The organism is Pseudomonas sp. ASL9 (assembly GCF_056680335.1).
On the sequence record NZ_CM155277.1, the window covers coordinates 1,670,406 to 1,727,823 of the forward strand.

The 57,418-nt window shown below is 57.9% G+C and carries 53 protein-coding genes (2 of these 53 only partly in view); 33 read left to right on the top strand and 20 right to left on the bottom strand.

Annotation, left to right across the window (positions count from 1 at the left end; genetic code table 11):
* Window positions 1-1,402 carry the 5' portion of a long-chain-fatty-acid--CoA ligase FadD1 gene (gene fadD1 / locus AC1ME2_RS07805; protein WP_480440204.1) on the bottom strand. The gene continues 290 nt to the left of window position 1, outside the view, so 1,402 of the gene's 1,692 nt are visible here — the first part of the coding sequence; it begins with the start codon at window positions 1,400-1,402; its stop codon lies beyond the left edge, outside the window.
* A gap of 367 nt (window positions 1,403-1,769) precedes the next feature.
* Window positions 1,770-3,458: a long-chain-fatty-acid--CoA ligase FadD2 gene (fadD2, locus tag AC1ME2_RS07810; RefSeq protein WP_480440206.1), complete on the bottom strand. Its 1,689-nt coding sequence runs from the start codon at window positions 3,456-3,458 to the stop codon at window positions 1,770-1,772.
* 199 nt (window positions 3,459-3,657) lie between these two features.
* On the opposite strand from fadD2, the gene AC1ME2_RS07815 reads away from it, so the two are divergent.
* Together AC1ME2_RS07815 and AC1ME2_RS07820 are read left to right on the top strand one after the other, a co-directional pair.
* Window positions 3,658-4,602 carry an alpha/beta hydrolase gene (locus AC1ME2_RS07815; RefSeq protein WP_480440207.1) on the top strand — a complete coding sequence of 315 codons (945 nt, stop codon included), beginning with the start codon at window positions 3,658-3,660 and terminating at the stop codon, window positions 4,600-4,602.
* A gap of 63 nt (window positions 4,603-4,665) precedes the next feature.
* Window positions 4,666-5,136, top strand: a complete 471-nt coding sequence (locus AC1ME2_RS07820) for a MaoC family dehydratase (RefSeq protein WP_480440208.1) — start codon at window positions 4,666-4,668, stop codon at window positions 5,134-5,136.
* A 106-nt stretch (window positions 5,137-5,242) separates the two neighbouring features.
* Here AC1ME2_RS07820 and ccoM read toward each other — a convergent pair whose 3' ends face one another.
* The 3 genes from ccoM to AC1ME2_RS07835 all read right to left on the bottom strand — a co-directional run bounded on the left by ccoM (window position 5,243) and on the right by AC1ME2_RS07835 (window position 6,175).
* Window positions 5,243-5,359 carry a cytochrome c oxidase subunit CcoM gene (gene ccoM / locus AC1ME2_RS07825; RefSeq protein ID WP_480440210.1) on the bottom strand — a complete coding sequence of 39 codons (117 nt, stop codon included), beginning with the start codon at window positions 5,357-5,359 and terminating at the stop codon, window positions 5,243-5,245.
* 152 nt (window positions 5,360-5,511) lie between these two features.
* Window positions 5,512-5,673: a hypothetical protein gene (locus AC1ME2_RS07830; RefSeq protein WP_480440212.1), complete on the bottom strand. Its 162-nt coding sequence runs from the start codon at window positions 5,671-5,673 to the stop codon at window positions 5,512-5,514.
* Between the two features lie 169 nt (window positions 5,674-5,842).
* Complete coding sequence (locus tag AC1ME2_RS07835; RefSeq protein WP_480440214.1) at window positions 5,843-6,175, bottom strand: aspartate-semialdehyde dehydrogenase; 333 nt, start codon at window positions 6,173-6,175, stop codon at window positions 5,843-5,845.
* 218 nt (window positions 6,176-6,393) lie between these two features.
* Here AC1ME2_RS07835 and rapA point away from each other — a divergent pair, with 218 nt between their 5' ends.
* A complete protein-coding gene (rapA, locus tag AC1ME2_RS07840) occupies window positions 6,394-9,240 on the top strand; it encodes an RNA polymerase-associated protein RapA (protein WP_480440217.1) in 2,847 nt (948 codons plus the stop codon).
* 323 nt (window positions 9,241-9,563) lie between these two features.
* On the opposite strand, the gene AC1ME2_RS07845 is transcribed toward rapA, so the two are convergent.
* A complete protein-coding gene (locus tag AC1ME2_RS07845; RefSeq protein ID WP_480440220.1) occupies window positions 9,564-9,869 on the bottom strand; it encodes a DUF2288 domain-containing protein in 306 nt (101 codons plus the stop codon).
* Window positions 9,870-10,208: 339 nt separating this feature from the next.
* Between AC1ME2_RS07845 and AC1ME2_RS07850 the strand changes: the two genes are divergently transcribed.
* From AC1ME2_RS07850 to AC1ME2_RS07915, 14 genes are all read left to right on the top strand, one after another.
* The gene (locus AC1ME2_RS07850; RefSeq protein WP_480440222.1) at window positions 10,209-11,336 is read left to right on the top strand and encodes a branched-chain amino acid ABC transporter substrate-binding protein; all 1,128 of its coding nucleotides are present in this window, start codon (window positions 10,209-10,211) and stop codon (window positions 11,334-11,336) included.
* 222 nt (window positions 11,337-11,558) lie between these two features.
* Window positions 11,559-12,488, top strand: coding sequence for a high-affinity branched-chain amino acid ABC transporter permease LivH (livH, locus tag AC1ME2_RS07855; protein WP_480440223.1), 930 nt, complete (start codon window positions 11,559-11,561; stop codon window positions 12,486-12,488).
* A complete protein-coding gene (locus tag AC1ME2_RS07860; protein WP_480440224.1) occupies window positions 12,485-13,750 on the top strand; it encodes a high-affinity branched-chain amino acid ABC transporter permease LivM in 1,266 nt (421 codons plus the stop codon). The genes livH and AC1ME2_RS07860 overlap by 4 nt, the downstream gene beginning before the upstream one ends.
* On the top strand, window positions 13,750-14,517 hold the full coding sequence (gene livG, locus AC1ME2_RS07865; RefSeq protein WP_480440226.1) for a high-affinity branched-chain amino acid ABC transporter ATP-binding protein LivG: 768 nt from the start codon (window positions 13,750-13,752) through the stop codon (window positions 14,515-14,517). Before AC1ME2_RS07860 ends, livG begins: the two co-directional genes overlap by 1 nt.
* Window positions 14,518-15,219 carry an ABC transporter ATP-binding protein gene (locus AC1ME2_RS07870; RefSeq protein ID WP_480440227.1) on the top strand — a complete coding sequence of 234 codons (702 nt, stop codon included), beginning with the start codon at window positions 14,518-14,520 and terminating at the stop codon, window positions 15,217-15,219.
* Window positions 15,220-15,406: 187 nt separating this feature from the next.
* The gene (locus AC1ME2_RS07875) at window positions 15,407-17,419 is read left to right on the top strand and encodes a type VI secretion system Vgr family protein (RefSeq protein WP_480440229.1); all 2,013 of its coding nucleotides are present in this window, start codon (window positions 15,407-15,409) and stop codon (window positions 17,417-17,419) included.
* Window positions 17,416-18,297: a DUF4123 domain-containing protein gene (locus tag AC1ME2_RS07880; protein WP_480440230.1), complete on the top strand. Its 882-nt coding sequence runs from the start codon at window positions 17,416-17,418 to the stop codon at window positions 18,295-18,297. The genes AC1ME2_RS07875 and AC1ME2_RS07880 overlap by 4 nt, the downstream gene beginning before the upstream one ends.
* Window positions 18,294-21,851 (top strand): toxin VasX, encoded by a 3,558-nt coding sequence (locus AC1ME2_RS07885; RefSeq protein WP_480440232.1) that lies wholly within the window; start codon window positions 18,294-18,296, stop codon window positions 21,849-21,851. The genes AC1ME2_RS07880 and AC1ME2_RS07885 overlap by 4 nt, the downstream gene beginning before the upstream one ends.
* Window positions 21,844-22,980: a hypothetical protein gene (locus AC1ME2_RS07890; protein ID WP_480440233.1), complete on the top strand. Its 1,137-nt coding sequence runs from the start codon at window positions 21,844-21,846 to the stop codon at window positions 22,978-22,980. The genes AC1ME2_RS07885 and AC1ME2_RS07890 overlap by 8 nt, the downstream gene beginning before the upstream one ends.
* A 39-nt stretch (window positions 22,981-23,019) precedes the next feature.
* Window positions 23,020-23,469, top strand: a complete 450-nt coding sequence (locus AC1ME2_RS07895; protein ID WP_480440235.1) for a hypothetical protein — start codon at window positions 23,020-23,022, stop codon at window positions 23,467-23,469.
* Window positions 23,462-24,592 (top strand): hypothetical protein, encoded by a 1,131-nt coding sequence (locus tag AC1ME2_RS07900; RefSeq protein WP_480440237.1) that lies wholly within the window; start codon window positions 23,462-23,464, stop codon window positions 24,590-24,592. Before AC1ME2_RS07895 ends, AC1ME2_RS07900 begins: the two co-directional genes overlap by 8 nt.
* A 39-nt stretch (window positions 24,593-24,631) precedes the next feature.
* Complete coding sequence (locus AC1ME2_RS07905; protein WP_480440238.1) at window positions 24,632-25,081, top strand: hypothetical protein; 450 nt, start codon at window positions 24,632-24,634, stop codon at window positions 25,079-25,081.
* A complete protein-coding gene (locus tag AC1ME2_RS07910) occupies window positions 25,074-26,204 on the top strand; it encodes a hypothetical protein (protein WP_480440239.1) in 1,131 nt (376 codons plus the stop codon). Before AC1ME2_RS07905 ends, AC1ME2_RS07910 begins: the two co-directional genes overlap by 8 nt.
* 39 nt (window positions 26,205-26,243) lie before the next feature.
* Entirely contained in the window at window positions 26,244-27,380 is a 1,137-nt protein-coding gene (locus tag AC1ME2_RS07915) for a hypothetical protein (RefSeq protein ID WP_480440241.1), read from the top strand.
* A gap of 86 nt (window positions 27,381-27,466) precedes the next feature.
* Here AC1ME2_RS07915 and AC1ME2_RS07920 read toward each other — a convergent pair whose 3' ends face one another.
* Window positions 27,467-28,375 carry a LysR family transcriptional regulator gene (locus AC1ME2_RS07920; protein WP_480440242.1) on the bottom strand — a complete coding sequence of 303 codons (909 nt, stop codon included), beginning with the start codon at window positions 28,373-28,375 and terminating at the stop codon, window positions 27,467-27,469.
* A gap of 106 nt (window positions 28,376-28,481) precedes the next feature.
* On the opposite strand from AC1ME2_RS07920, the gene AC1ME2_RS07925 reads away from it, so the two are divergent.
* From AC1ME2_RS07925 to AC1ME2_RS07935, 3 genes are all read left to right on the top strand, one after another.
* Window positions 28,482-29,081 carry a short chain dehydrogenase gene (locus AC1ME2_RS07925; RefSeq protein ID WP_480440243.1) on the top strand — a complete coding sequence of 200 codons (600 nt, stop codon included), beginning with the start codon at window positions 28,482-28,484 and terminating at the stop codon, window positions 29,079-29,081.
* 58 nt (window positions 29,082-29,139) lie between these two features.
* Entirely contained in the window at window positions 29,140-29,811 is a 672-nt protein-coding gene (locus AC1ME2_RS07930) for a COG3650 family protein (protein ID WP_480440244.1), read from the top strand.
* Between the two features lie 96 nt (window positions 29,812-29,907).
* Complete coding sequence (locus tag AC1ME2_RS07935) at window positions 29,908-31,518, top strand: NAD(P)/FAD-dependent oxidoreductase (RefSeq protein WP_480440246.1); 1,611 nt, start codon at window positions 29,908-29,910, stop codon at window positions 31,516-31,518.
* 551 nt (window positions 31,519-32,069) lie between these two features.
* Here the strand turns inward: AC1ME2_RS07935 and AC1ME2_RS07940 are convergent.
* Entirely contained in the window at window positions 32,070-33,164 is a 1,095-nt protein-coding gene (locus tag AC1ME2_RS07940; protein WP_480440247.1) for a PLP-dependent cysteine synthase family protein, read from the bottom strand.
* A 301-nt stretch (window positions 33,165-33,465) separates the two neighbouring features.
* On the opposite strand from AC1ME2_RS07940, the gene nhaA reads away from it, so the two are divergent.
* Window positions 33,466-34,647 (top strand): Na+/H+ antiporter NhaA, encoded by a 1,182-nt coding sequence (gene nhaA / locus AC1ME2_RS07945; protein WP_480440248.1) that lies wholly within the window; start codon window positions 33,466-33,468, stop codon window positions 34,645-34,647.
* 80 nt (window positions 34,648-34,727) lie between these two features.
* Here the strand turns inward: nhaA and AC1ME2_RS07950 are convergent, their stop codons facing one another.
* Complete coding sequence (locus AC1ME2_RS07950) at window positions 34,728-35,192, bottom strand: outer membrane lipoprotein (protein ID WP_480440249.1); 465 nt, start codon at window positions 35,190-35,192, stop codon at window positions 34,728-34,730.
* 172 nt (window positions 35,193-35,364) lie between these two features.
* Between AC1ME2_RS07950 and AC1ME2_RS07955 the strand changes: the two genes are divergently transcribed.
* Window positions 35,365-35,631, top strand: a complete 267-nt coding sequence (locus AC1ME2_RS07955; protein ID WP_480440250.1) for a hypothetical protein — start codon at window positions 35,365-35,367, stop codon at window positions 35,629-35,631.
* Here AC1ME2_RS07955 and pdxH read toward each other — a convergent pair.
* The 5 genes from pdxH to dinG form a co-directional block, all read right to left on the bottom strand.
* Entirely contained in the window at window positions 35,628-36,275 is a 648-nt protein-coding gene (gene pdxH, locus AC1ME2_RS07960) for a pyridoxamine 5'-phosphate oxidase (RefSeq protein ID WP_480440252.1), read from the bottom strand. The two genes, AC1ME2_RS07955 and pdxH, sit on opposite strands and share 4 nt — an antisense overlap.
* Window positions 36,276-36,311: 36 nt before the next feature.
* Window positions 36,312-37,376, bottom strand: a complete 1,065-nt coding sequence (locus AC1ME2_RS07965; protein ID WP_480440254.1) for an OmpA family protein — start codon at window positions 37,374-37,376, stop codon at window positions 36,312-36,314.
* A 123-nt stretch (window positions 37,377-37,499) separates the two neighbouring features.
* Window positions 37,500-38,645, bottom strand: coding sequence for a serine hydrolase domain-containing protein (locus tag AC1ME2_RS07970; RefSeq protein ID WP_480440256.1), 1,146 nt, complete (start codon window positions 38,643-38,645; stop codon window positions 37,500-37,502).
* 88 nt (window positions 38,646-38,733) lie between these two features.
* Window positions 38,734-41,187, bottom strand: a complete 2,454-nt coding sequence (locus AC1ME2_RS07975; RefSeq protein WP_480440258.1) for a beta-agarase — start codon at window positions 41,185-41,187, stop codon at window positions 38,734-38,736.
* Window positions 41,188-41,307: 120 nt separating this feature from the next.
* Complete coding sequence (gene dinG / locus AC1ME2_RS07980; RefSeq protein ID WP_480440260.1) at window positions 41,308-43,452, bottom strand: ATP-dependent DNA helicase DinG; 2,145 nt, start codon at window positions 43,450-43,452, stop codon at window positions 41,308-41,310.
* A 111-nt stretch (window positions 43,453-43,563) separates the two neighbouring features.
* Between dinG and AC1ME2_RS07985 the strand changes: the two genes are divergently transcribed.
* On the top strand, window positions 43,564-44,028 hold the full coding sequence (locus AC1ME2_RS07985) for a CopD family protein (protein WP_480440262.1): 465 nt from the start codon (window positions 43,564-43,566) through the stop codon (window positions 44,026-44,028).
* A 67-nt stretch (window positions 44,029-44,095) separates the two neighbouring features.
* Here AC1ME2_RS07985 and AC1ME2_RS07990 read toward each other — a convergent pair whose 3' ends face one another.
* Together AC1ME2_RS07990 and AC1ME2_RS07995 are read right to left on the bottom strand one after the other, a co-directional pair.
* Entirely contained in the window at window positions 44,096-44,854 is a 759-nt protein-coding gene (locus AC1ME2_RS07990) for a collagen-like protein (protein WP_480440264.1), read from the bottom strand.
* The gene (locus AC1ME2_RS07995) at window positions 44,847-45,122 is read right to left on the bottom strand and encodes a DUF1145 domain-containing protein (RefSeq protein WP_480440267.1); all 276 of its coding nucleotides are present in this window, start codon (window positions 45,120-45,122) and stop codon (window positions 44,847-44,849) included. The genes AC1ME2_RS07990 and AC1ME2_RS07995 overlap by 8 nt, the downstream gene beginning before the upstream one ends.
* Before the next feature lie 200 nt (window positions 45,123-45,322).
* On the opposite strand from AC1ME2_RS07995, the gene AC1ME2_RS08000 reads away from it, so the two are divergent.
* Entirely contained in the window at window positions 45,323-45,820 is a 498-nt protein-coding gene (locus AC1ME2_RS08000; RefSeq protein WP_480440268.1) for a DUF6231 family protein, read from the top strand.
* A 3-nt stretch (window positions 45,821-45,823) separates the two neighbouring features.
* Window positions 45,824-46,297, top strand: a complete 474-nt coding sequence (locus AC1ME2_RS08005) for a YchJ family protein (RefSeq protein WP_480440270.1) — start codon at window positions 45,824-45,826, stop codon at window positions 46,295-46,297.
* Window positions 46,298-46,304: 7 nt separating this feature from the next.
* On the opposite strand, the gene AC1ME2_RS08010 is transcribed toward AC1ME2_RS08005, so the two are convergent.
* Window positions 46,305-46,844 (bottom strand): hypothetical protein, encoded by a 540-nt coding sequence (locus AC1ME2_RS08010; protein WP_480440272.1) that lies wholly within the window; start codon window positions 46,842-46,844, stop codon window positions 46,305-46,307.
* A 69-nt stretch (window positions 46,845-46,913) separates the two neighbouring features.
* Window positions 46,914-47,873 (bottom strand): cation diffusion facilitator family transporter, encoded by a 960-nt coding sequence (locus AC1ME2_RS08015; RefSeq protein WP_480440273.1) that lies wholly within the window; start codon window positions 47,871-47,873, stop codon window positions 46,914-46,916.
* Between the two features lie 488 nt (window positions 47,874-48,361).
* Here AC1ME2_RS08015 and AC1ME2_RS08020 point away from each other — a divergent pair, with 488 nt between their 5' ends.
* The 8 genes from AC1ME2_RS08020 to AC1ME2_RS08055 all read left to right on the top strand — a co-directional run bounded on the left by AC1ME2_RS08020 (window position 48,362) and on the right by AC1ME2_RS08055 (window position 56,526).
* Window positions 48,362-48,565, top strand: a complete 204-nt coding sequence (locus tag AC1ME2_RS08020; RefSeq protein WP_330200383.1) for an SEC-C metal-binding domain-containing protein — start codon at window positions 48,362-48,364, stop codon at window positions 48,563-48,565.
* 73 nt (window positions 48,566-48,638) lie between these two features.
* On the top strand, window positions 48,639-49,283 hold the full coding sequence (locus tag AC1ME2_RS08025) for a glutathione binding-like protein (RefSeq protein WP_480440275.1): 645 nt from the start codon (window positions 48,639-48,641) through the stop codon (window positions 49,281-49,283).
* A 120-nt stretch (window positions 49,284-49,403) separates the two neighbouring features.
* Complete coding sequence (locus tag AC1ME2_RS08030) at window positions 49,404-51,869, top strand: penicillin acylase family protein (RefSeq protein WP_480440276.1); 2,466 nt, start codon at window positions 49,404-49,406, stop codon at window positions 51,867-51,869.
* Window positions 51,870-52,321: 452 nt separating this feature from the next.
* Window positions 52,322-53,104: a transporter substrate-binding domain-containing protein gene (locus AC1ME2_RS08035; protein WP_480440278.1), complete on the top strand. Its 783-nt coding sequence runs from the start codon at window positions 52,322-52,324 to the stop codon at window positions 53,102-53,104.
* An 81-nt stretch (window positions 53,105-53,185) separates the two neighbouring features.
* Window positions 53,186-53,914 carry an ABC transporter permease gene (locus AC1ME2_RS08040; protein WP_480440280.1) on the top strand — a complete coding sequence of 243 codons (729 nt, stop codon included), beginning with the start codon at window positions 53,186-53,188 and terminating at the stop codon, window positions 53,912-53,914.
* Window positions 53,911-54,621 (top strand): ABC transporter permease, encoded by a 711-nt coding sequence (locus AC1ME2_RS08045; RefSeq protein WP_480440282.1) that lies wholly within the window; start codon window positions 53,911-53,913, stop codon window positions 54,619-54,621. Before AC1ME2_RS08040 ends, AC1ME2_RS08045 begins: the two co-directional genes overlap by 4 nt.
* A gap of 9 nt (window positions 54,622-54,630) precedes the next feature.
* Window positions 54,631-55,749 carry a succinylglutamate desuccinylase/aspartoacylase family protein gene (locus AC1ME2_RS08050; protein WP_480440284.1) on the top strand — a complete coding sequence of 373 codons (1,119 nt, stop codon included), beginning with the start codon at window positions 54,631-54,633 and terminating at the stop codon, window positions 55,747-55,749.
* A 12-nt stretch (window positions 55,750-55,761) separates the two neighbouring features.
* Entirely contained in the window at window positions 55,762-56,526 is a 765-nt protein-coding gene (locus AC1ME2_RS08055) for an ABC transporter ATP-binding protein (RefSeq protein WP_480440286.1), read from the top strand.
* A gap of 72 nt (window positions 56,527-56,598) precedes the next feature.
* On the opposite strand, the gene AC1ME2_RS08060 is transcribed toward AC1ME2_RS08055, so the two are convergent.
* Window positions 56,599-56,826, bottom strand: a complete 228-nt coding sequence (locus AC1ME2_RS08060; protein WP_480440288.1) for a hypothetical protein — start codon at window positions 56,824-56,826, stop codon at window positions 56,599-56,601.
* 108 nt (window positions 56,827-56,934) lie between these two features.
* Window positions 56,935-57,418, bottom strand: partial view of a dCTP deaminase gene (gene dcd / locus AC1ME2_RS08065; protein WP_219064163.1) — the 3' portion only. Its footprint extends 83 nt past the window's final position; 484 of the gene's 567 nt are visible here — the last part of the coding sequence; the start codon falls outside the window, past its right edge — the gene reads right to left on this strand; the stop codon is at window positions 56,935-56,937.

Sequence of the window (57,418 nt, forward strand, 5' to 3'; positions counted from 1 at the left end):
GGTAGACGTTGAAACCGGAGATCAGAATCATGTCTTTTTTGCGATCAACGATGCGTATGTAGCCGTCTGGCTGAATGATCGCGATATCGCCGGTTTTCAACCAGCCCTCGGCGTCGAGCATTTCATCGGTAGCGGCCTGCTGCTGCCAGTAGCCCTTCATGACCTGCGGGCCTTTGACGCACAGTTCACCCACCTCGCCCAACGGCAGCTCATTGCCCGCGTCATCAATGACCCGGCACAACGTTGAGGGCACTGGAATACCAATGGTGCCTATCTGAATACTCTGGATCGGGTTGACCGTGGCCACCGGGCTGGTTTCGGTCATGCCGTAACCTTCGCAGATCCCGCAGCCGGTCACTTCTTTCCAGCGCTCGGCGGCTGACAATTGCAGGGCCATGCCGCCGGACAGGGTGACTTTCAACGCGGAGAAGTCGAGTTTGCGGAATGCCTCGTTATTGCACAGCGCCACGAACAGGGTGTTAAGGCCGACAAAACCACTGAACTTCCACTTCGACAGCTCCTTGACCATCGCCGAAAGGTCGCGCGGATTGCTGATCAGGATGTTGTGGTTGCCGATCAGCATCATCGCCATGCAGTGAAAGGTGAAGGCATAGATGTGGTACAGCGGCAGTGGCGTGATCAGAATCTCGCACCCTTCATGCAGGTTGGAGCCCATCAGCGCCTTGCACTGCAGCATGTTGGCAATCAGATTACGGTGGGTCAGCATGGCGCCCTTGGCCACACCCGTGGTGCCGCCGGTGTACTGCAACACTGCGACGTCGCTGCCGACAGGCGAAGCGTCCTTGACCGGCTGGCCACGGCCTTTGCTCAGTACGTCGTTGAATTTGATCGCCTTGGGCAAATGAAACGCCGGGACCATTTTCTTCACGTACTTGATCACGCTGTTGATCAGCAGACGCTTGAGCGGTGGCAGCATGTCCGCCACTTCGGTGATGATGATGTGCTGCACCTTGGTCTTGGGCACCACGCTCTCGGCCAGATGCGCCATGTTCGCCAGGCACACCAACGCCTTCGCGCCGGAGTCGTTGAACTGGTGTTCCATTTCCCGTGCGGTGTACAGCGGGTTGGTGTTGACCACAATCAAGCCGGCACGAATGGCTCCGAACACAGCGATTGGGTATTGCAGCAGGTTGGGCAATTGCACCGCGATACGGTCGCCCGGTTGCAGGTCCGTGTGCTGCTGTAGATAAGCAGCAAAAGCACCCGACAACTCATACATCTCAGCGTAAGTGAGGGTCTTGCCCAGGTTGCTGAAAGCCGGTTTATTGGCGAAACGCTGGCATGATTGCTTCAATACCGCCTGAATATTTGGATACTCGTCAGGATTGATATCGGCAGCAATGCCAGACGGGTATTTATCCTTCCAGAAATTTTCGAGCATGGAAGCCGACTCCTCAGCGACAGCGAATTCTACACACCGCTTAAATGCGATGATTTCTTGTGTTTTGTTACAGAGCTTTTTGCTCACCGAGAGGTCCAAAAGCGGGCCGAGAGTAGCAGCTTTGCCAAGGGTCGACTAGAGCCAATAGCGGCCCAAACAGTCATAATCGTGACTTTAAATAATATTTGGTCACATTTAGAGCAAGCATACTGTTTGGCGAAAAATGGGGTATCAGAGACACCGCGATGGCAATATTTCAGGCGTTTCGCGTCAAGCCATTCGCGAATAAATTCGCTCCCACAGAATTGTGAATAACCTGTGGAAGCGAATTTATTCGCGATGGAGGTGTGTCAGACACTCCTCATGGTCAGGCAATATCGCGCAGTTCGCGACGCAGGATCTTGCCCACCGGGGTCATTGGTAATGAGTCGCGTAACACGATGTGCTTGGGCACTTTATAGCCGGTGAAGTTTTCTTTGCAGTAGGCCTTGAGCTCTTCAACACTGACGCCCATCTCCCGCGCCACCACGAACAGCTTCACCGCTTCGCCCGAGCGATCATCAGGCACGCCGATCACCGCGCAACTGGCGACCTTAGGGTGAGCCATGACGACATCTTCGATTTCATTGGGGTACACGTTGAAGCCAGAGACGATGATCATGTCTTTCTTGCGATCGACGATGCGTACAAAGCCGTCCGGGTCGATCACCGCGATGTCGCCGGTTTTCAACCAGCCTTCGGCATCCAGCACTTCAGCGGTGGCATCAGGTCGGTGCCAATAGCCCTTCATGACCTGCGGGCCTTTGATACACAGCTCGCCACGCTCTCCAATCGCAAGCTCAGCACCACTGTCATCGGTTACTTTCAACGCCGTACCGGGCACCGGAATGCCCACCGTGCCCAGCCGTGCCTTGTCGCCATAGGGGTTGGTGCACGCCACTGGCGAGGTTTCAGTCAGACCGTAACCTTCAACAATTCGGCAACCGGTGAGTTGCTGCCAGCGTTCGGCCGTGGCCTTGACCAGTGCAGTGCCCCCGGAGTTGGTGAGTTTGAGGTTGGAGAAGTCCAGGCTTTTGAAGTCAGGGTGTTCCATCAGCGCTACGAACAGCGTGTTCAGCCCCAGCAACGCCGAGAAACGCCATTTTTTCAGCTCTTTGATGAAGCCGCCAATATCCCGAGGGTTGGTGATCAGCACGTTGTGGTTGCCACTTACCATCATGCACATGCAATTCGCGGTGAAGGCATAGATGTGATAAAGCGGCAACGGCGCGATCATCACCTCGCTGCCTTGCTTGAAGAGTTGGCTGCCGTCCGGGCCATGTTGCAGCATGCAGGCATACACCTGCTGCATGTTCGCCACCAGGTTGCCATGGGTGAGCATCGCACCTTTGGGCAAACCAGTGGTGCCGCCGGTATATTGCAGTACAGCAATGTCATCAATGCCGACCTTGACCCCTTGCAGATGATGACCACGCCCCAGCTTCAATACGCTCTTGAACGAGACGGCCTGCGGCAGGTCAAACGCCGGGACCATCTTCTTGACCTTCTCGACGATAGTGTTGACCAGCCAGCCTTTAGCCGGCGGTTGCATATCGCCCATCTTTACTTCGATCAGGTACTGGATGTCGGTGTCGGGCAGCACTTCCTGTACCAGCTTGCCGAACATGTTCAGGTAGACCAGCGCACGGGCGCCGGAATCCTTGAACTGATGGCGCATTTCACGAGCGGTGTACAGTGGGTTGGTGTTGACCACGATCAGGCCCGCACGCAACGCACCAAACACCGCGATGGGGTATTGAAGCAAGTTCGGCATTTGCACGGCGATGCGATCGCCTGGCTGCAGGTCGGTCTGTGTTTGCAAGTAGGCGGTGAACGCGGCCGAGTAACGCTCCAGCTCTGCGTAGGTGATAGTGACCCCCATATTGCTAAAGGCCGGACGATCAGCGAATGCCTTGCAGCAGCGCTCGAACACTTCGATCACTGACTTGTAAGCACCGAGATCCACCTCAGAGAGAACGCCTGCAGGGCGTTTGTCGTTCCAGAATTCAGGTTGCATTGTTTTTTTTCCTCTTACCTGAGTATGCCTGGCCCGCTGCATTAAAAGCGGGGCTTTCCGGACGGTAGCAGCTAACACCAACAAGGCAAATAGCGCGCAACACGTCATCAACAGCGTGAATCTTACTGCCGATCGGACTGCAATTTGTCGATGAGCGATACACTGCAAGCAAATGTCACGCTAGGCACAAGGAATCGCCATGAATCACGATGCTTTCTGGCTCGATACCAATGATCACAGCCGCCTCTACGTCAATCATTGGTATCCACCTGTCGCGCCAAGGGCGGTCGTGATGCTGTCCCACGGGATGGCCGAGCACAGCGCCCGCTATGAGCGTTTCGGCGCAGCCTTGAGTGCAGCCGGCTTCGAACTCTATGCCCCGGATCAACGCGGCCATGGTAAAACCGCCGCCCACGGCGTGCTCGGGCACTACGCCGATGCGGATGGCTGGAACAAGGTGGTGGGCGATCTGGCCTGCCTGAGGCAGTACATCGGCCAGAAGCATCCGGGCCTACCGGTTTTTCTGATGGGCCACAGCATGGGCAGCTACATCGCCCAGGCGTACCTGCTGCATCACAGCGCCAGCCTGCAAGGCGCAATTCTTAGCGGGTCGAACTTTCAGCCGGCTTCTCTTTATCGCAGCGCCAGCCTGATTGCCAGGCTAGAGCGTTTGCGTCAAGGTGCGACCGGGCGCAGTGCGTTGATCGAATGGCTATCGTTCGGCTCGTTCAACAAAGCCTTCAAGCCCACGCGTACGGCGTTCGACTGGCTCAGTCGCGATCCGCAAGAGGTCGACCGTTACGTGAACGATCCGCTATGCGGCTTCCGTTGCACCAACCAATTCTGGCTCGACATGCTGGCCGGGTTGCAGCAAATCAGCAAACCGACGAACCTCGCGCAGATTGATCCGGGCCTGCCTCTGCTGGTGATCGGCGGCGAATGTGATCCCGTCAGCAATGGCAAGCGTCTCAAAGACCTTGCCGATGCCTTGATTTCGGCGGGTAATCAAGCGCTAGCGCTGAAAATTTACCCACAGGCGCGGCACGAACTGCTTAATGAAACCAACCGCGACGAAGTCACTCGTGATTTACTCGCGTGGCTGGAGCACGCTCTGTCAAACCCACGACCTCCGCGCACCGAATGAATGAATAGCTTTTTCAAGACATCGATACGTTAATCGTCAACCAACACGCCACAGGATTATTCAATGACTCAAGTCACCAACACGCCTTACGAAGCTCTCGAAGTCGGCCAAACCGCCAGCTACAGCAAAACTGTCGAAGAGCGTGACATCCAGTTATTCGCTGCGATGTCGGGCGATCACAACCCGGTGCACCTTGATCCTGAATTCGCCGCCCAGACCATGTTCAAAGAGCGTATTGCCCATGGCATGTTCAGCGGTGCATTGATCAGCGCGGCAGTGGCATGTGAGCTGCCTGGACCGGGCACTATTTATATCGGTCAGCAAATGAGCTTTCAGAAGCCAGTGAAAATTGGCGACACCCTGACCGTGCGCCTGGAAATTCTGGAAAAGCTGCCCAAATTCCGCGTACGCATCGCTACCCGCGTATTCAACCAGCGAGATGAGCTGGTAGTGGACGGCGAAGCCGAGATCCTCGCCCCTCGCAAACAACAGACCGTCACCCTGCCTACCTTGCCGCCAATCAGCATCGGCTGAGGTCACTGCGCCCGCGCTTTGGTGCGGGCACGACTAAAGTCGAGACGAAAAAAAGGCGACCGAAGTCGCCCAAAGTGCCTTGCGTGCTCGTGTACCGAAACGACTCTCAGCGTTGTTTGCGCTTGTGCGAGTCCTTCCAGATAAATAGTCCCAGGCCGGCAAAAAACAACACCATCAGGCCTACGGTGACAACACCTGCGATAACCACATTATCGAAAAACATAACTGCCGCCCCTGATTAACCCTGTTCGATAGAGCTAGATTAACCAAGGTGACGCGGGAGGAAATTGATCCAGATCAAGCGCCACCGCGACAGCGCGCGGCACGCAACGAACAACTGATCTGGGTCAAAAATAGGAGGGGGAAGACGAACAATCAGGGCTTTTTCGGTTTGCTCTTGGGCTTTTTCTTTCCTTTGCCCATCGGCAGCGCCTGCTCGAAAGCCTGGCGTACTTCGTTGAGACGCTTGTCATTGAGATCGTGCGTGCGCTTGGCGCGTTCAGCGCCCAAGTCTATCAATTTGTCGTCTTCGCTCATGGCCTGTACGTCTTGAACACGGGAGTACTGACAATAATGCGGGGGGATTACGGCCGTGACCAGCGCTGATAGGTGCTAGCACCACAAAATGTTCAAAGCCTCGCAGGCGCGTGATCCCTGTGAGAGCAGGTTTGCCTGCAAAGGGCCCGACGCAGCACCTCTGAGCGACTCAAACCTCCACATCCACCCACAATCCCTGCCTCGGCTCGTCATCGATCAACGCCACCACCGGTACCGTGTTATCGGCGTTCAACGAATTGCCAGGGATCGCCAGCCGTTCTTCTGGCTCCGGCTGTCCCTTGCGCTGTCTTTCCCGGCGACGTTGCAGTTCTTCGCGCAGCAACAACGCGGTCTGCTCGGGGTCGCGATTGCGCAGGTCGATGGTGCTTTCATTGGAACTGGGCTGCACAGGCACCACCGGCGGAATATCCGGTCTTTGCTTGGCGGGATCGAGTTGAGAGGTAATGGGCGCTGCACTCAGCGGAATCATCGGTGGCAGCATAGTTATTGTTCTCCTGTAAGCAGGCTGTCGGCTGCAGGTTCTGCAGCTTGAGCCGCTGAACACAAAAGTTTCGACTATGTTCTGGTCAACAAGTGCCCTCGCACAGCCGTGTCCATGGCCACATATCCAATGAGTGCGGGCTGTTTTGACGGTGCCCTTTGGTTTGGGTGCGCTGATCCGTTAACATAGTCGGCTTTTCACGGCGGGAGTCAGGCAGCATGGCGCAGCAGTATCAACCGGGGCAACGCTGGATTAGTGACAGCGAAGCCGAGCTGGGTTTGGGCACCGTTCTGGCGCAGGACGGCCGCTTGCTGACCGTGCTCTATCCGGCCACTGGCGATACCCGCCAGTACGCGCTGCGTAATGCACCGCTCACACGCGTACGCTTTTCGCCGGGCGATGTGATCACGCACTTCGAAAGCTGGAAAATGACCGTGCGCGAAGTCGACGACGTCGACGGGCTGCTGGTCTACCACGGCCTCAATACCCAGAACGAACCTGTCACCCTGCCGGAAACCCAGCTATCGAACTTTATTCAGTTCCGTCTGGCCTCTGACCGTCTGTTTGCCGGGCAGATCGACCCTCTGGCCTGGTTCTCGCTGCGTTATCACACACTGGAACACACCAGCCGTCAGTTGCAGTCGTCGCTTTGGGGGCTGGGCGGCGTCCGTGCGCAGCCGATTGCTCACCAGTTGCACATCGCCCGCGAAGTCGCTGACCGTATCGCGCCACGGGTTCTGCTGGCTGACGAAGTGGGCTTGGGCAAAACCATCGAAGCCGGCCTGGTGATCCATCGTCAATTACTGTCTGGCCGCGCCAATCGGGTTCTGATCCTGGTTCCGGAAAACCTCCAGCACCAATGGCTGGTAGAAATGCGTCGCCGCTTCAACCTGCAAGTGGCGCTGTTCGACGCCGAACGCTTTATCGAAAGCGATGCCGGCAACCCCTTCGAAGACACCCAACTGGCGCTGGTCGCGCTGGAGTGGCTGGTCGACGATGAAAAAGCCCAGGACGCGCTGTTTGCCGCTGGCTGGGATCTGCTGGTAGTCGACGAAGCTCACCACTTGGTCTGGCACGAAGAACAAGCCAGCCCTGAGTATTCCCTGGTCGAGCAACTGGCCGAAGTCATTCCTGGCGTTCTGCTGCTGACCGCCACCCCGGAACAACTGGGTCAGGACAGCCACTTCGCCCGTCTGCGTCTGCTCGATCCAAATCGATTCCATGACCTGCACGCGTTTCGCGCCGAAAGCGAAAACTATCGCCCGGTGGCCGAAGCGGTGCAGGAGTTGCTCGATCAGGGTCGCCTGTCGCCTAAGGCGCACGAGACCATCCACGGCTTCCTCGGTGCCGAAGGCGAGGCCCTGCTGGGCGCTGTGGCCGACGGCGATACCGAAGCCAGTGCACGCCTGATCCGCGAGCTGCTGGACCGCCATGGCACCGGCCGCGTGCTGTTCCGTAATACTCGGGCCGCCGTGCAAGGTTTCCCGGAGCGCAAACTGCACCCGTATCCATTGCCCTGCCCGGTCCAATACATGGAGTTGCCGGTGGGCGAACATGCCGACCTGTACCCGGAAGTCAGCTTCCAGTCGCAACCGGACATCACTGAAGAAGAACGCTGGTGGCGCTTCGATCCGCGGGTCGACTGGTTGATCGACACCCTGAAAATGCTCAAGCGCGTCAAAGTGCTGGTGATCTGCGCCCACGCCGAAACCGCGATGGACCTGGAAGACGCTCTGCGCGTGCGTTCAGGGACCCCGGCCACGGTGTTCCATGAAGGCATGAACATCCTCGAACGTGACCGCGCCGCTGCGTACTTCGCCGATGAAGAATTTGGCGCCCAAGTGCTGATCTGCTCGGAAATCGGTAGCGAAGGTCGCAACTTCCAGTTCGCCCATCATCTGGTACTGTTCGATCTGCCGGCACACCCAGACCTGCTGGAACAACGGATCGGTCGTCTCGACCGAATCGGCCAGAAGCACATCATCGAGGTGCATGTACCGTATCTGGAAACCAGCCCGCAAGAGCGCCTGTTCCAGTGGTATCACGAAGCACTGAACGCCTTCCTCAATACCTGCCCGACCGGCAATGCCCTGCAGCACACATTCGGCCCGCGTCTGCTGCCGCTGCTGGAAAGTGGCGATGACGGCGAGTGGCAAACCCTGGTCGACGATGCGCGCAACGAGCGCATTCGTCTGGAAGGTGAACTGCACAGCGGACGCGACCGCTTGCTGGAGCTCAACTCTGGCGGCGCCGGCGAAGGCGAAGCACTGGTTGAAGCGATTCTTGAACAGGATGATCAATTCACACTGCCGATCTACATGGAGACCCTGTTCGACGCCTTTGGTATCGACAGCGAAGACCATTCGGAAAACGCACTGATCCTCAAACCGAGCGAAAAAATGCTCGACGCCAGCTTCCCGCTGGGCGATGACGAAGGCGTGACCATCACTTACGACCGCAATCAGGCGCTCGCGCGTGAAGACATGCAGTTCCTCACCTGGGAGCACCCGATGGTCCAGGGCGGCATGGACCTGGTGTTGGCCGGTTCCATGGGCAACACAGCGGTGGCACTGATCAAGAACAAGGCGCTGAAACCCGGCACCGTGTTGCTGGAACTGCTCTATGTCAGCGAAGTCGTCGCGCCCCGCTCGTTGCAGCTCGGGCGCTACCTGCCGCCAGCGGCACTGCGCTGCTTGCTCGACACCAATGGCAACGACCTGTCGGGTCGCGTGTCATTCGTGACCTTGAATGAGCAGTTGGAAAGCGTGCCACGTGCCAGCGCTAACAAGTTCATCCAGGCGCAGCGTGATGTGCTCAACCCGCAGATCAATGCTGGCGAAGCCAAGATCGCGCCGAAACACGCCGAGCGCGTGGCCGAAGCGCAACGTCGTCTGGCCGCCGATACCGATGAAGAACTGGCGCGTCTGACGGCGTTACAAGCCGTCAATCCTACCGTGCGCGACAGCGAACTGGTTGCCTTGCGCAAACAACGCGAACAGGGTCTGGCCATGCTCGACAAAGCTGCACTGCGCCTGGAAGCGATTCGGGTGTTGGTGGCGGGTTGATCTGCTGAACGTGTAAATAACAAAGCCCGCTGATGCGGGCTTTGTTATTTCTAGCAAATGACTAGCGATTGAGCCGGCACCGCCTTCGCGAATGAATTCGCACACAGGATTTTCGAGATTTGTGGGAGCGAATTTATTCGCGAATGGACCGAAGGGGTATTTCAGGCCGTTACCACTGGCATATCCGGCTTATCCCCCACCCTACCCACGAAAAACCGTCACCCAGCGTGGGGCTTTTCGCTACGACACAGCATCAGCCATTTGCTTGCGGGTTACCTGCGTACTCACCCCACATTCATATCGCACCAATAAAGGGCGCTAAATCAGACCTGCGCCCTATCCTGGATCAGCACCCAAGGCGCCACGACAACCGCCCACATCGGTGGATCGCGCTCGAGAAGATCCAGCGCCCGCGATTCAGCCACCTTGCTGACATCCCCTGCTGCTAGCCACGCAGCCACTTTATCGGCCTGATTTTCGGCCACTGCGTGAGCCACTTCGATCAAATCCAAAGGTGCTTCGACCCACAACAGGGCACCCCTCGCAAAGAATGGTTGCAATTCACTCCAGGTGATTGCTGCGGTTTCGCCAAGCAGTTTGGCATAGAGGGTGCTAGCTTCTTGCGTCATGGGTTTCACCAAAGAGAAAATCGGCGCAATCATAGCGCCGCAATTTCTACAGACAAACCCAGATTTAAGTGGTTGATTGTACGAAGGGTTCAGAAACGACCGGGGGTGCCGACTGATATGTGCAGCTCACATAGCCAGGAAGTCGGCTCGATTCTGTATCTTTCTTTCAATTAAGCGACATCATATGGTTTTCCTCCCAGCAGCCAGCTTTTCAAGCGACAAACCGGCGCTCTACACTGTACCGGTACAGTTGCCAGGGGGATGACCGGGCGTTTCTAATCCGGTCCTGCAGCTTTGGCCGCCAGGATTATAAAAATTAAAACACAAGAGTGGAGCATCATGACTAAGGGTACTAAGCAGATTTCCAAGCTGTTTGCCGCATTGGTTCTGGCGGGGGTTGCCAGCCATTCGTTCGCTGCAGATACCATCAAAATCGGTATCGCCGGCCCTAAAACCGGTGCTGTTGCCCAATACGGCGACATGCAGTTCAGTGGTGCCAAAATGGCCATTGAGCAAATCAACGCCAAAGGCGGCGTTGATGGCAAGAAACTCGAAGCCGTTGAATACGACGATGCCTGTGATCCGAAACAAGCGGTCGCGGTCGCCAACAAAGTCGTCAACGATGGCGTGAAATTCGTTGTGGGTCACCTGTGCTCCAGCTCGACTCAACCCGCTTCGGACATTTACGAAGACGAAGGCATCATCATGGTGACCCCGGCCGCTACCAGCCCGGAAATCACCGCTCGTGGCTACAAAATGATCTTCCGCACCATCGGTCTGGACAGTGCTCAGGGTCCAGCGGCCGGTAACTACATCGCTGATGTCGTCAAACCGAAAATTGTCGCTGTCATCCACGACAAGCAACAGTACGGTGAAGGCATCGCGACAGCCGTTAAGAAAACCCTCGAAAGCAAAGGCATAAAAGTCGCTCTGTTCGAAGGCATCAACGCTGGCGACAAAGACTTCTCCTCGATGATCGCGAAGATGAAACAAGCCAACGTCGACTTCGTTTACTACGGCGGCTACCACCCTGAGCTGGGTCTGATCCTGCGTCAGGCGAAAGAGAAAGGCCTGAAAGCCGGCTTCATGGGTCCAGAAGGCGTGGGTAACGCATCGATCTCCCAGATCGCTCAGGATGCTTCCGAAGGTCTGTTGGTCACGCTGCCTAAATCTTTCGACCAGGACCCTTCCAACAAGGCACTGGTAGAAGCATTTGCTGCGAAGAAAGAAGACCCGAGCGGCCCGTTCGTATTCCCGGCTTACGCCGCAGTTGAAGTGATCGCGGAAGGCATCAAGAAAGCCGGCAGTGAAGACACCGCCAAAGTGGCTGCAGCTATCCACGCGGGCACCTTCAAGACCCCGACCGGCGACCTGAGCTTCGATAACAAGGGCGACCTGAAAGACTTCAAATTCGTGGTCTATACCTGGCACAAAGACGGCACCAAAACTGAAGCTCCGTTGAAATAATCGACAAGCTTGTGACTCACCCAAAGCCCACTGCATCCACAGTGGGCTTTGTTTTACGAGTAACGGGTAGAGCCCTGCGCTATAGCACCTCTTCCTCCCTGAAAATCTTGAAACCGTCACCAGTGATTCACTGGGCTCACGTCAAACGTGGACAAATACCACGCACGCGAGCGGGAAACGACTTAACCAGTGAACACTCAGTAGGTTTTTAGGAGCGCTGTAATGCCTGAGATAGATTTCTATCACTTTTTCCAACAGCTGATTAATGGTCTGACCATTGGCAGCACCTATGCCTTGATCGCCATTGGCTACACCATGGTTTACGGCATCATTGGCATGATCAACTTCGCCCACGGCGAGGTGTACATGATCGGCTCGTACGTGGCGTTCATCGCTATCGCCGGCCTGACCATGCTCGGACTGGACAGCTTGCCACTGCTGATCACCGCCGCGTTCGTCGCAAGCATCGTCGTCACCAGTGCTTACGGCTACGCCATCGAGCGTGTTGCCTACCGCCCTTTGCGCGGCAGCAACCGGTTGATCCCGCTGATCTCGGCAATTGGTATGTCGATCTTCCTGCAAAACACGGTCTTGCTCGCTCAAGACTCGAAAGACAAGTCGATCCCCAACCTGATCCCCGGCAACTTCGTGTTCGGCACCGCCAGTACCCATGAGGTGGTGATTTCGTACATGCAGATTCTGATTTTCATCGTCACCCTGGTCGCCATGCTCGCACTGACCTGGTTCATCTCCCGCTCTCGTCTGGGCCGCGCCTGCCGCGCCTGCGCCGAAGACATCAAGATGGCCAACCTGCTCGGCATCAACACCAACAACATCATCGCCCTGACCTTCGTCATCGGTGCCGCGCTGGCTGCGGTCGCTGCGGTATTGCTGAGTATGCAATACGGCGTGATCAACCCTAACGCCGGCTTCCTTGTCGGAATCAAGGCATTTACCGCCGCAGTACTCGGTGGCATCGGCAGTATCCCCGGCGCCATGCTCGGTGGGTTGGTGTTGGGTGTAGCTGAAGCCTTTGGTGCCGATGTCTTCGGCGACCAATACAAGGATGTGGTGGCGTTCGCTCTTCTCGTATTGGTGCTGTTAGTCCGGCCGACCGGCCTGCTTGGCCGTCCGGAGGTTGAAAAAGTATGACCAGGAATCTCAAACCGGCGTTTTTCAGCGCCTTGCTGGTGCTGGCAGTTGCCTACCCGATCCTCGGCCTCAAGCTGGAAATCGTCGGTGTCAATCTGACCGTCATCGGTACAAGCAACGCAATGCTGGCCGCCATATTCGGCTCCGCTATCGCGATATTTTTACGGGTGCTGTTCCATGAGCAGATCAGCGCGACCTGGCGTTCGACACCGAACGTGCCCCGTATCCCGACCAAAACGACTGACTTCCTGACCCAACCCACCACTCAGCGCTGGATCGTTCTTGCCCTGGTGATGGTGGCGCTGGTCTGGCCGTTCTTCGGCTCACGCGGCGCGGTGGATATCGCCACACTGATCCTGATCTACGTGATGCTTGGCCTGGGGCTGAACATCGTGGTCGGTCTGGCTGGCCTGCTCGATCTGGGTTATGTCGGCTTCTACGCCGTCGGCGCTTATACCTATGCCCTGCTCTCACATTATTTCGGGCTCAGTTTCTGGATCTGCCTGCCGATTGCCGGGATGATGTCAGCGCTGTTCGGCTTTCTGCTGGGCTTCCCGGTGTTGCGTCTGCGCGGCGACTATCTGGCGATCGTGACCCTGGGTTTCGGTGAGATCATCCGTCTGTTACTGCGTAACATGACGGGACTTACCGGTGGCCCGAACGGCATCAGTAACATCCCGAAACCGACCCTGTTCGGCCTGACGTTCGAGAAAACGGCGGCTGAAGGCATGCAGACCTTCCACGAGTATTTCGGCATCGCCTACAGCTCGGTGAACAAGGTGATTTTCCTGTACCTGGTCGCGTTGTTGCTGGCCTTGCTGGCGCTGTTCGTCATCAACCGCTTGCTGCGCATGCCACTTGGCCGTGCCTGGGAAGCGTTGCGTGAAGACGAAATCGCCTGCCGCGCGCTGGGCCTGAATCCCACACTCATCAAGCTCTCGGCCTTCACCCTCGGCGCCTGCTTTGCCGGTTTCGCGGGAAGCTTCTTCGCCGCACGCCAGGGGTTGGTAACACCGGAGTCATTCACCTTCATCGAGTCCGCCACCATCCTCGCCATCGTCGTTCTAGGCGGAATGGGCTCACAACTGGGCGTGCTACTCGCCGCCATCGTGATGATCCTGTTGCCTGAACTGATGCGTGACTTCAGCGAATACCGCATGTTGATGTTCGGCGCCGTGATGGTGCTGATGATGATCTGGCGTCCACAAGGTCTGCTGCCAATGCAACGTCCCCAAATGAAATTGAAAGCGGAGACGCACTGATGAGCCGCCCCCTTCTGCAAGTCAGCGGCCTGAGCATGCGCTTTGGCGGCTTGTTGGCGGTCAACGGCGTAGGCCTGACCGTTAACGAAAAACAAGTGGTGTCAATGATCGGCCCGAACGGCGCTGGCAAGACCACCGTATTCAACTGCTTGACCGGTTTCTACAAACCCACGGCCGGCAGCATCCTGCTGGACGGCGAAGAGATCCAAGGCCTCGCCGGCCATCAGATTGCGCGCAAGGGCGTGGTGCGTACCTTCCAGAACGTGCGCCTGTTCAAGGAAATGACTGCGGTGGAGAATTTGCTGGTCGCTCAGCATCGCCACCTCAACACCAATTTCCTGGCGGGTCTGTTCAAGACCCCGGCGTTTCGCAAAAGCGAACTCGAGGCGATGGATTATGCCGAGCATTGGCTGGAGCGGGTCAATCTCAAGGAGTTTGCTAACCGTCCCGCCGGCACCCTGGCCTACGGTCAGCAACGTCGCCTGGAAATCGCCCGCTGCATGATGACGCGTCCGCGCATTCTCATGCTCGACGAACCCGCTGCTGGTTTGAACCCGCGTGAAACCGAAGACCTCAAAGCGCTGATCAGTGTGTTGCGCAATGAGCACAACGCCACCGTGCTGCTGATCGAGCACGACATGAAACTGGTCATGAGCATCTCCGACCATATCGTTGTGATCAATCAGGGCACGCCTCTGGCCGACGGCACGCCTGAACAGATCCGTAACAATCCTGAAGTGATCAAAGCCTACCTGGGGGAAGCGTAAATGCTGCAATTCGAAAACGTTTCCACCTTCTACGGCAAAATCCAGGCGCTGCACTCGGTCAACGTCGAGATTCGTCAGGGCGAAATCGTTACCTTGATCGGCGCCAACGGTGCTGGCAAATCCACCCTGCTGATGACGTTGTGCGGCTCACCGCGCGCCCACAGTGGCAGCATTCGCTATATGGGCGAAGAGCTGGTCGGGCAGGAATCGTCGCAGATCATGCGTAAAAGCATCGCGGTGGTGCCCGAAGGCCGTCGTGTATTCGCACGGCTGACCGTGGAAGAGAACCTGGCCATGGGCGGGTATTTCACCGAAAAAGGCGACTATCAGGAGCAGATGGATAAAGTCCTGCACCTGTTCCCGCGCTTGAAGGAACGCTTTAACCAGCGCGGCGGCACCATGTCCGGTGGCGAACAACAGATGCTCGCCATCGGCCGCGCGCTGATGAGCAAACCCAAGCTGTTGTTGCTGGACGAACCGTCGCTGGGTTTGGCGCCGATCATCATTCAGCAGATTTTCGAGATCGTCGAACAACTGCGCCGCGATGGGGTAACGGTGTTCCTGGTGGAACAAAACGCCAACCAGGCCTTGAAAATCGCGGACCGTGCCTACGTGCTGGAGAACGGCCGCGTGGTCATGCAAGGCACCGGTGAAGAGCTGCTGGTTGACCCGAAAGTGCGGGATGCGTATCTGGGTGGTTAAGCCTGTGCTCCAATAAAAAAACGGCCTGCGGGCCGTTTTTTTATGGTTATGGGTCATTGCCGGGGATACGCAAGAACACCCCCACCCAACTACCAGAAAAATCCCACGTAACGCGAGGGCTGTACTGGGTGGTCTTCGTTGACAACCCTGCCGAAAATTACCGTTCATTCCGATATGAAGAACGGCGATGTCCATTACCCCAACGTTCACGCTCAGCATCAAAGGAAACCAGGACCACGAACTGCTCGTTCTAGCCTTTTCAGGCGAAGAGGCCATCAGCGAGTGCTTCAAAATTACCATCGATGTGGTCACCGAACGACCGCCCCGCGAGCTGGAAAACCTGCTGCATAAAGAAGCCTACCTGGCCTTTGGCGATCAGGGGCTGCACGGCCATCTCTACTCCATCCAGAAAGGCAAAGTGGGCACCCGGCTGAGCCATTACCAACTGGTCATGGTGCCGTTTCTGAGCTATTTGCAGCACTCAAGCAATCGGCGGATTTTCCAGAACCTGACCACTGAAGCCATCATCCGCGACGTACTCGAAGGGCATGGCTTGCTGAACGGCTTGCACGTGCACTTCAACATCGGTCCGGAGAAGCCGGTCCCGCATGAGTATTGCGTTCAGTACGAAGAATCAGACCTGCACTTCGTCAGCCGTTTGTGCGAGGCCGAAGGCTACTTCTATTACTTCAAGCACACCCCGGAAGGGCACCAACTGATCTTCGCCGATCAGGAAACCGAGTTCTATCACGCGGGCAATCCCACCGTGGCGATGCCGTTTCGACCGATCAACGGCATGGCTTCCGAGCATCCGGTGATCCAGGCGTTCGGCGTCTGCCTGAGCGCCCGTTCCAGCCGTGTCACCCACCGCGATTACGACTTCAAAAACGCGCACATCTCGCTAGAAGAGGACCGGGACTCCAAGGTATTTCCCAACCTGGAGGCGTACATCTACCCCGGAGAGTTTGATACCGCGCACGCAGGGCGGGTGCGAACGCGCCGGGCGCTGGAGCGACTTCGCGGCGATGCCGAACTCGCCCAAGGTCAGAGCAACCAGCCAGCATTGCGCAGTGGCACGCCGTTACAGCTGGAAGAACACCCGGAGCCGGGTTGGAACGTGGTCTGGCTGCCGACGTGGGTTTTTCATGATGGCAGGGCCCCCCACGTGCTTGAAGAGTACGCGGTCAGTGACGAGCCGGTGGCACCCGGTCGAATCACTCAGGGTTACCGCAATGAGTTCATCGCCCTCCGGGAGGCCGTGCAATTTCGACCGCCCCTCAAGCATCCGATCCCGAAGATTCAAGGCATGCAAACCGCCGTGGTAACCGGCCCTGCCCAGGAGGAAATCCACTGCGATCAATACGGGCGGGTAAAAGTCCGTTTTCACTGGGACCGCAGTGAAGAAAGCGAGAGCACCAGTTGCTGGGTACGGGTGGCCTCCAGCTGGGCCGGTGCCGGGTATGGCGCGGTCACCATTCCGCGCGTGGGCATGGAAGTGTTGGTGGCCTTCGAAGAGGGGCATGCCTGCAAGCCGATTGTGGTCGGCTGCCTGAGCAACAACACCAAGGCGGTGCCCTACAGCCTGCCTGAAAACAAAACCAAAACCGTTTTGCGCAGTAAAAGCACCGGGGGCAATTCGGGCTTCAACGAGCTGAGCCTGGAAGACAAGAACGGTGCAGAACGGATCTACCTCCGCGCCCAACGCGACATGGAGCAGTTGATCCAGAACGACAGCCGAATCGAAATCGGCAACGAACGTCTGGAAACCATCAACGGCAACAGCACCACCGTGCTCAAGGCTGAGGAAAACGTCACCGTCACCGGCGCCCGCAAAGTGCAGTTGCTCGCGGACGATCACCTCGACGTCGCCGGCAGCAGCCACACCCGCGTGGGTGGCGACTTATTGATATCTGCCGGACAGGAAATCCACATCGCCGGCGACAACATCGTCATCGACGGCGGGCTCAGCCTGACGTTGTCGATCAACGGCCAACACATCGTCATCAATCCGGCGGGAATTTTCAGCAGCATGCCGATCCAGGTCGGCGGTGCGCCGGTTCCGGGCACGCCCGCGATGCCGTTGGCACCCGGCGAGGTGCCTCTGTTGGTACGCGACGTTCTGCCGGGCGATCAGAAACATAACCTGGTCGTTGAGCATCGATCGCGCTGTGTGCTCTGTGAAGAGGCCGTGAAAGCATGAATACGCTCACTGCACTTCCTCAAGATCTGACTTGGGATCAGGGACAGGCCGTGCTGCTGCTCGATGGCGCAGCGGTACCCGACTTACCCCTCAGGCTGGCGGCGTGTGCGCCGGGCATCCTAAAAATCCAGCTGTACAAAGAAACACGTTTCAACGCCCTCAGCGATATTTCCCCCTTGTTGGTGGCCATCGGGCAGCCCGACGATCCGGCGTTTCAGTTCTACCTCGAACATGCCGCGCAAGAGTGGGGCTCGTTGCTGTTTACCCGAGAACCGCTTAATCGACTGGTGAAACATCTGCGCAAACTGCTGACGGTACACGTCGTTGAGGGGCCCGAGGTGATGTTGCGTCTGGCTGATCCAGCGGTGGCGCACGCCTTGATCGGCGCGCAAGGCCGCGACGAGCGCTTGTTCGGGCCGATTCATACCTGGGTTATTCCTGACCGCGTCACGGGAGGTTGGCATCGGCACACGCGTGCGCTGACGACGCCTGCCGACTTGCCAAAGCGGTATGAGTTGAGCACCGAACAGAATGCCGCGCTGGATGCCGTCGACCTGCGTCGAGCCACACTGAAGCTCGATGCGCACCTGCTGGCGTATTTTCCCGACGACCGCGTCAGGCCGTTGCCGGAGCGTTGGCCTGCACTCGATCGACAGGTCCGTACCGCCTACGCGCAGGGGTTCACCAGCCAGTCCGACCTGACGTATTACGTCAACATTTTCGCGTGGCTGGGATCGTCTCCCTTGGAGCAACACCCACAGATTGCGCGGCTGCTGAGCACCCCGTCGGCTCAGACACCCAGCGCTCGCATCGCCGCCGCCGCCCAACTGGCAAGCGCCTGGGCCTCGGCCCACTCGGCAGACAAGGACCGCCCATGACCTATAACCCCCGCAAAGACCCCAACCTCGCTGCCGCCGCCGAATCCAAAAGCGATGTCCTCGGCTACGGCATGTGCCCCTTGCGTCAGCCCAAGGTGCAGCTACTTCCGTTGCGTTACGGTCTGGTCGAGCGCGCTGATCCGGCGACCGAATTGACGCTGCCTTATGCGCTGAAAAGCCGGCCGTTGGGCGTGCGCCTGTTGCGTGATGGCTGGTTGTACATCATCGACAGCGCGACCCGTGAGCTGCACGAATACCGCGTTCTGGAGGGCGTCATCAGTGCGCTGCTCTGGCAAGGTGCCGAGGTCAGCAGCGACCAGCGTGAACCGCAACGTGCGGAACCGGCCTTGGTATTTGCCAGGAGCAGCACCCTGCATGTCAGCTTTGCCGACGTGCAATGGACCGCCGCCCAATGCAACCGGATGTTGAACGACGCCGACGAGCGCGCGCACTTCATGCAGGCTGTCGGGCTCGCCAACGTCAATTGCGAAACCGGTGGCAAGGACCTGCTCACCTTGCAGCAGACCGAGCGCTGGCTGGCTGAATTGGCTGAAGATGATGCGCTCCTGCCCGATGCCGACTTGCCGGCGAAGGAACGCATGCCTTATCTGTGGGAAACCCCCAAACGCTTTCGCGAGGCGCATGTCGGCGAATTACTAAAGCGCGTGCTGCCGCTTTACCAACACGACACACTGTGTCTGGTGGTGCACGACGATATCGGCGTATTGACCGATCTGGCCAACTATCAAGACGCGGTGGTCGGCTGGATCGAGGGGTGGGCCGAGGGTGGCGCGCAGCAGAACGCCAACGAGCGCGATTACTTGCTGGCCTGTTACATCGAATCCCTGACCCTGCTCAATGAAAGCAACCTGACGGGACTGGCCAATGCCAGCGATGATCCGGCGATCAAGGCCATGCTTCAGGACCTGGATGACCTGCCGTCACCACAGCGCAACCATGCCGGGCGCGCATTACTCGATCATTTGAATAACAGCGGACAGGCCGTTTCCAGTCAAAAAGCCGATCCCCCCGAGGCCTTGCTGGAGCAGCGTGAGGAAGCGCTTGATCAGTTTCGCAAGGAGCAAGGTTTTTTCGGCAGCCTCGCCTTGGGGTCGATCAAGGTCGTAATCCTTCAGGACGTGGACTGGCGCTATCACACGCGCCAGTTCATGCGGCCAGCGCCGGACGATTTTGTCGAGCGCCACCTCAAGGCGCTGGTCCAGTTGGGCAAAGAGCAGAACCAACGCATCAAGGACGTGCTCGCAGGTGCAAAAATCGGGCAGCGCGGCGTCAATGAACTGATTGACCGCGCCGCCATGGATCGCCTGCTGGCTGAGCACAGGGCAAATCTGGCGCGCTGGAATCCCTTGCTCGACCTCATCAGCGAAGACCGGGTGGCGTTGGTCGCTGCCGACCGCTTCCATCGCGCCGCCTGGTATTTCGATGCGCAACAGGCCGCGCAGCAACTGGCGGCGTTCAGCGCCGAATATGCCTGCCTGAAAGACATCTGCCGCAGCGACACGTCCAGCCAGGCGATGCTCGAGTGGCTGGAGAAAAATCCGCAGTTCGGCCTGCCGCTCCTGCATACCTTGCCGTTGAGCGAACAAAGCCAACTGACCACCCAGTACGCCACGCTGGTCAACGTCGGCTATGCGCTGCTCAACAATCTGCCGCACTGGATCGGCGAGTGGCAACGGATCACCCAGGGCAAACTCCCGGCCCTCGATCAGTTGCCCGACAACGTTCGCGTGGTCGCTGAAGGCGCGCGCGATACCTTGGCGCCAGCCCTGAGTCGCGGAATGGAACGGATTCAAAGCGCATTCATCCAGGGTATTCAACGCGAACAGATGCCGGACCTGGACCACCTGTTCCGCAACCTGCCCAAAGCCCTGCCGGGGCGAATTCTCGAAGCCGCAAAACGCGAAGGCGCGACCTTCACCTTCGCCACCCCGGCCGAACAAACCGCCTTGCAGAACGACCTCAAAGAAGTGCTTGAGCAGCGTCGACAACTCAAGTGGATCACCCATGAACGCAACCAGATCATCCGTCGCAGGGACCACAAAGAGCCCGAAGCGAAAAAATTGCAGGCCGAAATCTACCAAATTCGCGGGACACTGGACACGATAGAGGCGCGCCTGGCCAAAGCCATCAGCCCCATCCCCGAGCTGCCCCATGAATCCGTACGGCTATACGGCGCCGCGCAGGGCAAGGCGGGCGTGACCTTGCTGTTTCCGCCTGCGCAACAGCGCGAGCTGGGGCACTTGATGGGCAATGTGCGCCAGGGGATACAGACTGCGCCGAAGCTGAATGTGCTGGGCGATGGGGTGGGGGTATTGGTGTTTGTTGCGCAGATGGTGAATTTGGTGGTGGTGGGGAGGGAAGCTAGGGCGCAGACATGGGAGGATGAGGCGTTTCGTTCATTCGTTGTTGCCCTTACCGCTACTGCCACTTCTGGGTTTACAGCGGTTCGTGGGATTTTTGACACTGCCTTGACGGCGAGAGCGGCCACGCTGGCGAGCGTTTTTCAGCGGCACGCGTTGAATGGCGTACATGTGCAGTTGGGCAAAATGCATGTTGGATTGGGGGTGTTTGGTTCATTCTTTGGCGTTTTGGCGACTGCCGCTAGCCTGAACTCGCACCATAGCAATTGGCAGCAGGCTGTACGTAGTGGCAACCGTACACTTCAACACAGCGCAACGTTGGCCATGGTGGGTGCTGGGGGGCAACTGATCAGTCATGCCTATGATTTCAGCAACGTTTCGTACTCTGCCTACAAAGTTATATTCGCGCCCAATCGAGCCGCGCGCATCGCCGCTTGGGCCGCCGCCGGAGTACGGATGTCGACCGTGTTCTTTCGCGTCAATCTGGCTGGCGCGTTTTTCACTGTCGTTGAGCTGGGTGGCACCTGGCTCTACAACCGCCACAACACCTCACCCCACGATGAATGGCTGGAAAGCACCCCATGGAGCCTGGACGGTAACAAACGTCAATTTTTGAGCCTCGGCGAATATCAACGGAAGTTGACGGGCTTGTTGCAGGCACCACAGGTACAGGTGGGTCCTAAACTCCACAGCGACCGCTGGCAAGACATGCTGCGCCAAGCGCCGCGCGGCACGATCCACCTCACACTGCCCGGCCTCAGTCTCGCCAATTTGCGAACACCGCTGTCGGATAGGCCCACTCATCGCCTGAGCATCGCCGCGTATCGGATCATAACCGCCCAATGGGAGCGCGGGTTCGACAGCGATCAATGGGCCATCGTCAGTGAGCGAGTGATTGCCAGTTTGCGGGTGGTGCAGTCCGCGCCATTGATACTTAGGCTGGATTACCCGGATGAATGGGAGAGACCCTCGACCGTGGCCAAGGCCGCACTGGTCCTGGCTGTCGCCGTGCACACCTACGACAGCGAGGGTGAGGCCCAGACGCATCTCTACCATCTGCGGCTGGACCCTAATGGCGAAGGTGTTTTCCCGGTGGCGCCCTTTGAGCCCCGATACGATACGGCGAAGTTGTTCACGGTCGATCCGCTGACGCTGGAGGGCGCTGATGCGTAAGGCGCCTGAAATAACCCTGCCCGAACCGCAGCTTCAGCAACCCAAGCAGGCGGGTGATGTGGAACCGTTTCCCAGCGGTCGTATTACCTACCTGGCTCCGCTGCCGTTGCCTACACAATTGCCGCCGCAATGTCCCTATGTGGGAGAACTTAACGATGTGTATTTGGATTTTGGATTAGGGTGGCCGGAGGCTTTTTCATGGCAGGTCACCTTGGGTGGCCCTTTTAATTGTTTTGTCGCGGCCAGTTATTTATTGCCCCTCATTGGGGGGTTGATGGTTATGTCGATGGGCGCTGAGTTGCCCGAGGTTTGGGACGTGATCGCTGGAACGCACCGAGTTAGCTGGGGGTTGACTGTGGGAGTCAGCCTTTGTGCACTCGCCACAACCCTACTCATCTGGTTCTACGTCCACAACAAATACGAAGAAGTCATCCCCACCCGTTTCAACCGTCAACGCCGTGAAGTCTGTTTCGTACCCAACGACGAAAGCGAACCCGTGATCGTGCCTTGGGAATCGGTTACCGCCTGGGTGATTCAAGCCCAAGGCGCCAATCAATACGGCGTCCAACGTCAATACGGCATGGGCGTGGGTTTTTACCATGAGGCCAGCGGCGAGCGTTTTACCTTGGAATTCGTCTGCGCCGCACTGCCCATCGCCCTCAGCAACTGGGAAGCCATCCGCGCGTACATGGAGTACGAAGTCCACACCCTCAAAGACATCACCGATCCTCTAGACCTGCAAGGTCCCGACGATCCGCCCCACGAAGGCCTGCACACCTTCCGCAACGCTCGCGCTCGTTTGCATCAGGAGATTCGCGACAAGCAGCGCGGCTGGGTTTATGGCTTCTTCTGGTACTTGTTTCACGTCATGACCTTCTGGACCTTGCCGTTTCACCTGACCGAGTGGGAGGTTGGCCGGGTCAAACGCATGGCTCGTCAGGCGCTGCCAGAGATTATGCGCGACTGGTCGGAACCGCTGCCCAAAGAGCAATGGGCCAAGCCAAGTGCTAAGTTGCTGCGGATGAGCGCTCAGGTCCGGGCGCTGCATAAACACAATCCGCAACGCCCAATCACCGAGATTTTTGCCGAGGTTTATCGCACCGAGAAGTCGGGGAAGCGCAGCGCATGATGGGCAGTCGTACCGACCCGCTGACACTGGAGGGCGCTGATGAGTAGGGCGCCTGAAGTTCTTCTGCCCGAACCTGAACGGGGTGGCACCTCGCTTTACAACCGCCACAACACCTCGCATCGCCTGAGCCTCGCCGCTTACCGGATCATCACCGCTCAATGGGACCGCGGCTTCGACAGCGATCAATGGGCCATCGTCAGTGAGCGGGTGATTGCCAGTTTGCGGGTGGTGCAGTCCGCGCCATTGATACTTCGGCTGGATTACCCGGATGAATGGGAGAGACCCTCGACCGTGGCCAAGGCCGCACTGGTCCTGGCTGTTGCCGTGCACACCTACGACAGCGAGGGTGAGGCCCAGACGCATCTCTACCACCTGCGGCTGGACCCTAATGGCGAAGGTGTTTTCCCGGTGGCGCCCTTTGAACCCCGATACGGTACGGCGAAGTTGTTCACGGTCGACCCGCTGACACTGGAGGGCACTGATGAGTAAGGCGCCTGAAATCACCCTGCCCGAACCCCAGCTTCAGCAACCCAAACAGGCGGGTGATGTGGAGCCGTTTCCCAGCGGTCGTATTACCTACCTGGCTCCGCTGCCGTTGCCTACACAATTGCCGCCGCAATGTCCCTATGTGGGGGAGCTTAACGATGTTTATTTAGAGTTCGGATTGGGTTCACCGCAGGCTTTTTCATGGCAGGTCACTCTGGGCGGCCCATTCAACGGCTTTGTCATGCTCAGTTTTCTGTTGCCGCTAATTTTGGGGTTGATAGTTATGTCGATGGGCGCTGAGTTGCCCGAGGTTTGGGAGGTGATCGCTGGAACGCACAGAGTTGGCTGGGGAATGAGTGTGGGAATCAGTCTTTCTACTCTCGCCATGGCCCTTACCATCTGGTTCTACATGCACAACAAATACGAGGAAGTCATCCCCACCCGGTTCAACCGTCAACGTCGTGAAGTGTGCTTCATGCCCGAGGATGCTGAAGTGCCGGTTTTCGTTCCATGGGAATCCCTTTCGGCCTGGGTCATAGAAGCTCAAGGCGCCAATCAATACGGTGTACAGCGTCAGTACGGCATGGGTTTGGGCTTTTTCTACAATGATCGGGTGGTCAGCGTCGAGTTTTCCTGCGCCGCACTCCCCATTGCCATCAGCAACTGGGAAGCCATTCGCGCGTACATGGAGTACGAAGTCCACACCCTGAAAGAAATCACCGACCCCCTAGACCTGCAAGGCCCCGACGACCCGCCGCACGAAGGCTTGCACACCTTCCGCAACGCTCGCGCTCGCCTGCATCAGGAGATTCGCGACAAGCAACGCGGCTGGGTCTATGGCTTTTTCTGGTACTTGTTCCACGTCATGACCTTCTGGACCTTGCCGTTTCACCTGACCGAGTGGGAGGTGGGTCGAGTCAAACGCATGGCCCGTCAAGCGCTGCCAGAGGCCATGCGCGACTGGTCGGAGCATCTGCCCAAAGAACAATGGGCCAAACCCAGCCCCGAATTGCTGCGCATGAGCGCCCAGGTCCGGGCGTTGCATACACGCAATCCACAACGCCCGATCACCGAGATTTTTGCCGAGGTTTATCGAGCCGAGAAATCGGGGAAGCGCAGCGCATGATGGACGGTCGTACCGACCCGCTGACACTGGAGGGCGCTGATGAGTAGGGCGCCTGAAGTTCTTCTGCCCGAACCTGAACGGGGTGGCACCTCGCTTTACAACCGCCACAACACCTCGCATCGCCTGAGCCTCGCCGCTTACCGGATTATCACCGCCCAATGGGACCGCGGCTTCGACAGCGATCAATGGGCCATCGTCAGTGAGCGAGTGATTGCCAGTTTGCGGGTGGTGCAGTCCGCGCCATTGATACTTCAGCTGGATTACCCGGATGAATGGGAGAGACCCTCGACCGTGGCCAAGGCCGCACTGATCCTCGCTGTTGCCGTGCACACCTACGACAGCGAGGGTGAGGCCCAGACGCATCTCTACCACCTGCGGCTGGACCCTAATGGCGAAGGTGTTTTCCCGGTGGCGCCCTTTAAGCCCCGATACGATACGGCGAAGTTGTTCACGGTCGACCCGCTGACACTGGAGGGCGCTGATGAGTAAGGCGCCTGAAATAACCCTGCCCGAACCGCAGCTTCAGCAACCCAAGCAGGCGGGTGATGTGGAGCCGTTTCCCAGCGGTCGTATTACTTACTTGGCTCCATTGCCGCTTCCTACGCAATTGCCGCCGAACTGCCCTGCTGTTGGGGAACTCAATGATGTTTATTTGGACTTCGGATTGGGCTCACCGCAGGTGTTTTCATGGCAGGTCACCTTGGGAGGCCCTTTTAATTGTTTTGTCGCGGCCAGTTTTGTGTTGCCGCTGATTCTTGGGTTGATTGCTATGTTGGTCGGCGCCGGCTTGTCCGAGGCTTGGGACGTGGTCGTTGGAACGCACCGAGTTAGCTGGGGACTGACTGTAGGCGTTAGCCTTTTGACACTCGCCATGTACCTCCTCATCTGGTTCTACATGCACAACAAATACGAGGAAATCATCCCAACCCGCTTCAACCGTCAACGCCGTGAAGTGTGCTTCATGCCCGAGGATGCTGAAGTGCCGGTTTTCGTTCCGTGGGAATCCCTCTCGGCCTGGGTCATTGAGGCTCAAGGCGCCAATCAATACGGTGTGCAGCGTCAGTACGGGATGGGTTTGGGCTTTTTCTATAATGATCGGGTGGTCAGTGTCGAGTTTTCCTGCCCCGCACTGCCCATCGCCATCAGCAGCTGGGAAGCCATTCGCGCCTACATGGAGTACGAAGTCCACACCCTCAAAGAAATCACCGACCCGCTCGATCTACAAGGCCCCGACGATCCGCCCCACGAAGGCCTGCACACGTTTCGCAACGCACGCGCTCGCCTGCATCAGGAAATTCGCGACAAGCAGCGCGGCTGGGTCTATGGCTTCTTCTGGTACTTGTTCCATGTCATGACCTTCTGGACCTTGCCGTTTTACCTGACCGAGTGGGAAGTCGGTCGAGTCAAACGCATGGCTCGTCAGGCGCTGCCAGAGGTTATGCGCGACTGGTCAGAGCCGCTGCCCAAAGAACAATGGGCCAAGCCCAGCCCCGAGTTACTGCGCATGAGCGCTCAGGTCCGAGCGTTGCATACACGTAATCCACAACGCCCGATCACCGAGATTTTTGCCGAGGTTTATCGCACCGAGAAATCGGGGAAGCGCAGCGCATGATGGGCGGTCGTACCGACCCGCTGACACTGGAGGGCGCTGATGAGTAAGGCCCCTGAAATAACCCTGCCCGAACCGCAGCTTCAGCAACCCAAGCAGGCGGGTGATGTGGAGCCGTTTCCCAGCGGTCGCATTACCTACCTGGCTCCGCTGCCGTTGCCTACACAATTGCCGCCGCAATGTCCCTATGTGGGGGAGCTTAACGACGTGTATTTGGACTTCGGTCTGGGTTCACCGCAGGTGTTTTCATGGCAGGTCACACTGGGCCTTCCATTCAACGGCTTTGTCATGACGGGTTTTTTGTTGCCGCTGATCGGTGGGTTGATAGTTATGTCGATGGGCGCTGAGTTGCCCGAGGTTTGGGACGTGATCGTTGGGACGCACCGCGCTGGCTGGGGAATGACTGTGGGGGTCACCCTTTTTACTCTCGCCATGGCTCTCCTCATCTGGTTCTACATGCACAACAAATACGAAGAAATCATCCCCACGCGTTTCAACCGTCAACGCCGTGAAGTCTGTTTCGTCCCCAACGACGAAAGCGAACCCGTGATCGTGCCTTGGGAATCGGTCACCGCCTGGGTGATTCAAGCCCAAGGCGCCAATCAATACGGCGTACAACGTCAATACGGCATGGGCGTGGGTTTTTACCATGAGGCCAGCGGCGAGCGTTTTACCTTGGAGTTTGTTTGCGCTGCACTGCCCATCGCCATCAGCAACTGGGAAGCCATCCGCGCCTACATGGAGTACGAAGTCCACACCCTGAAAGAGATCACCGACCCTCTCGATCTACAAGGCCCCGACGACCCGCCGCACGAAGGCCTGCACACTTTTCGCAACGCTCGCGCTCGCCTGCACCAAGAGATTCGCGACAAGGAGCGCGGCTGGGTCTATGGCTTCTTCTGGTACCTGTTTCACGTCATGACTTTCTGGACCTTGCCGTTTCACCTGACCGAGTGGGAGGTTGGTCGGGTCAAACGCATGGCCCGTCAAGCGCTGCCGGAGGCCATGCGCGACTGGTCGGAACCGCTGCCCAAAGAGCAATGGGTCAAGCCCAGCTCCGAATTGCTGCGCATGAGCGCACAGGTCCGGGCGTTGCATACACGTAATCCGCAACGTCCGATCACCGAGATTTTTGCCGAGGTTTATCGCACCGAGAAATCGGGGAAGCGCAGCCCATGATGGGCGGCGGTGTTACCTGATGGCCAACGGACCTAGGGTATTATCGATCAACCATTTACTGGCCAGACGCTTTCGTTGATTCTGCTTCAGAGCCGTTCCAATGCAGCGCTGCTGCGCTCGAACCAGCCCAGGAGATAGTCAGCCAGCACCCTTGTGCGTCTGGGCAAACCGCCTTGATAAGGATGCACCAGATACAGCGGTGAGCTTCGGGTCTGATAATCACGCAGCAACCAGCGCAGACGACCGTCATTTACCTCAGCATGCACCATGTAGGAAGGCAGCCGAGCAATGCCGGCACCGACCAGCGCGCCCTTCTTCAGCAAACTGTAGTGGTTGCTGGCAAAAGGGCCGGCCACGCGCACGCGCATCAATTCGTGGTCCCTATGGTAGAGCCATTCCTCACGACCACTGTAATGGCTGTTAAGCAGGCAACGGTGCTCGCTCAACGCCATCGGATGGGTTGGTTCGCCGCAACGCTCAAGATAGGCGGGGCTGGCACAGGTCAACTCCTGCATGAGCAGCAGCGGCTTGGCAACCAGTCGCTCATCGTTTCCGACGCTGGAGCGAATGGCCAGGTCGAACCCGTCCTGGTGCAAGTCACGAAAACCGTTGTTCAGCTCCAGCTCGACCTGCACCAACGGGTACTCTTGGGAAAACTCCGTCAGCAAGCCTTCAAAAAATGTTTCACCCAACGACACCGGCACCGTAATCCGTACCGCACCGGACACTTCATCCTGCAATCGGGCCAGTGCCTGCCGGGCTCGCTCAACCTGAGTGATCAGTGCTCTGGCTTGGGGCAACAAGGCCGCACCCGCTGCCGTCAGGCTCAAGCGGCGCGTGGTTCGATGCAGCAACACCACTGAGTAGCTGGTTTCCAGAAACTTGATGCGCTTGGACAACTGGCCTTTGCTGCACCCCAGCCGTTGCGCGGCCAACGTGAAACTGCCCGCTTCGATCAGGACTGCAAACGCCGCCAGATCATCCATTTCACTCATTCGATTGTTTCCTTTTGAAAACCAAAGGTTGCCTATTAGCACGCTTATCAATGAAAAAAAGCCACCTTACACTGCAGTTTCATTCATTCACTTAAAGGACAGCACGATGAAAATTCTTTTGATTGGCGCCAATGGAACCATCGGCTCAGCGATCTACCAGGAACTGGCCCCTCGTCACGAGATCGTGCGCATCGGCCGCACAACGGGTGATTTCCAGGTGGATATTAGTGACAGCGCCTCGATCAGAAAACTATTCGAACGGATAGGTACATTCGATGCACTGGTGTGCGCGGCCGGGAATGTGAACTTCGTGCCACTGGCCAACATGACCGAAAAAGACTTTGCATTGGGTCTGCAGGACAAATTGATGGGGCAGGTCAATTTGTTGTTGATCGGCCGCGACTTCGCCAATGACGGCGCCTCGTTTACCTTCACCACAGGCATCACCAGCCACGACCCTATCCGTACCGGTGCCTCGGCCAGTCTGGTCAATGCTGCAATCGATGGTTTTGTTCGCGCAGCGGCTATCGAACTGCCTCGCGGTTTGCGGGTGAATTCAGTCAGCCCGAACGTGCTGCTGGAGTCGATGGCAGGTTATGCACCCTACTTCCGTGGCTTCAAGCCGGTTCCGGCGGCAGATGTGGCGCTGGCTTACGCAAAAAGTGTCGAGGGCTTGCAGACCGGCCAGACCTATCACGTCGGCTGAGCCCTTGTGATTGGGCAGCAGGGTCAGTAACGTGGCGCAACTTGTTTGGAGACCCGCCATGTTTGCCGCCCGTTCCGTTTTGATGTTTGCCCTGCTGCCACTATTCGCCGGGTGCCAGATGTTCAACACAAAGCCCGAGACACCCAATGCCGGCCTGCCGCGTATGCAAGGCGACCTGATCGGCGAAGGCGGTCAGTTGCTGTTCCAGCCGTGCAATGAACAGCGCCGGTTTGTGGTCAAGGACAGCGGCAATACCGGTGTACTGCAAGAGGCCGCAGGTCTGGCGGCTCGCAAAGGCAAGCTGTTCGCGGACCTGCGGGGCAGTTTCGTTGCGGGCACAACCCCGGGCACCGATGGCCAACTGAATCTGCAACAGCTCTATCGCGTCGAACGTTCGGGCGAGGCCTGTGACGATGCCAACTTCAAGCGCCTGACCCTGCACGCCAATGGCAATGGCCCGGCGTGGAACGTCAATGTCAGCGGCAAAGGCATGGTCCTCGAGCGTGAAGGCAAGGAGCCATTGGCCCTGCCCTACCTCGAAGAACAACTGCCCAACGGGCGTTTCAACCTCAGTAGCGAAGCCAATGACCAGCACATTGAGCTGTGGGTTGCGCCACAGCGTTGCATCAATAACGTCGACGGCTCTGTGCAGCATTTGACCGCAGAGCTGCGCATCAATGGCCAGGTACAGCGCGGCTGCGCCTATTACGGCGGTCTGCGCAACGACTGATTCCGCTGACCGGCTGTTTTTTGCCTGACGGTCACCCCTCGATACGGCTTATAATTGCCGGTTCGCGTAAAGCTGGCCCGGATACTGGACCCTGTCATGTTACGAATCACCGAACTCAAGCTGCCAATCGATCACCCGGAAGAAGACCTGCGGCCTGCACTCCTGCAGCGCTTGGGCATCGACAGTGATGAACTGCTCGACTTCACGCTGTTCAAGCGCAGCTACGACGCACGGAAAAAATCCTCTGAACTGTGCTTCATCTACACCGTTGACTTCACCGTACGTGATGAAGCGGCGTTGCTGCACACGCTCGCCGATGATCGTCATCTCAGCCTGGCGCCGGATGTCAGCTACAAGGTCGTCGGACACGCACCAGAGGGTTTGAGCGAACGCCCGATCGTGGTTGGCTTTGGCCCCTGCGGGATTTTCGCCGGATTGTTGCTCGCGCAGATGGGCTTCAAACCGATCATCCTCGAACGCGGCACCGAAGTGCGTCAGCGCACCAAGGACACGTGGGGCCTGTGGCGCAAGAACGTGCTCAACCCTGAATCCAACGTGCAATTCGGTGAAGGTGGCGCCGGGACGTTCTCCGATGGCAAGCTTTACAGCCAAATCAAGGACCCGAAATTTCACGGACGCAAGGTGCTGCACGAGTTCGTCAAAGCCGGCGCCCCTGAAGAAATCCTCTACGTCAGCAAACCGCACATCGGTACTTTTCGTCTGACCGGTGTGGTCGAACACATGCGCCATCAGATCGAAGCACTCGGCGGTGAAGTGCGCTTCCAGCAGCGGGTCACCGACGTATTGATCGATAACGGCCAGTTGCAAGGCGTGATCCTCAATAGCGGCGAGCAGATCAACTCGCGGCATGTGATTCTCGCGCTGGGGCACAGTGCCCGTGACACCTTCCGTATGTTGCATAGCCGTGGCGTGTACATGGAAGCCAAACCGTTTTCGGTGGGTTTTCGCATCGAACACCCACAATCACTCATCGACCGCGCACGCCTGGGCAAATACGCCGGGCACCCGAAACTGGGTGCGGCCGACTACAAACTGGTGCACCACGCCAAAAATGGTCGTTCGGTGTACAGCTTTTGTATGTGCCCTGGCGGCACCGTGGTGGCAGCGACTTCCGAGCTCAACCGCGTAGTCACCAACGGCATGAGCCAATACTCACGCAACGAACGCAACGCCAACTCAGGCATTGTGGTCGGCATCACACCGGAAGATTATCCAGGCGGTCCGCTGGCCGGGATCGAGTTGCAGGAGCGGCTGGAGTCCCATGCTTACATCCTGGGCGGCAGCACGTATGAGGCGCCTGCGCAGCTGGTGGGCGACTTCATTGCAGGTAGAGCATCCAGCGCACTGGGCAGTGTCGAACCGTCCTACAAACCTGGTGTGAAACTGGTAGACCTGGCCGACGCCCTGCCCGCTTACGCCATCGAAGCGATTCGTGAAGCGTTACCGGCGTTCGACAAACAGATCAAAGGCTTCGCTCAGCACGATGCGATATTGACCGGGATCGAGACCCGCACCTCGTCACCGCTGCGCATCACCCGCGACGACACCCTGCAGAGCGTGAACGTCAAAGGCCTGTTCCCGGCCGGTGAAGGGGCCGGTTATGCCGGTGGTATTCTTTCCGCCGGGGTCGATGGCATTCGCGTCGCCGAGGCATTGGCGCGGGATATGTTGGGGATTGTTGAGTAGATATCGACCTGTAGGAGGCCTCGCCGCGTCTGCGACGCCGCGCTGTCGCGCAGCAAATTGGGTTGCGATTTGTGTGTCGTGATTGGTGGCGGCGTGTCAGGTACGCCGCCTTCGCGAATGAATTCGCTCCTACAGAGATTTTGATCTGCTGTTGGGATTTGGAGTGAATTGACTGTCGAATTACGGCAAGGCCCCGTTTCCAGAAGGCCGAGCGCAGGCGTTGCGCAGGGGGTAACGAGGCAAGGATGCCGAGTAAGCCGCACGGGGCCAGGGACGGCCCCTTGCGGCGACCCCCGGAGCAACGCCGGAGCGAGGGAAGTCCGAGCCTAAGCGAGGATCCGTATGGAGGGGCAAGCCTTTTGGTTACTTTTTGGCGTCTGAAAAAGTGACACGCTGTAAGAGCGGAACCGTAATTTCAGCACACCCAAATGCCGGATATACATGTCAAGACCAGCGCCAACTCATTGTTTTTAAATGATTAAAAATCAGTTTGATGGGAGCAGGCTTGCAACTACGCGTCCCGCTGCGAATGAACCAAACTCGGTCGGGCTTCAAATCCCCGCGCGCAGTATCCCTTCTGGCAAGGCCTCGCCCCGTTCGGCGCAGGCCGTTACGCTGTCGATCAATCCTGCCAAATCATAGCCCTGGGCCTGCAACCAGCCTTGATCGTAATAGGTCGTTGCATAACGCTCCCCGCCATCACACAAAATCGCCACGATAGACCCGGACTCACCCGCTCTCACCATTTCCCGGGCTGCCAGCAGTGCACCGATCAGGTTGGTCCCACTCGAGCCACCGACACGTCGGCCTAAACGTTGCGCCAGGTAATGCATGGCCGCCAGCGACAAAGCGTCCGGCACCTTGACCATCGCATCGATCACCTTGGGCAGGAACGAGGCTTCGACCCGAGGCCGGCCGATACCTTCGATTCGCGAACCGCAGTCCAGACGCAAGCTCGCATCGCCACTCTGGTAATAGTCAAAGAACACCGACCGCTCGGCGTCGGCACATAGCACCCGAGTGCAATGCTGGCGATAGCGCACGTAGCGGCCTAGCGTCGCGGTGGTGCCCCCTGTGCCCGGGCTTGAGATCAACCAGCTGGGTTCGGGATAACGCTCGAAGCGCAGCTGCTGGAAGATCGACTCGGCGATGTTATTGTTCGCGCGCCAATCAGTGGCCCGCTCGGCATAGGTGAACTGGTCCATGAAATGCCCGCCGCTTTCATGGGCCAGACGTTCAGACTCGGCATAGATCTGCGTCGGGTCCTGAACCAAGTGGCTTTTGCCCCCATAAAAGGCAATTTGCGCGATCTTTTCCTGAGACGTACTGGCTGGCATGACGGCAATGAAAGGCAACCCCAGCAACCGTGCGAAGTAGGCCTCGGAGATTGCCGTGGAGCCGCTGGACGCCTCGATCACCGGGGCGCCGGCTTTGAGCCAGCCGTTGCACAACGCATAGAGAAACAGCGAACGCGCCAGGCGATGTTTGAGGCTGCCGGTCGGGTGACTGGACTCGTCTTTGAAATACAACTCGATTCCGGGTAAGCCGGGCAATTCCAGAGGGATCAAATGGGTGTCGGCGCTGCGCTGAAAATCCGCTTCGATAATGCGGATCGCTTCACGGGCCCAGGGACGGTTATCGCTCATTATCAGGTTCTCTTTGTGTCAAACATGTTCGAGGCCACAACAACGCGCTGCACCCCGAGCCACAGAGTAAAAGAAGTGGCTGCAGGCTGACTCACAACCAGAATCAGGACGCCAATTCTAAGAAAGATCCTACAAGCCGAACAGGTACAGTGGCGACGCAATTAGTTACATAACTGCTAGGCTATTTTGACTTCTGCAACAACGCACACATATATAACAAAAAAGAATATAACTTTTGTTTTAACAACTAACAGTACAGGTTAGGGTGTCAGCCCTTTTGAACAAATCATGGAGAGTGCCCTTGGCTCTGCGTAGTACATTCACGCGTTTCTTTCAGATGGAAGCGGCCAGCGGCCTGTTACTAATCGCTGCGGCGGCGCTGGCGCTGATCATCAACAACTCACCCTTGGCCTGGTTGTACAACGGCCTGCTCGACGTCCCCGTGGTCGCCCAGGTCGGCGCCCTGAAAATCGCCAAGCCTTTGCTGCTGTGGATCAACGACGGGCTGATGGCCCTGTTCTTCCTGCTGATCGGGCTTGAGGTCAAACGCGAGGTACTGGAAGGGCATCTGTCCAAGGCGTCGCAAATTGTCTTGCCGGGCGCAGCTGCGATTGGCGGCATGGTGGTGCCCGCCCTGATCTTCTGGGCCCTGAACAAGGACGACCCGTCGGCACTCAGTGGCTGGGCCATCCCCATGGCTACCGACATCGCGTTCGCCCTGGGCGTACTGGCCTTGCTCGGCAAACGGGTGCCGGTGTCGCTCAAGCTGTTCCTGATGACTCTGGCGATCATCGACGACCTGGGAGCGATCATCGTGATCGCGCTGTTCTACTCGGGCGAAATGTCGAGTTTGTCGCTGATGCTGGCGGCGCTGTCCATCATCACCTTGATCGCAATGAACAAACTGGGCGTGATCAAACTCGGCCCCTACCTGATTATCGGATTGCTGCTTTGGATCTGCGTACTCAAAAGCGGCGTGCATGCGACATTGGCTGGGGTGGTGCTGGCGTTCTGCATACCGCTACGGACTAAAAACGCCGAGTCCTCGCCGCTGCTGAGCCTGGAACACGCCCTGCACCCATGGGTCGCCTTTGGCATCCTGCCGCTGTTCGCCTTCGCTAATGCCGGCGTACCGCTGAGCGGGGTAACGCTGGAGAGCTTCACTCATCACGTCCCCATGGGCATCGCTGCGGGCCTGTTGCTCGGCAAGACGCTGGGCGTGTTCGGCCTGACCTGGCTGGCGGTGAAAACCAGCATGGCCACGCTGCCGACAGGGGCTAACTGGGGGCAAGTGTTCGGCGTGTCGATCCTGTGCGGGATCGGCTTCACCATGAGCCTGTTTGTTGGCTCCCTGGCCTTCCTGCCGGGCGCCAGCGAATACGCCGGCATGGACCGCATGGGCATCCTTACTGGCTCGATTCTCGCCGCGCTGATCGGTTACGCAATAACCGCAATGGCCAGCGGTAAAAACCACAAAGCGTGACGCCTTGCTTTGACCAGAAAAAAAAGACCCCGGCTAAATGGCCGGGGTCTTTTTTACAGGTTACACAACCGTTTCAAGGCTTAGTGAGTAACGCGACTCGTACCATTCACGGTCATGATGCGTACGCGCTCGCCGACCCGGAAAACTTCGTTTTCCGCAACGGCCTGCACATAGGCGCGCATGGCACCGTCGTCTTCACGCACGGTGATTTCCACACCTTGCGCACTGGTCATGCCTTCTTCCGCAGCCGAACCCAGCAGGCCACCGGCTACCGCGCCGACGACAGCTGTAATGATACTGCCGCGGCCACCACCGACCGCGCTACCGGCCACACCGCCGACGATTGCGCCAGCGCCGGCGCCGATTGGGGTTTTGGTGCCTTCGATTTTCACGGGGCGCAATGAGTCGATGGTGCCCATACGTACGGTCTGTACTGTCCGGGCCTCATCGCGGGAATAGGAATCTCCGGTCAGACTTGAGGTACAGCCGCCCAGTGTCAATGCCAAGGCAGTGAACGAAGCAACCAACAGAACAGACTTACGCATAAGATCATCTCCAAAAGAACAGATAGCCATTAGACTCCGCGCCAAGAACGCTGTCACGGCCCGCAAAGAGAATTTTACTTTCATTCAGCGGGAATACAGCAACGGTTTACGCCTGATTCATAGACGGCCGTGATGTAAATTAATTCAAAAAATTACCGCGAGAAAGGATGTTATGGACTACTTCATCATTGCTGTCGCCACCGTATCCGCTTTGTACTTCCACTGGTGGCTGCATAGACGTATCAAGCGCTGGATGGACCGTGATCTGGCGTTATCACTGGCGGGCAGTGATCCCGAAAAGAGGGCGTTCATGCTGCAGCGCCTGGAGCAGGCACAGCAGCAGAAAATCAAACGCCGCGATCTATCCGCCTGGCTTCAAACCGCTGCCGCGCAGGCTCCGGCAATCCCGACGCCAGAGGTCGGAGTGCCACGCGATTAAGGGGCTAACCGCTCGCGGACCCACTGCTGGTTATCCAAACGATAATTCAAGCGGTCATGCAGACGGTTTGAACGTCCTTGCCAGAACTCTATCCGTTCAGGCAACAGGCGGTAGCCGCCCCAGTGTTCAGGGCAATGCGGTTGGCTGTCGCTGAAGCGCTGCTCGGTGATTTTGAGCAGTTCTTCGAGTTCGGCGCGATCGGCAATGACCTGACTTTGCGGGGATGCCCAAGCGCCAAGACGGCTACCCAATGGACGGACCTGATAGTAAGCGTCCGAGTCTTCAGCGCTGACCTTGACCACCCGACCCTCGATGCGTACTTGTCGCTCCAGGGTCGGCCAGAAAAAGGTCATCGCGGCGAAAGGACACGCCACCAATTGCCGACCTTTGTCGCTCTCGTAATTGGTGAAGAAGGTAAAACCCAGTTCATCCAGCCCTTTGAGCAGCAGAATCCGGCAGTGCGGACGCCCGTTTTCATCGACAGTCGCCACGGTCATCGCGTTGGCCTCCACCGGCGCCTGCTCGGTTTTGACTGCCTCGTCGAACCATTGGCGGAACAAGGAAAAGGGCTCGTCCGGCGCCAGGGCTTCGGTCAAACCATCACGGGCATACTCACGACGCATATCGGCCAACGCTTGGATCATGACGTGCTTCCTCGCTGAAAATCCCTGGACAGTACCTTAATTGGACTTGGCTTGATCGGGTACTGGCTCAACTTTCTTCGCTGGCGCTGCAGCCTTGGCTGGAGCGACCTTGGCCGGAGCAGCCTTTTTAACGGTAGCGGTCTTTTTCGTGGCCGATGCTTTCTTAGCAGTACCTTTCTTCACAGTACCTTTCTTCGCCGGTACGGCCTTCTTGGCGGGCATGGCTTTGGCGTCAGATGCCGCAGGCGTCGGCGTCACAGATTTCGCGGCGACCAGAATTGGAGCAGGAGCCGGCATATTGTATTTGCTGAGCAAGGCCAGCATGGTGATCCGTGGCGTCATGACGATCTCGACCCGACGATTCAACGAGCGTCCTGCCGTACTGTCGTTAGCTGCCCGCGGCATCAACGAACCCATGCCACGCAGGTTCAAACGATCACGCTCCAGACCACTGAGACGGAAAATCGCTGCCACTGACTGGGCACGGTCCTGGCTCAACTTCTGATTATCAAGGTCGACGCCGACGCTGTCTGAATGGCCCAGTACGAGCACTGCCGTTTTCGGATCGTTTTCAATCAGTTTGGCCAGGCGACTAATAGGGCCCAAGCTCACCGGCATCAACATGTTCGGGCGTTTCGGGTTGAACGAACTGTCCGCCGGAGCGGTAATCACCAGCACGTTCTCATGGCGTTCCAGCTCGAAGGGGCTGTCTTTGATGGCCAGACGCAAGCGCGGCTCATAATCATCAAGCCAGGCCTGGGTGATTTTCGGGTCAGGCATCGGGATTGGAGCCACGGCAGGAGCGGCTTTCACCTCGTCCTTTTTATTAGCCCCGAACGGCCACCACCAATGGCTATCGGAATCGGCTTTGGCGACGACCGGCACGGGCTTGGCATCGGGTTTAGCCACAGCAACTTCGGGTTTTGGCGCTATGGGTTCAGCCGTTTTGGGTACGGCAGCTTTATCAGGGCCGGATTGGGCAACCTTGTCGGAACCAAAGGACCACCAGTGGCCGCCCTCGGCGGAATCATTCTGGGGAGATTGAGCGCAGCCGGTAACAGCCAGGCACAAAGCAAAGGCGACACTTTTGTTAGATGACATTGTTGACCCACAAAAATAATTAAGCCGTAATCGGGCTTGAAAGAAGCTCATTTAAACAACGCTTTGGAAGCAAATCCGCCACACAAGTTCCCTTGGCGCAGCCTTAACAGACAGCCGGCCGGACTATACACACTCGCCCAACACCCGCGCCAGCTTCTGTGCGCGTGGGTCCATCAAGACGTAAGGCCCGAGCGTATTGGTAACGAAACCGAAGGCGACCTCTCGCTCAGGGTCGGCAAAACCGACGGAACCGCCTGCGCCGGGATGGCCGAAGGCTTTAGGGCCCAACCCAAACGTGGCATTAGGCACCTGCGGTTGATCAAGCATGCATCCCAGACCGAAACGGGTTTGGGTCAACAAGGTTTTGTCTTGCCCGATGCTGTGTTCGCGCGTCAACTCACTCAGCAACTCGGCTTCCAGCAAACGGCCGTCGAGCAGGCCGCTGAAGAAACCCGCAAGGCTACGGGCATTGCCATGACCATTGGCGGCGGGTTGCTGCATGCGCCGCCATTCAGGTTTATTGGTGCTGGTCATGATTGACGGAGGATTGGTGAAGGCCCGCGCGGTCATGGACGTCGGCTCGCGCATGACCGCGTGCAGCAGGCGCTGCGCAGCTTCATCGCCTACGTTGCCCTTGCCACGAGCAATATATGCAACACGATGAAACTCTTCATCCGCCAGCCCGACATGAAAATCCAACCCCAAGGGACGGGCAATACGGGCCACGATGGACTCTCCCGGACCACGCCCATCGGCACGGCGCAGCAGTTCACCCACCAGCCAACCATAGGTGATGGCGGCATAGCCGTGGCCGTGGCCGGGTGTCCACCAGGGCTCTTCCGCTGCCAGCGCATCCGTCATGGATTGCCAGTCATACAGTGCTTCGGCAGGCATGAGGTAGCGCAACGCTGGCAGACCCGCCTGATGGCAAAGCAATTGGCGTAACGTGATTTTCTCTTTGCCAGCAGTAGCAAACTCGGGCCAGAGGTGGGCGACAGGTTCATCCAGATGCAGTTTGCCTTCGCCGACCAATTGCAACGCGGTGACCGCAGTGAATGTTTTGGTGCAGGAAAACAGATTGGCGATGGTGTCGCTGTGCCAGGCCTCAGCGCCATCCTTGTCGGCCGTGCCCGCCCAGAGGTCGAGCACGGTTTCCCCGCCGATCTGGATGCACAACGCGGCACCGCGCTCCTGAGGATCATCGAAGAGTGCAGCAAACGCTTCACGCACTGCTTCGAATTTAAGCTCGAAATGACCCTGAATCTGCACGCTCGCTCCCACAACTGATCTACAAAGTGGCGTGTATTGTTCCAGCGATTGAGCGCTTTGGGAACAGACTCAGGCGACAGGGTGGCAATTAACGAGTATTGCCACCATGACTGCCTGCGGTGCCTTTACCGCTGTTGCTTGCGCCGTGCTTGCCGCCCTCGTTTTTATCAGTGCCTACAGGGGCCGATTGGATCTTGGCTTTTTCGGCAGCGCTGGCGCGAACCTCTTTATTAATAACGTCGGCCACCTGCCCGTTACTTTTGCGCACGGCTTCGACAAAGCCCTGGAACGGCACATCAGTGATGCCAACCAAGCCCACGTGACCATTCTCACCATCAAGCAAACGCCCGGTCACGGGTTGATCGAGGTACTGAAACCAGTGCACCCCGACGATCGACGGCTCTGCCAGCGCCTGCTTGAGGAAGTTGGCGTACGCCGGGCCGCGATCTTCTTCTTTGGCGACTTCCATCATGCCGCCCCAGAACGGGCCGCGATCACGCGAACCAAAGTGGAATTCGCCAACCAACACGGGCTTGCCCAGTTCGCGCAGCTGAGCAAAGTCATAACCATCTTGAGGTTTAGGTGTGTAGAAATTGAAACTCAGTACGTCGCAATACTGGGCGCAAGACGCCACGGCCTCCGGGGTGCTGACGCCAAAACGCCCCCCCAATAGCAGGTGATTGGGCGCGTGCCATTTCAAGGAGTCGGAAATGGTCTTGAAGTACGTATCGGCGAATACCCGCTGGAAGTTTTTAAAATCAGCCTCTATCTCAGGGTGTTCAGCGCTCGGCAACGGCGGCTCGAACCCTGGGTCTTCCATCAGTTCCCACGCAGGAAGATCGATACCCCACGCTTTAGACAGGCCTTCCTGGTTACGGTACTTGTCTCGCAGTTGCTTGAGGAATGCACGCTTGGCTGGCGCATCGGTGGTCATTTTCAACGTACCGTACGCCAAGGCGTAGCGCGATTTCGGGTCATCACCGGGGCCAGCCCACGCCAACTCGTTATCGGCAAAATAGCCCACAAGCCAAGGATCGTCGCGGTGATCTCGGGCGGCGATGGCCACGGCGCGCTCGGTAGCCATGGCAAAACGCGGATCGAACGGATCCGGCATGCCACCCCACAAGTCCTTGCCGGTGCTGATGCTGTTGTAATCCCCGACGATGGACAGCGGCAAGGTATAGGGCACGCGTTCATTCACGCCCAGTTCCGGGGCGCTCCAGTTGCCAATAGTGTTGAAACCCCAGGCTTGCAGACGATCCAGCGTGTGGCGGGTCCAGCGTTTGGCATCGACAGTGGGCGAAGCACAATCAGCGGGGGTCGCCACGGCCACGGCCTGATCCTCCACAACCGCGTGAGCGTCGGCCTGGGCCGCTTGTGCAATACCCGCTTTGGTTTCGCTGTCGCTTTCAGCAGGATGGCTTTGCGACACCTTGGCGCATTTTTCCTGGCCGTACGTGCGCTGCAGGTTCGCGCCGTAGAAATCAAACCAACGGCCCTGATTGAAACTGCGGTCCTTGTTGGCGCCTGTATTACTGCGGTTGTCGCCCTTGCCATAAAAAATGGCCAGGGGATCGGCGTCTGTCGGCAAGGTCGAGAACATATGCTCGCGGCCTTCAACGTAGGTCCGACTGTCGTCCGCAGTCACGGCGTTCACACCCAAGGAGTAGAACGGATGGCCCTCAGGGGTCACCAAGTACCAGCGCCCGTCGAGTCTCTCGGTGCGAAAAAAACCCTTGGCTTCAAAGGTTGGACCCTCGAGCCAGCCGCCGAACTTGTCCTGCTTGGGCCGATCAGCCAGCCAGGTCTTAAGCTGCTGCTGCTCCTTGATCGACGACGCTTTCAGTTGCTCATCGTTGACGATTTTTTCCGGCCATTTGCCGCGGGTGAACTGACCATAGGCATCCACGATATTGTCGTAGGCGGCTTTCTGAATCACGTCCCCCTCCTGCACGCCGAAACGCTCAAGCAGAATGCTTTGCGCCACATTGGGCCGGCTCATCGCCACGGTGACCGAGACCACCTGGCTGCGATCCAAGTCACCCTCGGCATTGACCACTAACACGCGCTGACCTTCATAGGTCCACGGCATCGGTGGGCCGGCACGCATACCCTGACTCCGGGATGAGCTGGCTTGCAGGGGAATAAATAAGGTCTGAGCGGGCCCGGCGGGCAAATCGACACGGCTGTTGATCACCTTGCCATCAGCACTCTGGATCTGCACATCGAGGGTCAGCGCCCAGTCCATAGCGTTCTGGATGCGTAACGTCATGGCGCTGTCATCGGACCAATCCCACGCGCCGGTCTGTGGTGTCAGACGCAAGCTGGGGCGAGCCACTGGATTGAACGTCACGCGGCGCAATACTTCGCCTTCTGCCGTCTGCTCAGCGTTGGATTGCGGCAGACTCGCATCCTGCGTTGCTATCTGAACCACATCGGCGGGGCGAACGAAGTTGAACAGCGTCTGTTGCCCGTCCGTAGCCGCCAACAGCGGGCCGGCAAACAACAGCGCTAAAACCGTAGACAACAAACAGCGAATCATTTGATTAAGTTCTCCTAAACGACCCGTTGATGGCCTGAATTTGAAGTGACAAACAACGTGGCAAACATGGACCGGACCGAGCTAAGACCCGATTCGGTGCCAATGATGCCCGACAGCTTGTCAGGAAATTTCGCGGCGGAACGGAGGCAGCGCGTTGAGGATCGCCTTGCCGTAACGCTGGGTGACCACTCGTCGGTCGAGCAGCGTGATGGTGCCGCGGTCTTCTTCAGTGCGCAGCAAACGCCCGCAGGCCTGGACCAGACGCAACGAAGCGTCAGGCACGGCAATTTCCATGAACGGGTTGCCGCCACGGGCTTCGATCCACTCCGCCAGGGCCGCTTCCACTGGATCATCGGGTACGGCGAACGGGATCTTGGCGATCACCACGTGCTCACAGTAAGCGCCGGGCAAATCCACCCCCTCGGCAAAACTGGCCAGGCCAAACAGCACGCTGGACTCACCGCTGTCGACTCGCGCCTTGTGCTTGTTCAGGGTTTCCTGCTTGGACAGGTTGCCCTGAATGAAGACCTGCTTGCGCCAGTCGCGCTCGAGGCCGTCGAAGACTTCCTGCATCTGCTTGCGCGAGGAAAACAGCACCAGGGTGCCCCGCGAGCCTTCCACCAGTTTCGGCAGTTCGCGGATAATTGCGGCGGTGTGCGCCACGGCATCCCGTGGATCAGCTTTGAGGTCCGGCACGCGCAACACACCCGCGTCGGCGTGATGGAACGGGCTCGGCACTACAGCCGTCACCGCGCCTTTGGGCAAGCCGGCGCGCATGCGAAAGCGATCGAACTTACCCAGTGCGGTCAGGGTCGCTGAGGTCACCAGAGCACCGTAAGCAACGTTCCACAGGTTACGCCGCAGCATCTCCGCCGCCAGAATCGGGCTGGCATTGACTTCGATATCGAACAAAGAGCCGCTGTCCGCCAGGGTCAGCCAGCGGGCCATGGGCGGGCTGTCTTCAGGATCTTCAGCGGTGAAGGCCGTCCACAACTCCCAGTTACCGTGGGCGCGGGCCAGCAGACTGCCGAACAACGGGTACCATTCTTCGGCCTGATGGCTGGCGATGCCAATGTTGACCTCGCCATCCATGCCCTCCTTAAGCAGCTCGGTCAGACGCGTGAACAGGTCGTCAAGCCGGGAAAATCCCTTCTTCAGCTCAATGCCCATGTCACGCATGTGCTCGGGCACCACGCCACCGACGAAGCGGTGACGTGGGCGCTCGCGGCCTTCCATGTCTTCACCGGCCTTGAAATCGGCCAATTGCTCGCAGGCGGCGAACATGAACTGTTGCTGGGTCTTTATCTCTCGGGCCAGTTCCGGCACCTGTTCGATCAGCTTGCCCAAGTCACCCGGCAAAGGATGCTGGGCCAGCAGCTTGGCCAGGTTCTTGGCGGTCTGCTCCAGCCAGTCCGACGTCGAGCGCAGGCGTGTGTAATGGGCAAAGTGGCCGATGGCTTTATCCGGCAGGTGATGGCCTTCGTCGAATACGTACAGGGTCTCGCGCGGGTCGGGCAAAACCGCGCCGCCACCCAGCGCCAGGTCGGCCAGCACCATGTCGTGGTTGGTGACGATGACATCGACTTTACTCATGCCCTCGCGCGCCTTATAAAAAGCACATTGACCGAAGTTCGGGCAATGGCGATTGGTGCACTGGCTGTGGTCGGTGGTCAGGCGCGCCCAATCCTGGTCTTCCAGCGCTTGCGGCCAGCTGTCACGGTCGCCGTCCCATTTATTGCCGGCGAGCTTTTCGATCATGCTGGTAAACAGCTTCTGACTGGCCTCATCGACTTCGATCTTGAAGCCTTCTTCTTCGAAAAGCTGGGCAGTGGCGTTGGTTGCGTCACCTTCCTGCAACAGCATGTCGAGCTTTGACAGGCACATGTAGCGGCCACGACCCTTGGCCAGGGCGAAGCTGAAGTTGAGCCCGCTGTTACGCATCAGATCGGGCAAGTCCTTGTAGACGATCTGTTCCTGCAGAGCGACAGTCGCCGTGGCGATCACCAGACGCTTACCCGCCGCCTTGGCGGTCGGAATCGCCGCAATGGCATACGCCACGGTCTTGCCGGTCCCCGTGCCCGCCTCGACGGCGACCACTGCCGGGTCGCCCGAACGCCGGCCTTCTTCGTCAGTGTCGATGTCCCCCAGCACTTTGGCGATCTCGGCGATCATCAACCGCTGGCCATAGCGCGGCTTGAGGCTTTTGGCTTCGAGGAAACGCGAATAGGCGCCCTGGATCTGGGATTTGAGTTCGTTACTGATCATTGGCTTAGAGCGCTACGAATGCTGGATGAAGGTGCTGGATAAATTTTCAGTGTTTCTGAGAGGCCGCTATCATACCGTGCTAATTCCTCTCGCGCAGAATGGAGTACCCGAATGACCGCTTTCGCCCTTGTCTACACGTTGCATGTACTGGCCGCCCTGGTCTGGGTCGGCGGTATGTTCTTCGCCTGGATGGTCTTGCGCCCGGCGGCCGGTGTCGCCCTGGAAGGGCCGACGCGCCTAAAATTGTGGGTCCAGGTGTTTCCGCGTTTTTTTCTCTGGGTTTGGGCCGCCGTCGTGGTATTGCCCATCACCGGCGTGGGCATGATCCATGTGCAGTTCGCCGGCTTTGAACTGGCGCCGCGTTATGTGCAGGTGATGATGGGCTTGTACGTGGTGATGGTGGCGCTGTTTATTCGCATCCACTCGCTGCAATTGCCTGAACTGCGTCGTGCTGTGGCAGCCGAACAATGGCCAGAGGGCGCGGCTGTATTGGGCCGTATTCGCCGTTTGGTGGGGATCAATCTGATCGTGGGACTGGCGCTGGTGGCCGTGGCTGCGGCTCGACCTGGGTTTTAAGGGTGGAAGCGGTGTGTCAGGCACACCGCTTCAAGCCATTCGCAAGCCCATTAAAGAATGTGCTTGCTTACAACCGCTGCAAGGTCATCGCACCATTGGGGCCTGCCGCACCAGGCTGGCCCGGTTGACCTGGCTTACCGGATTTGCCGCCGTCAGCACGGTAAACCAGGCAACCTTTGGAAGCCCCGCCCTTGCCAGCAAGGCCACCCTCACCCGCCAGACCACCCGCGCCGCCGCTGACTTGCACATTAACGCGCGCCGCCGGAAAGCTTTGCGGCAACTCGATACGTACTTGCGCACCCGCCGCACCGTCATGACCATTGCCACCGTTGTCGCCATCGTAGCCGCGACCCGCCTGACCCCAGGTACAGCCCGGCTCCTGGCCATTGGCGCCATCGAGGCCGACAAAACCGGGCGCGCCCGAACCACCGCGAGCGTCGACCGATAATGCTTCTGCGGTCAGGTTTTCCAGACGCAAGGTCAAATTACGGCCAGGCAATGCCGGTTTGAAGAACGTACCGGGAGCGCCACGGGCAGTAATCTGGCTACCTGGCGCCAACTCACCACGACCTACCACCAGATTGAAATTCTGTTCGCTGGGCACAATCGCAATCCGCGCTTCGTGACCCAGTATCAACTCTCCCACCTTCACTTCAGACAGGCCGGCAGGAATCAGCAAGGTGCCGTAATCGCTGACCTCCAGGCGCTCAAGTTGCAAGACGCTGGTTTTACCGGGCAGACGCAGCAGCGAATGCGGCTCGACCGTGACGACCTGAGCGATAGCCATCGGGCTGCACAACAGGGCCAACAGACAAAGATTACGCATGAGTACTGTCCGCCGATGGGTGGGAAATGGACTGAATATGAAAGATACCGAACACTAAAATTTTCCCACGGTCGCGCCAAGGATGGGTACGCCCGCGCAGGCTGCTATTGAACAGCAGCAACTCAAGCAGATGGGTCAACAACGCAAGGCTCCCGGCCAGGCTGAGCACCACATTGAACGGGCTCGGCAGCGCAGTGACCTGATTGACCAGCACGACCAGCCAGAATCCCAGCGTCAACACCTTCCCCAACCCCCAAAACAACTTCATACGTCCCCCTGACAATTTTTCTTTCGCGCACATTAACGGCTTATGCGCGAAATGTGCCAGCTACCATTAAAAAATGTTCAAGCCCCCCGATTAAAGGTGCTGCCTGCTCGGATAAAAAAGCAGCTAACGCAGATGCTGCGCACAGGACTAGGCCATCTCGCCACAGCAGGCTAGTCTTGCCACTCAATTGAGGATTTTCGATGACTGAAGGCTTTTCTACGCGCACGCCCCAACAGGCGCTGGCTGCATTGCTCGATCGTTACGCGCCCAAGCGGTTGCTGCTGATCGGTGCCGGAAGCTTCCCTGCACTTGAAGCGTTTCTGGCGGCCCACCCAGGCACCGAACTGGCCCACGCCACACCCGGCGCCTTACCGACCGAGCTTGCCGCGCAACGATTCGATCTGGCACTGGCGGTCGATTGCCTGGAGCATGTACCCAAACGCACCGGCTTGGAACTGCTGGGCGGGATCCGCAACCTCAATGCCAGCCGCATCGCCGTGCTGGCGGATCTGCACGCGTGCGGCTGGCAGGACACCGACTTCTATTCATTGGCACTACAAGCCAGTGAACGCTTTGCCCGTGAAGAACAGATCCTCACCTTGTTCACTTACGATCTGCGTGAATACAAACAAGTCCCCGACTGGCTGAACGCGAAGTTTTGGGCTAATCCAGAGAATTTCGGCAAATACTGGTGGTAAGTCATGAGTAGCTCGATCTGCCCGTGTGGCAGCGGAAACGTGCTGGACACCTGCTGTGGGCATTATCACGCGGGCCTCCCCGCCCCTAGCGCGGAAGCCTTGATGCGCTCGCGCTACAGCGCCTATGTATTGGGCCTGATCGACTATCTGCTGGATACCACGCTGCCCACACAGAAGGCCAGTCTGGATCGTCAATCGATCAGTGACTGGAGCGCGAAAAGCACGTGGTTGGGCCTGAACGTCGAAAACGTGGAAGTGTTCGGCGGCAAACCCGAGCATGCGTTTGTGACCTTTGTCGCTCGCTGGCATGACAGCGATGGCGAACACAGCCACCGTGAACGCTCGGCCTTTGTGCAGAACGATAGCCGTTGGTATTTCATCGACCCCACAGTCCCCCTCAAAGCGGGACGCAACGACGCATGCCCCTGTGGCAGCAAGCAAAAATTCAAGAAGTGTTGCGCCGGTTATCTGAGCTGAACTCAGTTCAACTCAACGTCAGATGCGAGGTGTCTGGCGCCCGGCCAAGCGTGGGTTTTTCAAGCTGCCCCATGTCACTGCCCAACGGCGCCAGGCTCATTTGCGACAGATCCAGAAGGGGCGTCTGCGGCTCGGCCTTCGGATCCTGCAGGTTGCTGCCCACCTCTGCGATCGAGAAGTCAGGTGCCTCCACCTCCGAAAAAGCCGCCATATAAGCGTCTCGTGGGACGACAGGCACGTGGAGGTCTGGTTGATGAGTCGAGCGGCAATCGGCCGATGCATCGGGCGGTGGAGCCAGTTCCACTTCCTCCACTTCGACCTGCATGTCCACCATCTCGGCCAGCGCACCGGCACGCTCCAGGGTCGAGCGGTACTTCTCTGCTGCGATCTTATCAAGATTGTTTTTAAGCACCAGTCGGCGCCCGGAAAACAGCAGCGCGATCCGCTGGGCATCAGCCTGAAACAACTTCGCCAGGTTCGCCTCGACCCGCTCGCGTTGCGCGCCGGGGACCAATTGGCCAGTAAAGACAATTTCGTAAAGGTTCATGGGCCATACTCCGGCTGCAGGTAGCCCAAGTATGGCGCACGCTCATGCTCACCGGTCAAGAGGTCGTATTCATAGTCCTATTGGCTTGGGGGCATTCAGGTGATCAAGGTCTGGTTTGCTCCACGGGTCAACATGCGTCATCAGGTTCAATACTCGATGAAGCTGCATCACGTTCTGACGCGCCTCAACTGCAATCGCATGCCCCGCTTCGACGGTAATCGAAGCATCCACCTCTATATGTGCGTCGACAACTATCATGTCGCCCATTTTGCGCGTCCGTATATCGTGAACACCTTTGATACCCGGCGTTTCAATTAGCGTATTGCGAATGGTAGCCACTTCTTTTTCATCCGCAGCACGGTCCATAAGGTCATTCATAGCATTCCAGCTAAACGACCACCCCATCCTGGCAATCATGCAACCCACTATCAGTGCAGCGATGGGATCAAGGATGGGGTACCCCGCAAGGTTGCCTGCAATGCCGATACCCACCACCAGCGATGACGCAGCATCTGAGCGCGCATGCCAAGCATTAGCAACCAGCAGGCTGGATTTGACCTTCTTGGCAACCGCCAACATGAAACGAAACAGTAACTCCTTAGTTATAAGCGCGGCCCCGGCGATCCATAAAGCCATGACGTGCACGGTTTGGATAGTCTCAGGGGCTTCCAGCTTACTAACGGCAGACCCTACCATGCCGACGCCCACCGCCAGCAACAGCAACCCCAGCACCAGCGATGCGGCTGTTTCAAAACGCAGATGCCCGTAGGGGTGATCTTCATCAGCGTCTTTTTTACTATTGTGGCTGGCGAACAACACCACGAAATCTGCCACTAGATCCGACAATGAGTGGATACCATCGGCAATCAGACCTTGAGAGGTTGACACTATCCCTACCGCAATCTGAGCCACGCTCAAAACGAGATTTACCCCGACGCTTACCCAGGTGCAGCGAGAGGCCGCGGCTGCCCGCTCAACAGGACTATAGAGCTCGTCCTCTGGATCGTCAGCGAACTCGGGATGATTCATTTATAGCGTCTCCTGCGTCTGTAGATGACGACTTTCTACCCACAGTGAGGCCACTGTGAATTCAGAAATTTCCAAGGCGGATAGGCATTGCACTGAATGAATGGCCTCAATAATCCAGAGGTTAAAAGCCACGAGACAGGCAACGCAATAAGCATTTAATTATAAGTACATGCGAACGATTCAATGTGTGCAACCATTCTTATTTAGCAGGCCATTATTTTAAGTGACGCGGGTCTGTTTATACAAGCGCATTACTTCACACACCGCTTAAGACTTCCTTAACGTAACTTAATTTTATGTCTGGGGGAGCCCGTTAATGACACGTTATGTTTATGAAATCACTGCCCGGCCAAACTGCTCTTTTACGTCGGTGTGGAGACCTGTTTGTCGCCAGCCTGACGCGACAAAGTGACCGTCTTCCGGGAAAATATGACGCTACGCAGGAATTGCGAGATAATTCCTGGCGATTTTATTCTGGAGTGACCTCGATGAACCAAGAAACCCACGTTCATGGCCCTGACTGCAACCACGACCATGATCACCACCACGACCACCAGCACGCCCACGTCCATGGCCCGGACTGCGGCCATGCGCCCCAGGAGCCGGTGCGCAATACCTTGAAGGACGTTGGCCGTAACGACCCTTGCCCTTGCGGCAGCGAGAAAAAATTCAAGAAATGCCACGGCGCTTAAGGCGACCGAACACCTGTGCGCTGCCCTGCGGCGCCTTCGTCTGGCAATAGCGATAATTCACCCGGAGAGTTCCATGATCGATCTGCATTACTGGACCACACCCAACGGCCATAAAATTTCGCTGTTCCTGGAAGAGGCTGGCCTGCCGTACAAGATTTTTCCGGTGAACATTGGCCAGAACGATCAATTCAAACCCGCATTTTTGAAGATTTCCCCCAACAATCGAATTCCGGCCATAGTCGACCATGAGCCAGCCGATGGTTTAGGCCCGCTGAGCGTGTTCGAATCCGGGGCGATTTTGCTGTATCTGGCAGAGAAGACCGGCAGGTTTATCGCGCAGGATTTGCGCGGCCGCCAGGAAACACTGGAGTGGTTGTTCTGGCAAATGGGCGGTCTAGGGCCAATGGCTGGACAGAACCATCACTTCAACCGGTTCGCGCCCGAGAAAATCCCTTACGCGATCAAACGCTATATAGATGAAACAGCGCGCTTGTATGGTGTGCTCGATCGGCGTCTGGCCGGTCGGGATTTCGTCGCCGGTAGCGAATACAGCATCGCCGACATGGCCATCTACCCATGGATCGTGCCGCACACGGCGCAAGAACAGAACCTCGACGATTTCCCGAATGTGCAGCGGTGGTTCGACAGCGTCGCCAACCGCGCCGCGACCAAACGGGCCTATGCGTTGGTGGAACACATTAATCCGCCAAAGCCGTAACCCAACTGACCCGGCTCTATCGGCAACAAATCCGCACATTAGCCGCGATGGCTGCTTGCGTGGTGCGTGCCTGCTCACTAACGTAGCGCCTTCCACGCCACCCCCCGCAGGAGCTTTGCCATGGCCTCGCCAGCCCTCTCACATTTTCTACCCCGGTTCGGCGTTGCCGCAGCAGTCGCTGGAGCCCTGAGCCTGACCGGTTGTCAGCTCAATGGTGGCGGTAGCGACACGCTGCCGCCGACCTCTGGCGTGTACCCGCTCAAAGGGTTAGCGCAAAACGTTTCGGTGCGCCGCAACAACCTCGGTATGCCGCTGATTGAAAGCAACACCTTTCACGATGCGCTCTTCACCCTGGGTTATGTACATGCCAGCGACCGCATCAGTCAGATGGTCGGCATGCGCTTGCTCGCTCAAGGTCGCCTGTCCGAAATGGCCGGCCCTAGCGCGCTGGAAATTGACCGCCTGATGCGCTCGATCAACCTGAAGAAGAGCGCCAGCGAGCTGTACAACAGTTCCTCACCACGCCTCAAGCGCTTCTTTGAAGTCTATGCGCGCGGCGTCAACGCTTACCTGTTTCGCTACCGCGACAAGCTGCCGGCGGACCTGGCTGCGTCAGGCTATCACCCTGAATACTGGAAGCCGGAAGATTCGGCGCTGATCTTCAGCCTGCTGAGTTTCAGTCTGTCGGAGAACCTGCAAGAAGAGCTTTCATCCCTGGTATTGGCGCAAAAAGTCGGCGTGGACAAACTCGCCTGGCTGATCCCGACCTATCCCGATGAAGAGTTACCGGTTGCCGAAACAGAGAAGCTCAAGGGCTTGAACCTTGGTCAAGTGTCAGGGCTGAGTGATCTGAATCGAGTCGCCAGCCAACTCTCCGACCTGAACATGCTCGGCGTTGCGGCCGCGAACAACTGGGCGATCTCGCCACGGTACAGCAGAAGCGGCAAAAGCCTGCTGGCCAACGACATACACCAGCGTGCGGCGCTGCCCTCAGCGTGGAGCTTCGTGCAAATCCGCGCCCCGAAATATCAGGCTGCCGGGATCTCCATCGCTGGCCTGCCCTTGGTGATGGCTGGCTTCAACGGCAAGCTGGCCTGGAGCATGACCGGGGTCATGGGCGACAATCAGGACCTGTTCATCGAGAAGCTCAAGCGCGAAAATAACAACCTGTTCTACATGGCCGATGGCAAATGGCAACCCGCCATCGCGCGCAATGAAACATTCTTCATTAAAGGTGAGCGCCCCGTTCGCGAGGCTGTCTACGAAACTCGTCACGGACCACTGCTCAACAGCGCTCTGGGCGAGCGAACAAGCCCGCAGCAACCTGTGCAGTTGAACGGCGGCTTTGGTTTGGCTCTGCAAACGCCGGACTTCAAAGACGACAAGAGCATGGACGCATTCTTCAACCTGTCCCGCGCTCAGAACGTCGAAAAAGCCTCCGATGCCAGCCGCGAAATTCGCGCCATCGCCCTTAACATGGTGTTCGCCGACGCCCAGAATATCGGCTGGCAAGTCACCGGGCGCTTCCCTAATCGCCGCGAGGGGCTTGGCCTGGTACCGTCGCCGGGCTGGGATGGCCGCTATGACTGGGACGGTTTCGCCGACCCAATGCTGCACCCCTATGATCAAGACCCGGGACAGGGCTGGATAGGCACTGCGAACCAACGCACCGTGACTAAAGGTTATGGCATGCAGTTGTCCAACTCCTGGAGTTACCCGGACCGCGCCGAACGCATCGCCGAACTGGCGGGCAGCGGCAAACAGGACACCCGCAGCACGATCGCCATGCAGTATGACCAGACCACGACCTTCGCCGCCAAACTGAAAAAGATGTTCGAGGCCCCTGGCATGGCCCTGCCACTGAAACAGGCAATCGAAGCCCTGCCAGCAGCAGATCGCGGCAAGGCACACGAAGCACTGACGCACCTGATGGCATTCGACGGCAAGCTCTCCGCCACCTCGGCTGACGCTGCGCTGTATGAACTGTTCCTCCAGGAAAGTGCCAAGCAGATATTCCTCGACGAGCTGGGCCCTGAAACCAGCCCGGCCTGGAAAGCACTGGTCCAAAACGCCAACCTCTCCTACTCGGCCCAAGCCGATCATTTACTGGGGCGCGAAGACAGTCCCTATTGGGACGACATCAAAACGCCGCAAAAAGAAGACAAGCCGACGATCCTTGCCCGCAGCCTGGCAGCCACCATCACTGCGGGCGAAAGCCAGTTGGGCACCGACCACAAAGCCTGGCAATGGGGCAAACTGCACCACTACCTCTGGGCCTCGCAAGGCAGCCAGCGCAGCCCGATTCCCGCAGGCGGTGATCACAGCACCCTCAACGAGTCGGCCTATAACTGGGGGCAGGATTTCGACACCCGACTGATCCCGACCACCCGGTTCATCGTCGACTTTGGTCAACAGGAACCGATGATGGGGCAGAGCACTGGCCAATCCGGCAACCCGGCCAGCCCGCACTACGCCGATGGCATCGACCCTTGGCTCAAAGGCCTGTATATGAGCATCCCTCTGCAGCCGCAGAACTTCGACAAGGCCTATGGCAAGGAGCGGCTGACGCTGACGCCGGGGAAATAAAGCCCAGCGTCTGTGAAGGCGGTGTGCCAGTCACACCGCTATCGCGGGCAAGGTCGGCGCCTACAGAATGTCCACTCAGCGTTTGACTTGGAGCTGTGGGCGATTTATTTGCATTTTTGAGTCAGTTCAAACGCTCTTTTTTGGGGCGCTGCTTTTAGCGTGCCCATTTCTGAACACGGCAAAATCTTGTAAAGGTTGGCTTGCCCAAGATCAATTCCCAAACGCTCGCAGCAGTGGCATCTTGGCCCGCGAATAAATTAGCCTATCCTGTTACTCGTTTAGGGCTCGGAATGAACACTTTTCCATCAAAGTCATCATTGCGACAACTCCGTACATTTAAAACGCACGTTCGTCTCTTTGGTTCAAAAATTGCTATCTTCTCCGTGTCTGGCACTCGCCGGTAGCAAGACTCGCGTGTTCCCAACGCTCATTTTGGTTTTAAGGACTGATCAATGAAAAAAGCATGGCTGACCCTTTCCGCATTGGCTATTTGTCTGGCCGCTGGTAATGCAATGGCCAAGGAATACAAGGAATTACGTTTCGGCGTCGATCCTTCTTATGCACCTTTCGAATCAAAAGCAGCCGATGGCAGCCTGGTAGGCTTCGATATCGATCTGGGCAATGCGATTTGCGCCGAGCTGAAAGTTAAATGCAAATGGGTCGAGAGCGATTTCGACGGCATGATTCCGGGCCTGAAAGCCAACAAATTCGACGGCGTTATCTCGTCGATGACCGTAACAGACGCCCGGACGAAGGTTATCGACTTCTCCAACGAACTGTTCTCAGGCCCGACTGCACTGGTGTTCAAGAAAGGCGCTGGCGTAACTGCCGACCCTGCAACGCTCAAAGGCAAGAAAGTTGGCTATGAGCAAGGCACCATTCAGGAAGCCTATGCCAAGGCCGTATTGGACAAGGCTGGGGTAACAACCCAGGCCTATGCGAACCAGGACCAGGTTTATGCTGACCTGACTTCCGGCCGTCTCGATGCTTCCGTGCAAGACATGCTGCAAGCAGAACTGGGCTTTTTGAAGTCGCCAGCAGGTGCCGGCTTCGAAGTCAGCAAGCCAATCACCGATCCACTGCTGCCGGCCAAAACCGCAGTCGGTATCTCGAAAGGTAACAAAGAGCTCAAGGCGCTGTTGGATAAAGGTATCAAAGCGTTACACGACGATGGTAAGTACACAGAAATCCAGAAAAAACACTTTGGTGATATGAACCTGTACAGCGGTAAATAACATCCCAACGCCCGTCGATTTCAGGTGAGAATCCGTCACCTGATTCGATGGGCGTTTTTTTGACCGCAAAAGGTTTGATCCATGTTCGACGAAATACTGCAAAACCTTGGATTATCCGCCTTCAGCTTGAAAGGCTTCGGCCCGCTGCTGCTTCAAGGCACCTGGATGACCATCAAATTGGGAATCCTGTCGCTGTTGGTGAGCATTGTGCTCGGCCTGATCGGCGCCAGTTCCAAACTCTCCAGCCTGCGCATATTGCGCATCCCCGCGCAGGTCTACACCACCTTGATCCGCGGCGTGCCCGATCTGGTGTTGATGCTCTTGATTTTCTACAGCCTGCAAACCTGGCTGACCGGTCTTACCGAAGCCATGGACTGGGACTACATCGAAATTGACCCGTTCTCTGCTGGGGTCATCACCCTGGGGTTTATTTATGGCGCTTACTTCACCGAAACCTTCCGTGGCGCGATTCTCTCCGTCCCACGCGGGCAGGTCGAAGCCGCCACCGCGTATGGTTTGAAACGCAGCCAACGCTTCCGTTATGTGGTGTTCCCGCAAATGATGCGCTTCGCCCTGCCGGGCATTGGCAACAACTGGATGGTGATGCTCAAGGCCACCGCACTGGTGTCGATCATCGGCCTCGCCGACCTGGTCAAAGCCGCTCAGGATGCCGGCAAAAGCACGTATCAACTGTTTTACTTTCTGGTCGTGGCCGCACTGATCTACCTCCTGATAACCAGCGTCTCCAACGTTGCTTTGCGCTGGGCTGAACGACGTTACGCCGCAGGTAGCCGGGAGGCACAACGATGATCGAACTTCTTCAGGATTACTGGCGGCCGTTCCTTTATAGCGACGGTTACCACATCACTGGCCTGGCCATGACCATGTGGCTGCTCAGCGCTTCGATCGCTATCGGCTTTCTGGTGTCGATACCGTTGTCTATCGCCCGGGTGTCGCCTAAATTCTGGGTGCGCTTGCCGGTACAGTTTTACACCTACCTGTTTCGTGGAACGCCGCTGTATATCCAGCTACTGATTTGCTACACCGGCATTTACAGCATCGCCGCCGTGCGTGCCCAGCCATTGCTGGATGCGTTTTTTCGCGACGCCATGAATTGCACGATTCTCGCGTTCGCCCTGAACACCTGCGCTTACACCACGGAGATTTTTGCCGGGGCGATTCGCAGCATGAACCATGGTGAAGTCGAAGCGGCCAAAGCCTATGGGCTCAGCGGCTGGAAACTCTATGCGTACGTGATTATGCCGTCGGCGTTGCGTCGTTCGTTGCCCTTCTATAGCAACGAAGTGATTCTGATGCTGCATTCAACCACCGTGGCCTTCACCGCGACCGTGCCGGACGTTCTTAAAGTGGCTAGGGATGCCAACTCGGCAACCTTCATGACCTTTCAGTCCTTTGGTATCGCCGCCCTGATTTACTTGACGGTCACCTTTGCGCTGGTCGGCCTCTTCCGATTGGCCGAGCGCCGTTGGCTGGCCTTCCTTGGCCCGGCTCACTAGGACTTTCACATGCGCCATAACACGCACGATCTGCTCGCCCCGCTGCCTGGAACCGCACGACAGATCCACAGCTTTCACTACGGCCCAGAAAACAGTGGCCGCAAGGTCTATATCCAGGCGTCCCTGCACGCGGACGAATTGCCCGGCATGCTGGTGGCCTGGTACCTGAAGCAGCGCCTGGCCGAGCTGGAAAATGCCGGTCTGCTGCTAGGCGAAATCGTCGTCGTCCCTGTCGCCAACCCCATTGGCCTGGAACAAGTGGTGATGGACATCCCGCTGGGTCGATACGAGCTGGAAAGCGGGCAGAACTTCAATCGCTGGTTTGTCGACTTAAGCCTGCAGGTGGGCGACGATGTCGAAGCGCGGCTCAATAATGATCCGCAGCACAACCTTGAACTGATCCGCAGTAGTCTGCGCACGGCACTGTCCGCTCAGGTCGTCAACACGCAGTTGCAATCCCAGCGGTTGACCCTGCAGCGCCTGGCCTGCGATGCCGACATGGTGCTGGACCTGCATTGCGACTTCGAAGCGGTGGAGCATCTGTACACCACTCCCGACGCTTGGCCACAGGTCGAAGCGCTGTCGCGCTACCTCGGCGCTCAGGCCAGCCTGCTGGCGACCGATTCCGGCGGACAGTCGTTCGATGAATGCTTCACCCTGCTTTGGTGGCAGTTGCAGCAGCGCTTCGGCGCGCATTTTGCGATTCCCATGGGCAGCTTTTCGGTGACCCTGGAGTTGCGCGGCCAAGGCGACGTCAATCACGCCCTGGCCAGCCGCGATTGTCAGGCACTGATCAACTACTTGATGCAGCACGGCGTGATCGCCGGAGATCCGACACCCCAGCCAGAGTTGTTGTACCCGGCAACGCCGCTCGCCGGTGTCGAACCGGTCGCAACGCCGGTCGGCGGCCTGCTGGTGTTCTGCGCCCAACCCGGTGAGTTTCTGGAAGCCGGGCAGCAGATCGCCGAAATCATCGATCCCATCAGCGATCAGGTAACGCCGATCCACACTCTCAATTCCGGCTTGTTGTATGCCCGCTCTTTGCGGCGCATGGCGACCGCCGGCATGGTCATCGCTCACGTCGCAGGCACCGAAGCCTACCGTAGCGGTTACCTGCTCTCTCCTTAAGGACTGCACGGCATGTACAAACTGACCATTGATGGCCTGCACAAATGCTATGGCGACAACGAAGTACTCAAAGGCGTATCACTCAAAGCCAACACGGGCGACGTCATCAGCCTGATCGGCGCCAGCGGCTCGGGCAAAAGTACCTTTTTGCGCTGCATCAACTTTCTTGAAACCCCCGATGAGGGCGCCATGACCCTGGACGGCCAGCCCGTGCACATGACCAAAGGCAGGCATGGCATGCACGTCACCGACCCCTCAGAGCTGCAACGCATCCGTACTCGCCTGGCAATGGTGTTCCAGCATTTCAATCTGTGGAGCCACATGACCGTGCTGGAGAACGTCAGCATGGCCCCGCGCCGCGTGCTGGGCGTATCCAAACGTGAAGCCGAAGAGCGCGCGCGCAAATACCTGGATAAAGTTGGCCTGCCGGCACGCGTGGCGGAGCAATACCCGGCTTTCCTCTCAGGCGGCCAACAACAGCGCGTTGCAATTGCCCGCGCGTTGGCGATGGAACCGGAAGTAATGCTGTTCGACGAACCCACCTCAGCCCTGGACCCGGAGCTGGTCGGCGAAGTACTCAAAGTGATTCAAGGCCTGGCCGAAGAAGGCCGCACCATGATCATGGTCACCCACGAAATGAGCTTCGCCCGCAAAGTCTCGAATCAGGTGATGTTCCTGCACAAAGGGCTGGTTGAAGAACAGGGGCATCCTGACGATGTACTGGGCAGCCCACAAAGTGATCGGCTGCGGCAGTTTTTGAGCGGGAATTTGAAATAGCGAGAAAGGTCCTTTCACGCGGTAGTCGAACCGAATACACACGCCACTCACCACGTTCTGGCGCCGGCGCATTCAAACGACGGGCTTGGGTGGCGCCTCATCTGGAAGCGTTGGCACACCAGGCTCAGTGGGCTCAGTAGGTTCGCCAGGCTGCTCGTTGGGTGTGTCGGGGTCTGGCTGGCCGGGAATGCCGCCGACCCTGTTGATCTGGGGATACGCGAGCAACGACCACGCCAGCAGGCCCACGTGGTTGTATTCGCTGTCTGCGGCGGGGACGATGCGTTTCGAAATTGACGTCATAGGGCACTCCTGAGTGTCGACTCCGCTCGCTCGGCGCGAGAGGGAACAGTCCAGTCAATAGAGTGCCAAAATGACCACTAATTCCCCGAGCGCCGGATCAACGGCACATCAAGTGCGCGGCAACGTCACGCCGCGCTGACCCTGATACTTGCCGCCACGATCCTTATAAGAGATTTCGCACTCCTCATCAGACTCCAGAAACAGCATCTGGGCCACGCCTTCATTGGCGTAGATCTTCGCTGGCAAGGTAGTGGTATTGGAAAACTCCAATGTCACGTGACCTTCCCACTCAGGCTCGAGCGGCGTTACGTTAACGATGATTCCGCAACGGGCATAAGTACTTTTGCCCAGACAGATGGTCAGCACATTACGGGGAATGCGAAAATATTCGACCGTGCGCGCCAACGCAAACGAGTTCGGCGGGATAATGCAGACATCGCTGGTCACGTCGACGAAGCTTTTTTCATCGAAATTCTTTGGATCGACGGTCGCCGAATTGATGTTGGTGAACACCTTGAATTCAGCCGCACACCGCACGTCGTAGCCGTAGCTGGACACACCGTAGGAGATCAGGCGGTTAGCGCCTTCACCG

Coding starts and splice junctions, on each gene's coding strand:
- fadD2 (WP_480440206.1), bottom strand. CDS start 3,458: ATGCAACCTGAATTCTGGAACGACAAACGCCCTGCAGGCGTTCTCTCT.
- AC1ME2_RS07815 (WP_480440207.1), top strand. CDS start 3,658: ATGAATCACGATGCTTTCTGGCTCGATACCAATGATCACAGCCGCCTC.
- AC1ME2_RS07820 (WP_480440208.1), top strand. CDS start 4,666: ATGACTCAAGTCACCAACACGCCTTACGAAGCTCTCGAAGTCGGCCAA.
- ccoM (WP_480440210.1), bottom strand. CDS start 5,359: ATGTTTTTCGATAATGTGGTTATCGCAGGTGTTGTCACCGTAGGCCTG.
- AC1ME2_RS07830 (WP_480440212.1), bottom strand. CDS start 5,673: ATGAGCGAAGACGACAAATTGATAGACTTGGGCGCTGAACGCGCCAAG.
- AC1ME2_RS07835 (WP_480440214.1), bottom strand. CDS start 6,175: ATGCTGCCACCGATGATTCCGCTGAGTGCAGCGCCCATTACCTCTCAA.
- rapA (WP_480440217.1), top strand. CDS start 6,394: ATGGCGCAGCAGTATCAACCGGGGCAACGCTGGATTAGTGACAGCGAA.
- AC1ME2_RS07845 (WP_480440220.1), bottom strand. CDS start 9,869: ATGACGCAAGAAGCTAGCACCCTCTATGCCAAACTGCTTGGCGAAACC.
- AC1ME2_RS07850 (WP_480440222.1), top strand. CDS start 10,209: ATGACTAAGGGTACTAAGCAGATTTCCAAGCTGTTTGCCGCATTGGTT.
- livH (WP_480440223.1), top strand. CDS start 11,559: ATGCCTGAGATAGATTTCTATCACTTTTTCCAACAGCTGATTAATGGT.
- AC1ME2_RS07860 (WP_480440224.1), top strand. CDS start 12,485: ATGACCAGGAATCTCAAACCGGCGTTTTTCAGCGCCTTGCTGGTGCTG.
- livG (WP_480440226.1), top strand. CDS start 13,750: ATGAGCCGCCCCCTTCTGCAAGTCAGCGGCCTGAGCATGCGCTTTGGC.
- AC1ME2_RS07870 (WP_480440227.1), top strand. CDS start 14,518: ATGCTGCAATTCGAAAACGTTTCCACCTTCTACGGCAAAATCCAGGCG.
- AC1ME2_RS07875 (WP_480440229.1), top strand. CDS start 15,407: ATGTCCATTACCCCAACGTTCACGCTCAGCATCAAAGGAAACCAGGAC.
- AC1ME2_RS07880 (WP_480440230.1), top strand. CDS start 17,416: ATGAATACGCTCACTGCACTTCCTCAAGATCTGACTTGGGATCAGGGA.
- AC1ME2_RS07885 (WP_480440232.1), top strand. CDS start 18,294: ATGACCTATAACCCCCGCAAAGACCCCAACCTCGCTGCCGCCGCCGAA.
- AC1ME2_RS07890 (WP_480440233.1), top strand. CDS start 21,844: ATGCGTAAGGCGCCTGAAATAACCCTGCCCGAACCGCAGCTTCAGCAA.
- AC1ME2_RS07895 (WP_480440235.1), top strand. CDS start 23,020: ATGAGTAGGGCGCCTGAAGTTCTTCTGCCCGAACCTGAACGGGGTGGC.
- AC1ME2_RS07900 (WP_480440237.1), top strand. CDS start 23,462: ATGAGTAAGGCGCCTGAAATCACCCTGCCCGAACCCCAGCTTCAGCAA.
- AC1ME2_RS07905 (WP_480440238.1), top strand. CDS start 24,632: ATGAGTAGGGCGCCTGAAGTTCTTCTGCCCGAACCTGAACGGGGTGGC.
- AC1ME2_RS07910 (WP_480440239.1), top strand. CDS start 25,074: ATGAGTAAGGCGCCTGAAATAACCCTGCCCGAACCGCAGCTTCAGCAA.
- AC1ME2_RS07915 (WP_480440241.1), top strand. CDS start 26,244: ATGAGTAAGGCCCCTGAAATAACCCTGCCCGAACCGCAGCTTCAGCAA.
- AC1ME2_RS07920 (WP_480440242.1), bottom strand. CDS start 28,375: ATGAGTGAAATGGATGATCTGGCGGCGTTTGCAGTCCTGATCGAAGCG.
- AC1ME2_RS07925 (WP_480440243.1), top strand. CDS start 28,482: ATGAAAATTCTTTTGATTGGCGCCAATGGAACCATCGGCTCAGCGATC.
- AC1ME2_RS07930 (WP_480440244.1), top strand. CDS start 29,140: ATGTTTGCCGCCCGTTCCGTTTTGATGTTTGCCCTGCTGCCACTATTC.
- AC1ME2_RS07935 (WP_480440246.1), top strand. CDS start 29,908: ATGTTACGAATCACCGAACTCAAGCTGCCAATCGATCACCCGGAAGAA.
- AC1ME2_RS07940 (WP_480440247.1), bottom strand. CDS start 33,164: ATGAGCGATAACCGTCCCTGGGCCCGTGAAGCGATCCGCATTATCGAA.
- AC1ME2_RS07950 (WP_480440249.1), bottom strand. CDS start 35,192: ATGCGTAAGTCTGTTCTGTTGGTTGCTTCGTTCACTGCCTTGGCATTG.
- AC1ME2_RS07955 (WP_480440250.1), top strand. CDS start 35,365: ATGGACTACTTCATCATTGCTGTCGCCACCGTATCCGCTTTGTACTTC.
- pdxH (WP_480440252.1), bottom strand. CDS start 36,275: ATGATCCAAGCGTTGGCCGATATGCGTCGTGAGTATGCCCGTGATGGT.
- AC1ME2_RS07965 (WP_480440254.1), bottom strand. CDS start 37,376: ATGTCATCTAACAAAAGTGTCGCCTTTGCTTTGTGCCTGGCTGTTACC.
- AC1ME2_RS07975 (WP_480440258.1), bottom strand. CDS start 41,187: ATGATTCGCTGTTTGTTGTCTACGGTTTTAGCGCTGTTGTTTGCCGGC.
- dinG (WP_480440260.1), bottom strand. CDS start 43,452: ATGATCAGTAACGAACTCAAATCCCAGATCCAGGGCGCCTATTCGCGT.
- AC1ME2_RS07985 (WP_480440262.1), top strand. CDS start 43,564: ATGACCGCTTTCGCCCTTGTCTACACGTTGCATGTACTGGCCGCCCTG.
- AC1ME2_RS07990 (WP_480440264.1), bottom strand. CDS start 44,854: ATGCGTAATCTTTGTCTGTTGGCCCTGTTGTGCAGCCCGATGGCTATC.
- AC1ME2_RS07995 (WP_480440267.1), bottom strand. CDS start 45,122: ATGAAGTTGTTTTGGGGGTTGGGGAAGGTGTTGACGCTGGGATTCTGG.
- AC1ME2_RS08000 (WP_480440268.1), top strand. CDS start 45,323: ATGACTGAAGGCTTTTCTACGCGCACGCCCCAACAGGCGCTGGCTGCA.
- AC1ME2_RS08005 (WP_480440270.1), top strand. CDS start 45,824: ATGAGTAGCTCGATCTGCCCGTGTGGCAGCGGAAACGTGCTGGACACC.
- AC1ME2_RS08010 (WP_480440272.1), bottom strand. CDS start 46,844: ATGAACCTTTACGAAATTGTCTTTACTGGCCAATTGGTCCCCGGCGCG.
- AC1ME2_RS08015 (WP_480440273.1), bottom strand. CDS start 47,873: ATGAATCATCCCGAGTTCGCTGACGATCCAGAGGACGAGCTCTATAGT.
- AC1ME2_RS08020 (WP_330200383.1), top strand. CDS start 48,362: ATGAACCAAGAAACCCACGTTCATGGCCCTGACTGCAACCACGACCAT.
- AC1ME2_RS08025 (WP_480440275.1), top strand. CDS start 48,639: ATGATCGATCTGCATTACTGGACCACACCCAACGGCCATAAAATTTCG.
- AC1ME2_RS08030 (WP_480440276.1), top strand. CDS start 49,404: ATGGCCTCGCCAGCCCTCTCACATTTTCTACCCCGGTTCGGCGTTGCC.
- AC1ME2_RS08035 (WP_480440278.1), top strand. CDS start 52,322: ATGAAAAAAGCATGGCTGACCCTTTCCGCATTGGCTATTTGTCTGGCC.
- AC1ME2_RS08040 (WP_480440280.1), top strand. CDS start 53,186: ATGTTCGACGAAATACTGCAAAACCTTGGATTATCCGCCTTCAGCTTG.
- AC1ME2_RS08045 (WP_480440282.1), top strand. CDS start 53,911: ATGATCGAACTTCTTCAGGATTACTGGCGGCCGTTCCTTTATAGCGAC.
- AC1ME2_RS08050 (WP_480440284.1), top strand. CDS start 54,631: ATGCGCCATAACACGCACGATCTGCTCGCCCCGCTGCCTGGAACCGCA.
- AC1ME2_RS08055 (WP_480440286.1), top strand. CDS start 55,762: ATGTACAAACTGACCATTGATGGCCTGCACAAATGCTATGGCGACAAC.
- AC1ME2_RS08060 (WP_480440288.1), bottom strand. CDS start 56,826: ATGACGTCAATTTCGAAACGCATCGTCCCCGCCGCAGACAGCGAATAC.